This window comes from Halomonas litopenaei (assembly GCF_017303055.1).
GTDB lineage: Bacteria > Pseudomonadota > Gammaproteobacteria > Pseudomonadales > Halomonadaceae > Halomonas > Halomonas litopenaei_A.
Genome location: NZ_JAEKJT010000008.1, coordinates 173,015 through 226,702, shown reverse-complemented (window position 1 = coordinate 226,702; position 53,688 = coordinate 173,015). Strand labels below are relative to the sequence as shown.

The 53,688-nt window shown below is 62.6% G+C and carries 45 protein-coding genes and 1 pseudogene (1 of these 46 running past the window's edge); 29 read left to right on the top strand and 17 right to left on the bottom strand.

The window, feature by feature from the left end:
* Positions 1–825: 825 nt before the first annotated feature.
* Complete coding sequence (tyrS, locus tag JF545_RS16670) at positions 826–2,028, bottom strand: tyrosine--tRNA ligase (RefSeq protein ID WP_206943931.1); 1,203 nt, start codon at positions 2,026–2,028, stop codon at positions 826–828.
* Positions 2,029–2,202: 174 nt separating this feature from the next.
* Between tyrS and JF545_RS16665 the strand changes: the two genes are divergently transcribed.
* Positions 2,203–3,336 carry an anhydro-N-acetylmuramic acid kinase gene (locus JF545_RS16665; RefSeq protein ID WP_206943929.1) on the top strand — a complete coding sequence of 378 codons (1,134 nt, stop codon included), beginning with the start codon at positions 2,203–2,205 and terminating at the stop codon, positions 3,334–3,336.
* 72 nt (positions 3,337–3,408) lie between these two features.
* Here the strand turns inward: JF545_RS16665 and JF545_RS16660 are convergent, their stop codons facing one another.
* A complete protein-coding gene (locus JF545_RS16660; RefSeq protein ID WP_206943927.1) occupies positions 3,409–4,491 on the bottom strand; it encodes a type IV pilus twitching motility protein PilT in 1,083 nt (360 codons plus the stop codon).
* A gap of 65 nt (positions 4,492–4,556) precedes the next feature.
* On the opposite strand from JF545_RS16660, the gene JF545_RS16655 reads away from it, so the two are divergent.
* From JF545_RS16655 to JF545_RS16625, 7 genes are all read left to right on the top strand, one after another.
* Complete coding sequence (locus JF545_RS16655; protein ID WP_206943926.1) at positions 4,557–5,252, top strand: YggS family pyridoxal phosphate-dependent enzyme; 696 nt, start codon at positions 4,557–4,559, stop codon at positions 5,250–5,252.
* A 129-nt stretch (positions 5,253–5,381) separates the two neighbouring features.
* Complete coding sequence (proC, locus tag JF545_RS16650) at positions 5,382–6,206, top strand: pyrroline-5-carboxylate reductase (RefSeq protein ID WP_206943925.1); 825 nt, start codon at positions 5,382–5,384, stop codon at positions 6,204–6,206.
* Positions 6,207–6,226: 20 nt separating this feature from the next.
* Positions 6,227–6,820: a YggT family protein gene (locus JF545_RS16645; RefSeq protein WP_206943924.1), complete on the top strand. Its 594-nt coding sequence runs from the start codon at positions 6,227–6,229 to the stop codon at positions 6,818–6,820.
* Between the two features lie 55 nt (positions 6,821–6,875).
* The gene (gene metX, locus JF545_RS16640) at positions 6,876–8,051 is read left to right on the top strand and encodes a homoserine O-succinyltransferase MetX (protein ID WP_206943923.1); all 1,176 of its coding nucleotides are present in this window, start codon (positions 6,876–6,878) and stop codon (positions 8,049–8,051) included.
* Positions 8,041–8,637, top strand: coding sequence for a methionine biosynthesis protein MetW (gene metW, locus JF545_RS16635; protein ID WP_206943922.1), 597 nt, complete (start codon positions 8,041–8,043; stop codon positions 8,635–8,637). The genes metX and metW overlap by 11 nt, the downstream gene beginning before the upstream one ends.
* Positions 8,638–8,710: 73 nt before the next feature.
* Entirely contained in the window at positions 8,711–9,154 is a 444-nt protein-coding gene (locus JF545_RS16630) for a DUF4426 domain-containing protein (RefSeq protein ID WP_206943921.1), read from the top strand.
* Complete coding sequence (locus JF545_RS16625) at positions 9,144–10,478, top strand: sigma factor (RefSeq protein ID WP_206943918.1); 1,335 nt, start codon at positions 9,144–9,146, stop codon at positions 10,476–10,478. Before JF545_RS16630 ends, JF545_RS16625 begins: the two co-directional genes overlap by 11 nt.
* A 25-nt stretch (positions 10,479–10,503) precedes the next feature.
* Here the strand turns inward: JF545_RS16625 and sfsA are convergent, their stop codons facing one another.
* Together sfsA and JF545_RS16615 are read right to left on the bottom strand one after the other, a co-directional pair.
* Positions 10,504–11,262 (bottom strand): DNA/RNA nuclease SfsA, encoded by a 759-nt coding sequence (gene sfsA / locus JF545_RS16620; protein ID WP_206943916.1) that lies wholly within the window; start codon positions 11,260–11,262, stop codon positions 10,504–10,506.
* A pseudogene (locus tag JF545_RS16615) lies at positions 11,262–12,417 on the bottom strand (aminotransferase class I/II-fold pyridoxal phosphate-dependent enzyme). Before JF545_RS16615 ends, sfsA begins: the two are co-directional and overlap by 1 nt.
* A gap of 297 nt (positions 12,418–12,714) precedes the next feature.
* Here JF545_RS16615 and dksA point away from each other — a divergent pair.
* The 10 genes from dksA to JF545_RS16565 all read left to right on the top strand — a co-directional run bounded on the left by dksA (position 12,715) and on the right by JF545_RS16565 (position 24,088).
* Complete coding sequence (gene dksA / locus JF545_RS16610; protein WP_206943914.1) at positions 12,715–13,152, top strand: RNA polymerase-binding protein DksA; 438 nt, start codon at positions 12,715–12,717, stop codon at positions 13,150–13,152.
* Between the two features lie 125 nt (positions 13,153–13,277).
* Complete coding sequence (gluQRS, locus tag JF545_RS16605; protein WP_206943912.1) at positions 13,278–14,180, top strand: tRNA glutamyl-Q(34) synthetase GluQRS; 903 nt, start codon at positions 13,278–13,280, stop codon at positions 14,178–14,180.
* A gap of 157 nt (positions 14,181–14,337) precedes the next feature.
* On the top strand, positions 14,338–14,514 hold the full coding sequence (locus JF545_RS16600; protein WP_206943910.1) for a hypothetical protein: 177 nt from the start codon (positions 14,338–14,340) through the stop codon (positions 14,512–14,514).
* Complete coding sequence (locus tag JF545_RS16595) at positions 14,504–17,497, top strand: ATP-binding protein (RefSeq protein WP_206943908.1); 2,994 nt, start codon at positions 14,504–14,506, stop codon at positions 17,495–17,497. The genes JF545_RS16600 and JF545_RS16595 overlap by 11 nt, the downstream gene beginning before the upstream one ends.
* The gene (locus JF545_RS16590) at positions 17,475–18,872 is read left to right on the top strand and encodes a sigma-54-dependent transcriptional regulator (protein WP_206943906.1); all 1,398 of its coding nucleotides are present in this window, start codon (positions 17,475–17,477) and stop codon (positions 18,870–18,872) included. The genes JF545_RS16595 and JF545_RS16590 overlap by 23 nt, the downstream gene beginning before the upstream one ends.
* A gap of 1,109 nt (positions 18,873–19,981) precedes the next feature.
* Complete coding sequence (gene pcnB, locus JF545_RS16585; protein WP_206943904.1) at positions 19,982–21,385, top strand: polynucleotide adenylyltransferase PcnB; 1,404 nt, start codon at positions 19,982–19,984, stop codon at positions 21,383–21,385.
* Positions 21,386–21,390: 5 nt separating this feature from the next.
* Positions 21,391–21,909 (top strand): 2-amino-4-hydroxy-6-hydroxymethyldihydropteridine diphosphokinase, encoded by a 519-nt coding sequence (gene folK, locus JF545_RS16580; RefSeq protein WP_206943902.1) that lies wholly within the window; start codon positions 21,391–21,393, stop codon positions 21,907–21,909.
* 146 nt (positions 21,910–22,055) lie between these two features.
* A complete protein-coding gene (panB, locus tag JF545_RS16575; RefSeq protein WP_206943900.1) occupies positions 22,056–22,847 on the top strand; it encodes a 3-methyl-2-oxobutanoate hydroxymethyltransferase in 792 nt (263 codons plus the stop codon).
* 9 nt (positions 22,848–22,856) lie between these two features.
* The gene (gene panC / locus JF545_RS16570) at positions 22,857–23,705 is read left to right on the top strand and encodes a pantoate--beta-alanine ligase (protein WP_206943898.1); all 849 of its coding nucleotides are present in this window, start codon (positions 22,857–22,859) and stop codon (positions 23,703–23,705) included.
* 8 nt (positions 23,706–23,713) lie between these two features.
* Positions 23,714–24,088: a translation initiation factor Sui1 gene (locus JF545_RS16565; RefSeq protein ID WP_206943897.1), complete on the top strand. Its 375-nt coding sequence runs from the start codon at positions 23,714–23,716 to the stop codon at positions 24,086–24,088.
* A gap of 163 nt (positions 24,089–24,251) precedes the next feature.
* Here the strand turns inward: JF545_RS16565 and JF545_RS16560 are convergent, their stop codons facing one another.
* On the bottom strand, positions 24,252–25,121 hold the full coding sequence (locus tag JF545_RS16560) for an NAD-dependent protein deacetylase (protein WP_206943895.1): 870 nt from the start codon (positions 25,119–25,121) through the stop codon (positions 24,252–24,254).
* A 142-nt stretch (positions 25,122–25,263) separates the two neighbouring features.
* Between JF545_RS16560 and JF545_RS16555 the strand changes: the two genes are divergently transcribed.
* Entirely contained in the window at positions 25,264–26,181 is a 918-nt protein-coding gene (locus tag JF545_RS16555) for a nuclease-related domain-containing protein (RefSeq protein ID WP_206943893.1), read from the top strand.
* Positions 26,182–26,192: 11 nt separating this feature from the next.
* Here JF545_RS16555 and JF545_RS16550 read toward each other — a convergent pair whose 3' ends face one another.
* On the bottom strand, positions 26,193–27,029 hold the full coding sequence (locus tag JF545_RS16550) for a ribonuclease T2 family protein (RefSeq protein WP_206943891.1): 837 nt from the start codon (positions 27,027–27,029) through the stop codon (positions 26,193–26,195).
* Between the two features lie 97 nt (positions 27,030–27,126).
* On the opposite strand from JF545_RS16550, the gene JF545_RS16545 reads away from it, so the two are divergent.
* Positions 27,127–27,906 (top strand): ATP-grasp domain-containing protein, encoded by a 780-nt coding sequence (locus tag JF545_RS16545; RefSeq protein WP_206943889.1) that lies wholly within the window; start codon positions 27,127–27,129, stop codon positions 27,904–27,906.
* Between the two features lie 38 nt (positions 27,907–27,944).
* Here the strand turns inward: JF545_RS16545 and JF545_RS16540 are convergent, their stop codons facing one another.
* The 6 genes from JF545_RS16540 to JF545_RS16515 form a co-directional block, all read right to left on the bottom strand.
* On the bottom strand, positions 27,945–29,660 hold the full coding sequence (locus tag JF545_RS16540) for a BCCT family transporter (protein ID WP_206943887.1): 1,716 nt from the start codon (positions 29,658–29,660) through the stop codon (positions 27,945–27,947).
* A gap of 149 nt (positions 29,661–29,809) precedes the next feature.
* Positions 29,810–31,147 (bottom strand): deoxyguanosinetriphosphate triphosphohydrolase, encoded by a 1,338-nt coding sequence (locus JF545_RS16535; protein ID WP_206943885.1) that lies wholly within the window; start codon positions 31,145–31,147, stop codon positions 29,810–29,812.
* Between the two features lie 123 nt (positions 31,148–31,270).
* Positions 31,271–32,767, bottom strand: coding sequence for a tripartite tricarboxylate transporter permease (locus tag JF545_RS16530; RefSeq protein ID WP_206943883.1), 1,497 nt, complete (start codon positions 32,765–32,767; stop codon positions 31,271–31,273).
* Position 32,768: 1 nt separating this feature from the next.
* A complete protein-coding gene (locus JF545_RS16525; RefSeq protein WP_206943881.1) occupies positions 32,769–33,254 on the bottom strand; it encodes a tripartite tricarboxylate transporter TctB family protein in 486 nt (161 codons plus the stop codon).
* Positions 33,251–34,237 (bottom strand): Bug family tripartite tricarboxylate transporter substrate binding protein, encoded by a 987-nt coding sequence (locus JF545_RS16520; protein ID WP_206943879.1) that lies wholly within the window; start codon positions 34,235–34,237, stop codon positions 33,251–33,253. Before JF545_RS16520 ends, JF545_RS16525 begins: the two co-directional genes overlap by 4 nt.
* Positions 34,238–34,594: 357 nt before the next feature.
* Positions 34,595–35,809: a CaiB/BaiF CoA transferase family protein gene (locus tag JF545_RS16515; RefSeq protein WP_206943877.1), complete on the bottom strand. Its 1,215-nt coding sequence runs from the start codon at positions 35,807–35,809 to the stop codon at positions 34,595–34,597.
* Positions 35,810–36,134: 325 nt separating this feature from the next.
* Between JF545_RS16515 and JF545_RS16510 the strand changes: the two genes are divergently transcribed.
* Both JF545_RS16510 and JF545_RS16505 read left to right on the top strand, forming a co-directional pair.
* Positions 36,135–37,718, top strand: a complete 1,584-nt coding sequence (locus JF545_RS16510) for a peptide MFS transporter (protein WP_206943875.1) — start codon at positions 36,135–36,137, stop codon at positions 37,716–37,718.
* A gap of 2 nt (positions 37,719–37,720) precedes the next feature.
* Positions 37,721–39,538 (top strand): aminopeptidase P family protein, encoded by a 1,818-nt coding sequence (locus tag JF545_RS16505; RefSeq protein WP_206943873.1) that lies wholly within the window; start codon positions 37,721–37,723, stop codon positions 39,536–39,538.
* A gap of 122 nt (positions 39,539–39,660) precedes the next feature.
* Here the strand turns inward: JF545_RS16505 and JF545_RS16500 are convergent, their stop codons facing one another.
* From JF545_RS16500 to glnA, 5 genes are all read right to left on the bottom strand, one after another.
* Positions 39,661–40,632 carry a hypothetical protein gene (locus JF545_RS16500; RefSeq protein ID WP_206943871.1) on the bottom strand — a complete coding sequence of 324 codons (972 nt, stop codon included), beginning with the start codon at positions 40,630–40,632 and terminating at the stop codon, positions 39,661–39,663.
* A gap of 198 nt (positions 40,633–40,830) precedes the next feature.
* Positions 40,831–42,243 (bottom strand): nitrogen regulation protein NR(I), encoded by a 1,413-nt coding sequence (gene ntrC / locus JF545_RS16495; RefSeq protein WP_206943869.1) that lies wholly within the window; start codon positions 42,241–42,243, stop codon positions 40,831–40,833.
* Positions 42,236–43,285, bottom strand: coding sequence for a nitrogen regulation protein NR(II) (gene glnL, locus JF545_RS16490; RefSeq protein ID WP_206943867.1), 1,050 nt, complete (start codon positions 43,283–43,285; stop codon positions 42,236–42,238). The genes ntrC and glnL overlap by 8 nt, the downstream gene beginning before the upstream one ends.
* 397 nt (positions 43,286–43,682) lie before the next feature.
* Complete coding sequence (locus tag JF545_RS16485; RefSeq protein ID WP_206943865.1) at positions 43,683–44,369, bottom strand: hypothetical protein; 687 nt, start codon at positions 44,367–44,369, stop codon at positions 43,683–43,685.
* A 150-nt stretch (positions 44,370–44,519) separates the two neighbouring features.
* A complete protein-coding gene (gene glnA, locus JF545_RS16480; protein ID WP_222162466.1) occupies positions 44,520–45,926 on the bottom strand; it encodes a glutamate--ammonia ligase in 1,407 nt (468 codons plus the stop codon).
* Positions 45,927–46,439: 513 nt separating this feature from the next.
* On the opposite strand from glnA, the gene JF545_RS16475 reads away from it, so the two are divergent.
* The 7 genes from JF545_RS16475 to JF545_RS16445 all read left to right on the top strand — a co-directional run.
* Positions 46,440–46,958, top strand: a complete 519-nt coding sequence (locus JF545_RS16475; protein ID WP_206943862.1) for a glycosyltransferase family 2 protein — start codon at positions 46,440–46,442, stop codon at positions 46,956–46,958.
* A gap of 550 nt (positions 46,959–47,508) precedes the next feature.
* Positions 47,509–49,335: a translational GTPase TypA gene (typA, locus tag JF545_RS16470; RefSeq protein ID WP_206943861.1), complete on the top strand. Its 1,827-nt coding sequence runs from the start codon at positions 47,509–47,511 to the stop codon at positions 49,333–49,335.
* 249 nt (positions 49,336–49,584) lie between these two features.
* Positions 49,585–49,890, top strand: a complete 306-nt coding sequence (locus JF545_RS16465) for a hypothetical protein (RefSeq protein WP_206943859.1) — start codon at positions 49,585–49,587, stop codon at positions 49,888–49,890.
* A gap of 176 nt (positions 49,891–50,066) precedes the next feature.
* A complete protein-coding gene (locus tag JF545_RS16460) occupies positions 50,067–51,515 on the top strand; it encodes a sodium-dependent transporter (protein WP_206943858.1) in 1,449 nt (482 codons plus the stop codon).
* Between the two features lie 59 nt (positions 51,516–51,574).
* A complete protein-coding gene (locus JF545_RS16455; RefSeq protein ID WP_206943857.1) occupies positions 51,575–52,345 on the top strand; it encodes an ABC transporter ATP-binding protein in 771 nt (256 codons plus the stop codon).
* A 77-nt stretch (positions 52,346–52,422) separates the two neighbouring features.
* Positions 52,423–53,127: an ABC transporter ATP-binding protein gene (locus tag JF545_RS16450; protein WP_206943856.1), complete on the top strand. Its 705-nt coding sequence runs from the start codon at positions 52,423–52,425 to the stop codon at positions 53,125–53,127.
* 28 nt (positions 53,128–53,155) lie between these two features.
* Positions 53,156–53,688 carry the 5' portion of a branched-chain amino acid ABC transporter permease gene (locus tag JF545_RS16445; RefSeq protein ID WP_206943855.1) on the top strand. The gene runs 472 nt beyond the window's last position, so 533 of the gene's 1,005 nt are visible here — the first part of the coding sequence; it begins with the start codon at positions 53,156–53,158; the stop codon falls past the right edge of the window.

Below are 53,688 nucleotides of genomic sequence, written 5' to 3'. Positions count from 1 at the left end.
GTCTCGTTTGACGAGTCGCTTGCCTTGATATTTCAGTGACATTGTCACTGACTCATCGGCAAGCGCCCACATGAATTACCTGATCAATTTTTAAAGAGCGTGCTCTTGACTCTAGTGAGTCCAATGAGCGCCTCGCTGTTGCCGAGCGCTTTGCTCAGCGCCCTGCGAGGAAGGCGTATTCTACAGAATCGAAGCGTTTCGTCAAGCGCTTTCTTTTGCGTCCTGCAAGCGATGCTTGCAGACTTCAAAAGAGAGCGAAGCGTGCCTCAGCGCATCCAACGATGCCCTGTCGGCGACCCCGATCAAGTGGCGAGCATTTTACCGATTTCTCGTTGCTCGTCAAGCAGTGATTTTTCCGAGAGGCTTCAAAAAGCCTTTTCAAATCAACTACTTTTACCACTCTTCACCGCCTGTGACGTTTGCTCGTCGCCGGCAGCGGATGCGTACTTTACGGATCTCGAGGCAGCTTGGCAATAGCCTGACGTAAAAAAAGTGAACAGCCCCCATGACAACTTATCCACACCCATGTCTCGCTCACCCCTTGTGGACGAACTACCCAGGCGGAAGAACAGCCGAAGCGGAAGAACCACCAGACACTATCTACCGCTACAGGAGTGTTGGTCGAACGTCTTCACTCTGCCTTACGAGACCTTCGGAGCGGTGGCCCCAGCGCTTCGCACTCCGGCCGGCAGGCCGAAATGACATCTGGCCATATCAGGCAGGTCCATAGCGTCGGTGGCGCAAGGCGTACTCTGCAAAAGCTACCAACGCACGACGCTCGCCATGGGCGAGCGTCGTGTACATCCACAGTCACACAGTGTGTGTTCAGCGCGTCAAGTTCACCTTGGCGTAACGCTTCTTGCCAGCCTGAATGACATAGCTCTTGCCGACCGCCAGCATGGTGTCCTTGGCCACCACGTCACCGTCGACTTTGACGCGGCCATTGCCCAGCATGTCCTTCGCCTGGGCACTGTTGTTGGCCAGACCTGAACGGTTCAGTACCGCGGCGATAGGCGCCTGCTCGCTGTCCTCGAAGCGCACCTCGACTTCAGGCAGGTCTTCAGGCAACTCACCTTCTGCCAACTGATTGCCGGCACTTCTGTGCGCGTTGGCAGCGGCTTCTTCGCCGTGATAGCGAGCGATCAGTTCGCGAGCCAGCTCCATCTTGATGTCACGAGGGTTGTCTCCGCGCTCGATACGCTGACGCAAGTCTTCAATCGCAGCGTTGTCCTTGAGCGACAGTAGCTCGAAATAGCGCCACATCAAGCTGTCAGGCATCGACACCAGCTTGTTGAACATCGCCCCGGGAGCCTCATCCACGCCAACATAGTTACCCAGTGACTTGGACATCTTCTGCACACCATCCAGCCCTTCCAGCAGCGGCATGGTGATCACGACTTGAGGCTCAAGTCCAAAATGCTTCTGGACCTCGCGCCCCATCAGCAGGTTGAACTTCTGGTCTGTCCCACCGAGCTCGATATCCGCCTTCAGCGCGACCGAGTCGTAGCCCTGTACCAGCGGATACAGAAACTCGTGCACGGAAATCGCCTGCCCACCCTTGTAGCGCTTCTCGAAGTCGTCTCGCTCGAGCATACGCGCCACCGTGGTCTGCCCGGCCAGCTCGATCATGTCGGCTGCACTCATCTGGGAGAACCACTCGGCATTGAAGCGCACTTCCGTCTTCTCGGGGTCGAGAATCTTGAAGACCTGCTCTTTATAGGTCTGAGCGTTAGCCTTGACCTCATCTTCAGTGAGAGGCTTGCGCGTCACGTTCTTGCCGGTCGGATCACCGATGCGTCCAGTGAAGTCACCAATCAGGAAAATGACCTCGTGGCCCAGGTCCTGGAATTGGCGCATCTTGGTCAGCAGCACGCTATGACCAAGGTGAAGGTCAGGCGCAGTAGGATCGAAGCCCGCCTTGATCCGCAACTTGCGACCGGAGGCGAGCTTTTTCTTCAGCTCGTCTTCCAGAAGAATCTCGTGGGTGCCGCGCTGTATCAGCGCCAGGGCCTCGTCCACTTCGCTCATGGTATCCACTCCACTCCTCACTTCAGCTATGTCGGCCACCCCCTTGTGTCAGCGGGGCCCTTCATTCATGACCAAACAGCGGCGCGACGCCAACAGCAGGTTGCGCCAGCACCAGGTTTCAATAGTGGCGGCGATGTTACCATGAACCTTTCCAGCGGTTGAGACGACGACACCATGCAACGCTTCATCGGACTGATGTCAGGTACCAGCATGGACGGTATAGATGCCGCCATGGTGCACATAGATGACCAAGGCGTGCCTTCTCTGGAAGGAAGCCTGGGCCACCCCATGCCAGACGCTTTACGCCGTCAACTGTGGCAATTGGCCCATGCCGACTGCGTCGCCTTCGCCGACCTGGCCGCTGCCGAGGAAGCGTTCTGCCAGTGTCAGGCCGCCGCCGTCAGCGCGCTACTCAAGCAGCAAGGCTTGGTCGCCGCCGATATTACCGCAATAGGCAGCCACGGCCAGACGATCGAACACGCACCCTACGGCCACGTTAGCGGCGCCCCGCCCTACACGCTGCAGCTCGACAATCCCAGCCGCCTGGCCGAGCTGACCCAATGTAGTGTTGTCGCCGATTTTCGTCGCCGCGACCTTGCCGCTGGCGGTCAGGCCGCTCCCCTTGCGCCCATCTTTCACCAGCAGGTCTTTCGCCATGACGAGCGCTGGCGCCTGGTGCTGAACCTTGGCGGCATCGCCAACCTGACCCTGCTTCCCCCGCTGACGTTGCAGGACGCCCCCTTGGGCTTTGACACAGGTCCCGCCAACGCCTTGCTCGATGCCTGGCACGAACGCCACCACCAGCAGCCGTTCGACGCCCAAGGATGCTGGGCGGCTGGTGGGACGGTAGACACAGAGCTGCTGGAGCGCTGGCTGGCGGAGCCTTACTTCCATCTGGCGCCTCCCAGAAGCACCGGTCGCGAGCTGTTCCATCTGGACTGGGCCGAGTCTCGTCTCAGCGGCCGTGAAACTGCTCAGGACGTTCAAGCCACGCTGGCTGAGCTGACCGCCGCCAGTGTGGCCATGGGCATCGAAATGGCATGCCAGCAGCTCAATGCTCCTCGTGATATCGACCTCATCGCCTGCGGAGGTGGCGCGCGCAACACCGATCTGATGACCAGAATTGAACGGCGTCTACCGCAGGCCAGGGTCCTCGACAGCGAAGCCCTGGGCTGGCCCGCCGACTGGCTCGAGGCCGCAGCCTTCGCTTGGCTAGCCTATGCCAGGATTGAACACCTGGCCGGTAACTTGCCCTCTGTCACCGGCGCCAGCGGAGCGCGGGTGCTGGGCGGCATCTACTCACGCTGACGTCATACCGCTCCGAGGACGAGGGCGTTCCCGCTGGCACAAGGGATGCCTCGTCCCGCCCCTCAAGCGGACTCAGGACCATCCGCCCCGCGGCTCACCCCAACTGCCAGCTGAGTCGCCCTGGGGTGCTAGCGACTCACGCGACAAACGCTGCGCCACCTCCCGAGACACATTACCCTTCGCCACCAGTGTCGCCAGGTCGGCATCCAGGGTTTGCATGCCGGCCTGACCGCCGGTCTGCATGGCCGAATACACCTGTGCCAGCTTGCCTTCACGAATCAAATGGCGGATAGCCTGGTTGACCAGCAGGATCTCTCGTGCGGCGACTCGCCCTCCCTGGGTGCCTGGCAACAGGGCTTGGGAAATGACGGCCTGCAATGACTCCGACAGCATGGCACGTACGGCATCCTTTTCGTCGCCTGGAAAGGTGTCGATAAGACGGTCGATCGTCTTCACCGCCGACGCCGTATGCAAGGTGGCAAATACCAAGTGGCCCGTCTCGGCAGCGGTCAGCGCCAGATGTGCTGTTTCTCGGTCGCGAATTTCTCCCACCAGAATCACATCGGGGTCTTCTCTGAGAGCACTGCGCAGCGCCACCGCAAAGCTCTGGGTATGACGGTGCACTTCCCGCTGTGACACCAACGACAGCTGGCTCTGGTGGATAAACTCGATAGGGTCTTCGATGGTCAGGATGTGGTCGTGGCGATGTCGATTGATGTGATCAATCATGGCCGCCAGGGTCGTGCTCTTGCCGGAGCCGGTGGGACCTGTCACCAGTACCAGGCCTCGTGGCAGTGCGGCCAATCGCTCGAAGACCTCCCCCATACCCAGGTCACTCAAGCAGGGAACTCGATCAGGAATCGCCCTCAGTACCGCAGCAGCCCCTCGCTGATGCACAAAAGCGTTAACACGATAGCGCGACAGGCCCGGAATATGATGAGAGAAGTCCGCCTCCTGGGTGCGTGCGAACTGGTCGCGCACGTCGCTTGCCATGACCGCATCCAACAGGGACCTGACCAGCGCATCGTCAAGAGGCGGGCCGGGCAAACGACTCAGGACACCATGGACCCGCATCATGGGCGGCAACCCCGCGGACAGGTGAAGATCCGAGGCGCCCTGCTTTGCCGAGAGTGCCAGCAGTTCGGTAATATCCATGGGCTTACCAGGCTTTACGCCCTGATCCAGGGCAGGGAGCCCCACCATAGGACAGACCCAGGCCGATGACCACGACGATCACTGAATCCTTGATCTCAGCCCAAACACGCATGTTGCGGGCGCTTGAAGCGGCTCAGCGCGGGCCTGACGATGCCCTGTTGCTGGCTGTCAGCAAGACCAAGCCCGCCAGCATGATTCGTGAGGCCTATGAGCAGGGTCAGCGCGATTTCGGCGAGAACTATCTGCAGGAAGCGCTGGAGAAGCAGAAGGCGCTGGAAGACTGTGACGCTATCTGCTGGCATTTCATCGGGCCGCTGCAGTCCAACAAGACACGTGACGTTGCCGAGCACTTTGCCTGGGTTCACAGCGTTGACCGCGTCAAGATCGCCAGACGCTTGAGCGAGCAGCGCCCTGCACACCTGCCGCCCCTGAACATCTGCTTGCAGGTTAACGTCAGCAACGAGCCGTCCAAGTCCGGCGTAGGCCTTGAGGATCTTCCCGAGCTAGCGGCGCAGGTCGCCGCCCTGCCCGGCCTCCAGCTACGCGGGCTGATGACCATACCGGCCCCCTGTGACGACACCAAGGCCCAGCGCCAGCCCTTTCGACAGCTGGCATCGGCACTCGCTAGGTTGCGCGAACAGCTGCCGCAAGCGCAACTTGATACCTTATCCATGGGAATGAGCGCAGACCTGGAGGCCGCCATCGCAGAAGGCGCCACCATGGTCAGGCTGGGCACGGCCATCTTTGGCTCGCGCCAGTAGCGAACAGCAGCACAGGTCTCAGCCCCTGGACTGCGGCACGGCATCTGCATCGCTCGAGATGTCGACAGCGGTTCCCACACCGGTTTCAACACCGGCACAAACATCGGCTCAACATCCAAGGAGCACCGCATGGCCCGTAACGTGACCTTCATCGGCGCCGGCAACATGGCAAGCGCGATCTTCGGCGGAATGGTCCACAGCGGCTATCCCGCCGACGCCATCACCGCCACCGCCACACGAGAGAGTACCCTTGCCCCCCTCGCCGATACCCTGGGCATTCGCACCACCACCGATAACATGGCCGCCATCGCGGATGCCGATGTGGTGGTGCTTTCGGTCAAGCCACAGATCATGCGACAGGTATGCGAGACCCTGAAAGACGGCATTCAAGCGAAAAAACCGCTGATCATGTCGGTCGCCGCTGGCCTCAGCGCCGAGACCTTGGAACAATGGCTGGGTGGCGACCTGCCTGTTGTGCGCTGCATGCCCAACACTCCGTCGCTGGTCGGCAAGGGCGCCTCGGGTCTGTATGCCAACTCGCGCGTCACCGAGGAACAACGCGACGCGGTCAGTGACTTGATGAGCGCTGTTGGTATCGTCGAGTGGGTCGATGAGGAGTCGCTACTGGAAGCCGTCACGGCGGTATCTGGCAGCGCTCCTGCCTACTTCTTCCTGATGTTCGAGGCGATGGAAGAAGCGGCCATCAAGCTGGGGCTCAATGCCGATGCTGCACGCCGACTCGCCATGCAGACCGCCTACGGTGCTGCCGCGATGGGCATGAGCAGTGACAAGCCCCCGGGTGAGCTCAAGCGCAACGTGATGTCGCCGGGCGGCACCACAGAAAAGGCCATAGAGCATCTCGAACAGTCAGGACTGCGGCAAGCGGTCGATGGCGCCATGCAGGCCTGCGCCCAGCGTGCCAAGGAAATGTCCGCCGAACTCGGCAAGAGTTAAACCAAGACGGAGGAGCCCACATGGGCAGTCAACTGGGAAATGCCGGCCTGCTGCTGGTCAACACCCTGATCAACATCTTCATGTTCCTGCTGATGCTGCGCTTTCTTCTGCAGGCATCACGGGCCGACTACTACAACCCGCTGAGCCAGTCGGTGGTCAAGATCACCCAGCCCGTAGTCCGCCCCTTTCAAAGCGTTCTTGGGCCGGTGATGGGGCGCTTTGACCTGGCGACGCTGGCGGCAGGCTTTCTGGTCAAGGTGATCAGTATCGTCATTCTGCTGCAGTTGGCTGGCGTGGGCATGCCCAACCTGGACGGACTTGCCATTGCCGGCGTTGCCGCCTTGGCCAGCGCCATTCTGAAGATCTACTTCTTCGCGCTGATCGTGATGATCATTCTAAGCTGGGTCGCGCCTAACGCCAGCCACCCCGGCGCGCTACTGGTGATGCAACTGGTCGAACCGATCATGTCACCGGTCCGTCGCGTCATTCCGCCACTGGGAATGCTGGACCTGTCACCCATTGTGGTCTTCATCGGCATCAATCTGATCGATGGGATCGTGGTGGGCTCGCTGGTTCGCGCTGCCGGTATTTCCGGCATGCTGGTCGGCCTGTAGTACCGCAGACGTCAGGCCCACGACAACACCAACTTGCACTGGACACATACGACTGATGCCCGAGCCTACTCGCGATTCGGTCGGACTGGTGACGCCGCAAATGGCGCACTTCGACGACCCACTGCCGCTGGTCTGCGGCAAGACGCTCACGACCTATGATCTGGTCTACGAGACCTACGGCACGCTCAATGAAGACCGCAGCAATGCGGTCCTCATCTGCCATGCCCTGTCAGGTCACCACCACGCGGCGGGATACCACGACGACAGCGACCGCAAGCCAGGATGGTGGGATGCCCACATTGGCCCTGGCAAGTCCATCGATACCGACCGTTTCTTCGTGATTTCGCTGAACAATCTCGGCGGCTGCCATGGCTCCACCGGTCCTTCCAGCATCAATCCGGAAACCGGTCAACGCTGGGGCCCCGACTTTCCCATGGTCACGGTATGCGACTGGGTCGACAGCCAGGCACGCCTTGCCGATCGCCTCGGTATCACCCGCTTCGCAGCCGTGGTAGGGGGCAGCCTGGGCGGCATGCAGGTACTGCAATGGTCGCTCGCATATCCAGAGCGTATCGCCAATGCGGTCGTCATCGCCGCTACACCGAAACTGTCGGCACAGAATATCGCCTTCAACGAGGTGGCCCGGCAGGCCATCCGCTCTGACCCGGACTTTCATGACGGCCACTACGCTGATCATGACACGCTGCCACGCCGCGGCTTGAAGCTGGCGCGCATGGTGGGACATATCACCTACCTGTCGGAAGACGCCATGGGCTCGAAGTTCGGTCGAGACCTGCGCAGCGATGATCTCAATTTCGGCTTCGACGTCGAGTTTCAGGTGGAGTCCTACCTGCGCTATCAGGGCGACGCCTTTTCCACCTCGTTTGATGCCAACACCTACCTGCTGATGACCAAGGCCCTGGATTACTTTGATCCCGCCGCCCCCCACCAGGGCGAATTGGCCAAGGCGCTGGCCCCGGCTCAATGTCCCTTTCTGGTGGTCAGCTTCACCACCGACTGGCGCTTCCCGCCGTCGCGGTCGAAGGAGCTGGTCAACGCCCTGATTCGGGCCGGCAAATCGGTCAGCTTTGCCAATATCGACTCACCCCACGGTCACGATGCCTTCCTGATGCCGGAACCCCGCTATCAGGCGGTCTTCGCCGGGTTCATGCAGCGTGTCGCCAACGACCTTGGACTGACCTCCCGCCAGGAGAACGACCATGCGCTCTGACCTGACCTTGATCCACGGCTGGGTCCCCGAAGGGGCTCATGTGCTCGACCTGGCTTGCGGTGATGGCACGCTGCTCCACGCCCTGGCGCGCGACAAAGGCGTCTCCGGCTACGGCCTGGAGATTGACCCGGACGGCATCACCTCCTGCGTCGAGAAGGGCGTCAACGTCATCGAACAGAACCTGGACGATGGCTTGGCCAACTTTGAAGATGATGCCTGCGACCTGGTCATCATGACCCAGGCACTGCAGGCCCTGCGGCGGCCTGACCTGATGCTGGATGAGATGATGCGTGTGGCTCGAGAGTGCATCATTACCTTCCCCAACTTCGCCTACTGGCGTCATCGCGTGCACCTGGGGCTTCGCGGCTACATGCCGGTATCGAAGTCGCTGCCCCACGCCTGGTACGACACGCCCAACATTCACCTGTCCACCTTCAACGACTTCGAAGCGCTGTGCCGGGACAAGGGACTAACCATTATCGATCGCGCGGTCGGCATCAAGGATCACGAGGGTAGACGCCTGTCGCGGCTGTGGCCCAACCTGTTCGGAGAGATTGCCATTTTCCGCGTGACTCGCAACGACTGAGCCATCGCGGTGCTGGGCTACTGTGGCACTGAGCTAGTGCGACACGGAGCCACTGCGACATAAGGAGGCAAGCATGAAGGGCAGAGGCTGGCGTTACGCAGCAACCCTGGCACTGTTGTTGATCCTGACCACCACGGCAAGCGCTCAGCAGTTCGAGCGTTTTGGCGATGTCGAGGCTCACTACGGGGTGATGGCCAGCAATGCCCTGCCCGAGGAAGTGTCACGGCGTCTCGGTATCCAGCGCTCTCCTCACCAGGGCTTGATTACCCTGAGTGTGAGAGACGCTGATGGCGAGGCGCTGAACGTCGCGACGGAAGGTAGCGTCTCGGTGGTCGGCACCAGCCATGACACCCCTCTAGCCTTTCGTACCCTGCGCGAAGGTAACGGTATCTCGCGCTACGCCACCTTCAGCATCGACACCAGCGCCCCCATGCGTTTTCGCCTGCTGCTCCAGCTGGATCGCAACGCCGCTCCTGAAACCCTGAGCTTTGTACAACGGTTCTATCGTGACCAGTGATACTGACAAGCAACCTGCGCCGCCCGTAACAACAGCGTTAGGCGATGCCCTGAATGAGTGCGCTGCAGGCGCTACGCAGGGCCTCGAGTCCCTGGCGTGCCTGGTCGTTCCTCACCTCAGCGCCGTGTCCCAGCAGTTTCTCGAGACCGCCCAGGACGTGGAAGACGTCATTCATGACACCCTGGTCATTGCCTGGCATAACGTCTGGCGGTTCGAGCCTTCTCTCGAGTCGCCTCACCAGTGGCTGATCAAGATTTTCGCCTCGCGCCTTGCCAGTCAATGCCAAGCCATCGCGGCGCCACCCACGCTCACCCAATGGCAGCTGGATGTGGATCAAGTGAGCCTGCCGGTGGCCCTGAGCCGGCCGCCATCGCCGTCGCCTGAGAGCCTGCTGGCGCTGTATCAGCAGCTTCCCCCGGTAGCGGTGGATAGCGCACTGAAAGCGCGGCTTTGCACGGCCATCAGCCTGCTGAATGCGGGGCGGGACATGCCTCTTACACCCAGCGGCGAACCGGCAGACCCCAGCCTGTTCGACCCCAGCCTCGGCCCACGCATGAGTCTGTCCAGGCTGGCGCAACGTGCCAAGGTTGTCGTCAACCGCTCGCTGACGCTGCCGATGGAGCAGCTAGCGCTGAGCGCCTGGCTCAACCAGGCACCCGGCAGCCAACGTATAGAGCAGCGGGGCTTGCCCCGTCGCGGCATCGAAGCTCGCTACGCCGATGCCCTGGATGTCAACGTGGATCCTCGCCGGCTGCTGCAGCACGTGCACTATCCGCGGTCCTTCCCCGACCGACGTCAACGCCATCGCATCAGCGACCAGCTGCTATGGGATGGGGACTGGGATATTCCCACCACCCATGCGTTGTCGAGCCGACGCATGCACTTTATCGCCGATATCTGGGAACACCGCCGCGCCCCCAGCGGCAGCCGCAGCTACCACCAATTGGCCGAGCGCCTGGCACGCGGCAAACCGGTCGCCTCTCACTCGGATGGCATGGTGCTGGATCGCCCGGAGAGAATTCTGGCCTACTTGCGCCGCTACCTGCTGTATATGGAGGCCATGGCCTGCTTTGGCTTTGACGCGGGGCTGGGCAAAGACCGGCTGGGGGCGGCCATCAACCGCCACGGGCATCTGGTCAAGATCAACAAGGGCCTGCATCGCATGGCCATGGCGCAGGTCATCGGCATACCTGAGGTACAGGTCAGAATCAGGGGCGTTCACCGTCACTGGTGGCAGCAGGTCACAGGCGATGCCCGCGGGTCCTCTGCGATAGAACGCTTTCTGGCGGCCCTGCCAGAGTGCCAGCCGGCTCCGTCACCATGACGCCAGCGAGACGCCCCAGCGTCGCCTAACGGGATTGCGGGTAGCGACCGTCGACACGCACCGGCAACGACGTGTCCAGCGACAGCGCCAGAGGCCTCCCCTGCTCATCCCGTGAGGCACAGATCCGATAGGCCAGCACTTCGACGCCAGTGCCTGTCACCCGTTGCAGGGTGCTGGCGTAGCCTGGGTCCAGGTGTTGTGCCGGCGCCACGTCATCGATGCCCTCATGGGCCACCAGGAACAGCAGCACCGCCCGTTCTCCCTGGGAGGCCAGCCGCGCCAGGGTCTCAAGGTGCTTGCGTCCGCGCTCGCTGACGGCGTCGGGAAAGTAACCATGCCCATCATCCTCGCGCAGCGTGACCTGCTTGACCTCGACGTAGCAGCGTGGGCGAGCCGGGTCATCCAGCCTGAAATCCAGGCGGGCATCCTCGATCTTGGCCTCACGCTTCAACTGGGCATAGCCCCTCAGCTCGACCACCTTCTCCTCGACCAATGCCTCCTCGACGATCCGGTTGGCGCGCCCGGTATGGACCGAGGCCAGTGACACTCCTGAGCCGCCGTCACCATCAGGCAGTTCGATCAGCTCCCAGGTCCAGGCCAGCTTGCGCGCCGGATTGTCGCTGGCCGACAGCCACACCCGAGCCCCAGGAACGTTCACGGCGCGCATCGACCCGGTGTTGGGACAATGCGCCACCACCTCTCGGCCATCATCGAGACGCACATCGGCCAGAAAACGCTTGTAGCGTCGAAGCAGGGTGCCCCCCACCAGCGGCGGATAGTCCATCAGCCGTGCCTCGCCAGAAAGCGCGACAGCCTCTCGACCGCCTCATGCAGGCGCGGAATCCCCGTGGTGAAAGCGATTCTGACATGATGCTCCCCCCCGCTCAGGGCAAAGTCGGTGCCTGGGGTAATGGCGACATTTTCCTCCTCCAGCAGACGCCGGCAGAAGGCTTCACTGTCGTGACTGTAGGCGGAAATATCCAGCCACAGATAAAACGCCCCCTGGGGAGGCAAAGAGGGTGCCAGCCCAAGCGTCGCCAGTCCCTTGAGCAAGGCATCACGCCGTTCGCCAAGCTCGCGCCGACGCTCCTCGAGCAATGCCAGACAGGACGGTGTGAAGGCCGCCAGCGCAGCATGTTGTGCCGGCGTAGACGCCGCCAGAAAGACATTCTGCGCCAATCGTGTCAGCGGCTCCACGGCCGACTCAGGCGCGACCAACCACCCCAGGCGCCAGCCGGTCATGCCGAAGTACTTGGAGAAGCTGTTGACCACGAAGGCTCGATCCGTCAGCGAGGTCACCGATTGCGGCGCTACGCCATAGTTGAGCCCCTGGTAGATCTCATCGACCAACAGCTCCCCGCCCCGCTCGGCAACGCAGCTCACCACGTCCGCCAGCGCCTGCCGATCAAGCACGTGGCCAGTAGGATTGGAGGGGGATGCCAGCATGGCCAGCCGCGTCGACGTCTGCCAATGGCGCTCTACCAGAGCGGCATTCAGCTGCCACGCGCTATCGGGGCCTACAGGCACCGCATCGACCTCTGCGCCAGCCAACGCCATGAAGTGCCGGTTGCAGGGATAGTTAGGGTCTGCCATCAACACCCGATCTCCAGCCCCCGCCAGCAGCTGACTGGCCAGCAGCAGGGCCCCGGAAGCCCCCGGGGTCACAATGATGCGCTGCGGTGAGACCTCGGCCGCAAACTGCTCGGCATAGTGCTGGGCGATCGCCTCCCGCAGGGCGGGAATGCCGGTGGCAGGGGTGTAGCGGGTATGGCCTTGCTCGGGCGCCGGCCTCGCGTATCGGCGCAGGCGTCTCGAAATCCGGCTCACCGACCTCAAGGTGAATCACATCCTCTCCGGCGGCTTCACGCTGCTGTGCCAACTCAAGCAAACGCATCACGCGAAACGGCGCTACACCCTCGACCCGGGCATTCCAGCTCATTATGACGTCTCCAACAAGGGGGTTGCTGGCGAACCTGGGCAACTTCCCATGGTCCAACTCACATATTGAAACATGGAATCACGGCGCCGTCCGTCGCCACCTCCCCACCGCCAAAAAACAGGGCTTCCTTGTCCTGATCGAGAAACCCCTAAGACTTTGGGCACAAAACCGGCGGACAGCGCTCAAAAGTGTTGCACTCAGGCTAAATATCAGCTAAACAACCTTCCCTTTGGCGTGAGATACCTTAGCCTTGCGTGGGGTATTGATCAGCAGTCACTAAAGTAATGAGGCAATCCCATGCCAGTTGCACAGAAGAAGCCGGAAGCGCCCAAGAAGTTCATCCCGTACGAGCCGGCCGCGGGCGAAGAGTACATGAACGAGAAGCAGCTCGAGCACTTCCGACAGATCCTGCTGGGCTGGAAGCAGGAGCTGATGGAAGAGGTTGATCGCACCGTTCGTCATCTGCAGGAAGAAGCCAACAATTACGCCGATCCTGCCGACCGGGCTACCCAGGAGGAAGGCTTCAGCCTTGAACTCCGTACCCGCGACCGCGAGCGCAAGCTGCTGAAGAAAATCAACGAAACCCTCGAAGCGATCGACGAGGACGACTACGGCTTCTGTGAGGCCTGCGGCGTCGAAATCGGCATCCGCCGCCTCGAGGCCCGTCCGACCGCCACCCTGTGCGTCGACTGCAAGACACTGGCCGAGCTCAAGGAAAAACAGCTCGGCGGCTGACCCTACCCGGGCCGGTCCCTTCGCCAAGCGGGCACCTGCGGGTGCCCGCTTGCGTATCTGCCGAACGCGACGTGCCGCGCTCACGCTATCCCTCTCGCCCTTCACTCGACCAGGGTTAATGCTCCATGCCCCACGTCCACGGTCGCTTTGCCCCCACACCTTCAGGCCCACTGCATGCGGGCTCACTCGTCGCAGCCGTCGCCAGCTACCTGGATGCACGTCATCAGGCAGGGCGCTGGAGTCTGCGGATCGAGGACGTTGACCCACCGCGCTGTCCGGCTGGCGCTGCCGACACCATCCTCAGGCAGCTGGAAGCCTTTGGCCTCGAGTGGGACGGCGAGGTTCGCTATCAGAGCCAGCGTGATCACGCCTATGAGGCCGCGCTTGCCAGACTTACCCAGCAGGGCATGGCCTACCGCTGCAGCTGTTCGCGTCGCCAATGGCGAGATTACGGGATCTACCCAGGCTGGTGCCGCCAAGGCACTCGACGCCCCGACATCGCCTGTGCCTGGCGGCTGCGCAGTGATCTGGGCGCGCGCCCTGTCAGCTGGCAGGACCGTGTTCAGGGCTATCAGCGCTTCGACCCCGCAGCGCTGGGCGATGTGGTGCTCAAGCGCAAGGATGGCCTGTGGGCCTACCAGCTCGCGGTGGTAGTGGATGATATCGACCAAGGCATCAGCGACGTGGTGCGCGGCCTGGACCTGCTGGACAACACCCCGTGGCAGCTCCAGCTCTATCTGGCTCTGGGGGTTGAGCCGCCGAGCTATCTTCACCTGCCGCTGGTAATGGGGCAGGATGGGCAGAAGCTGTCCAAACAGAACCTGGCCAAGCCGCTACCTGATACTGAGCGCGAGATTCGCCAGCTGCTGTACGCCACCCTGGCCTGCCTGGGCCAACGCCCTGACCCGGCCTCACGCTCGGCGCCGGTGGCCGAACAGCTCGTCAGCGCCTGCAGGGCATGGCGCCCTGACGCCATGGTGACGCATGCCATATCCGCTGATCTGCTGGGTGTGACAGCGTCCGAGTAACGGTGGCCACGCGCGGGCACGGGGACGGGCACACCCTGGACCTGAAGGCGAGTGCTCAGAGGAGAGTGCTCAGAAGAGAGTGCTCAGGGTTCAGGGCTCGGCGCTATGGGCCTGATCCGTGCAGCGCATCGCCCATTGCCGGGACGGAGAGACTAACGTGTACGTCTATCGCGTCATGCTGTTGCTGGTGTTTTGTGGCTATTTGCTGTCCCCTTTGCTAATGACCGGCTGGGGCCAACAGGGCAGTGCCTGGTACCGCCCGTTTCTCATCTGGGGTGTGCTGATCGCCTTGACCCTGTGGCTGGAGCAGAAACGGGCCCTGGATGAACGCTGAAGCTGCCGCCGTCACGCTACTGGGTCTCGGCTATCTGGTGGTGCTGTTTGCCGTCGCTACCGCAGTAGAACGCCACTGGGTTCCCGCCGGCTGGAGTCGAAGCCCCCTCGTCGGCATTCTCGCCCTGGGGGTCTACGCCAATGCCTGGGCCTTGGCGGGAAGCATCGGTGTCGCCTGGCAGTGGGGCTACGGCTATCTGGCATATTCGCTTGGGGCCGCCGGCAGCTTTCTGCTCGCCCCTGTGCTGCTGGTCCCGCTGCAGCGCCTGGCACGCACCCATCAGTTGTCGTCCCTGGCCGACCTGTTTGCCTTTCGCTTTCGCTCACGCTGGGTCGGTACCAGCGTCACGCTATTAAGCCTGACCGCCGCCATGCCGTTGGTGGCCATGCAGGCGCAGGCCATGGGACAAGCCATCCAGCATGTCACCGCAGCGGCCCCCGCCTGGCTACTCTCACTGTGCTTTTGCGCGATTATCACGCTGTTCGCGATTCTTTTCGGTGCCCGTCACACCCACGCGCACCGCAGATACGATGGTCTCACCGCTGCCATGGCGGTCGAATCGCTGATCAAGCTGGCCGCCTTCCTCGCGCTCGGGGCCTATGCGCTGTATGCCATTTTTTCCGGTCCAGGGGAGCTGGAACAGTGGCTATCAGGCCCGGCTGCCGACCTGCAGCAGGCGCACCAGCTGGATGCTGCCCAGTGGCGAACCCTGCTGCTGCTGTTCTTTGGCTCCGCCCTGTTGATGCCCCACATGTTCCATATCAGCTTCGCTCGGCCGCTGAGTCGCCGCACTCTGCTGGCGGCAGGCTGGGGAGTGCCACTGCTGCTACTGCTGCTGGCCCTGCCGGTGCCACTGATCCTGTGGGGCGCACAGCGGCTGGGAGTCGCCGATAGCGCTCAGACCGCCACCTACGCCATCTTCGCACTGTCCACATCACCGAGCGTGCTGGCGATAGCGTTCATTGCATTGCTGGCCGCTACCTGCGGCACGCTGATTCTCACCGCACTGGCCCTGGCCGGAATGATGCTCAACCATCTGGCCTTGATCGCCCACCCCCCGGTGGAACAGCCCGATCTCTACCGTCGCCTGCGATGGTTAAGACGCGCCCTGATTGCCACCGTGATTCTCGCAGGGTGGGGCTTCTCTCAGGCGGTCGATGCCTCCACCGAACTGACACGTCTGGGCCTGGTCTCGGTGATTGGTATGGCCCAATGCCTGCCTGGTCTGCTGGCGCTGCTGTACTGGCCGGGAGCCAACCGCAAGGGTGTGATGACGGGGCTCGGGCTGGGTACCCTGGTATGGTGCCTGGGGCTATGGCTGCCCTTGATTACCCCCCTGCCCCCCTTGCTGGCACCGCTTGACCTCCTGCTGAGTCTGCTGGGTAGCGACAGCCTTGCCCCTCTACCCGATTGGTATCAGGTATCGCTGACCTCGCTGGGGCTCAATGCCCTGAGCCTGATTCTGGTGTCCCTGGCCTCGTCCACGTCCCCACAGGAGCGTGCCGCTGCCGAAGCCTGCTCGGTCGATGCGGTCATTCGCCACAAGCGGCTGCCGCTGTCCATCGCCGATGGTGATGACGCCAAGAAGCGCCTGGCTAGCGCCCTGGGTGAAGACGTCGCCGAGCGCGAGGTCAACCAGGCCCTGGCCAGCCTGCGTCTGTCGGCCAATGACGCCAGGCCCTACGCCCTGAGACGACTGCGCGAGCGGATCCAGGCCAATCTCTCGGGCCTGATGGGGCCATCGATTGCCCAGGATATCGTCGATCACTACCTTCCCTACCGCCATGATGGCCCCCCGGCCCGGGAGGATATCCACTTCGTCGAACACCGGCTGGAGGCCTACCGTTCGCGCCTTACCGGCATGGCCCGTGAGCTGGACGAGCTGCGTCGTCATCACCGCCACATGCTGGCCCGACTTCCGGTTGGTCTGTGCGCCTTCGGCGACGATGACGAGATCCTGATGTGGAACGACGCCCTCAGCGAGCTCACCGGCATTGCAGGAGAAGAGGTGATCGGGGCACACCGGGCAGCCCTGCCGACACCCTGGAACACGCTGCTTGGGGACGTGCTGGCAGGACAGCGTGAACGGGTCTATCACCACGCCATGACGCTGCCCCAGGGCGAACGATACATCAGCCTGCTTCGGGCCCGTCTGGATACCGAGGCTCCCGCGGATAGCGCCGGTGGCACCGTCATTCTGGTAGAAGACCACAGCGAGATGAAATGGCTGGAAAACGAGCTGATCCATGCCGCCCGCCTGGCATCCATCGGGCAGATGTCCGCGGGGGTCGCCCACGAGATCGGCAATCCAATCACCGGAATTTCCTCACTGGCACAGAATTTGCGCTACGACACCTCGGACCCTCACGTACTGGAGACGGCCCAGCAGATCCAGGTGCTGACCGAACGCGTCTCGCGAATCGTCGGCTCGCTGGTGGGGTTTGCCCACGGCGGCAGACATGTCGGCGGCAACGCATTCACTACGGTGTCAGCCAGGCAGCTGGCCGACCAGGCGCTGCACCTGCTTCGCCTGTCCCGCCCCGACGCCACCCTGGCGCACGCCAATCGTTGCGCCCCGCACGTCGAGGTGTATGGCGACCAGCAACGCCTGTTACAGGTATTGGTCAACCTGCTCACCAATGCCTGCGATGCCTGCCCCACCACCGACAGCATCTTCATCGATGCAGGCCAGGGTGAAGAAGGTCCGTGGCTGAGCGTGACCGACGCCGGACCAGGGATTGACCCGAAGATCCGCGCACGCCTGTTCGAACCGTTCGCCACCACCAAGCCTCCCGGCCAGGGGACCGGCCTGGGGCTTGCGCTGGTCGTCAGCATCGTCGCCGAACATGACGGCAAGGTAGAGGTCATATCGCCTCTGCCAGGGCAGGCCAGAGGGACCCGAATTCAGGTATGGTTGTGTTCACCCGTTGTCCATCGATCCGCCCAGGACGCCGCACCCCATGAGCCGAATCCTGATCGTTGAAGACGAAGCCATCATCCGCTCCGCTCTGCATCGCCTGCTGGAGCGACATGACCACCACGTCGAGGAGTCCGACTCGGTCGAACAGGCCCAGCAGCGCGACTTGCAGGCCTATGACCTGATCATTAGCGACCTGCGCCTGCCTGGAGCCCCCGGCACCGAGCTGATTGCCCTGGCCTCGCCATGCCCGGTGCTGATCATGACCAGCTACGCCAGCATGCGCTCCGCCGTGGAGGCCCTGAAACAAGGCGCTGTCGACTACGTGGCCAAGCCGTTCGATCATGATGAGCTGCTGGAAACCGTTGCCCGCATCCTCCACCGCCAGTCCAGCCAGCGCAGCAGTCCGCCCGCGGTTGCCGACGAGGCGGGCCAGCGGCGCACCATGATCGGCAACTGCCCTGCCATGCAGACGGTCTATACCCGTATCCGCAAGACCGCACCAGCGGACGTCACGGTACTGATCCTGGGCGAATCCGGGACCGGCAAGGAATTGGTCGCCCGGGCGCTGCATCAGCAGAGCCGGCGTGCCAACGCGCCGCTCATCTGCGTCAACTGCGCAGCGATTCCTGAAACGCTGATCGAGTCGGAGCTGTTTGGCCACGAAAAAGGGGCCTTTACCGGCGCCAGCGCAGCCCGCACCGGCCTGGTTGAAGCCGCCCATGGCGGCACCCTGTTTCTGGACGAGATTGGCGAGCTGCCCCTGGATGCCCAGGCGCGCCTGCTCAGGGTGCTGCAAGAAGGAGAGATTCGCCGCATCGGTTCGGTGGAGACCCGGCACGTGGACGTGCGGCTTGTCGCAGCGACCCATCGCGACCTGCGGGCGCTGTCGCGAAGCGGTGACTTCCGGCTCGACCTGTACTACCGCCTCAATGTGATGCAGATCGACCTTCCTCCGCTGAGGGAGCGCGAGGACGATATCCTCGAGATCGCCGATGCCCTGCTGGCGAAGACCTGCAAGCGTCATGCGAGGGAGGAGCTGAGATTATCGCGTGCCGCACGCCGGGATATCGCGGACTACCCCTGGCCAGGCAATGTCAGGGAACTGGAAAACGCCCTGGAAAGAGGGGTCATCTTGGCCGAGGGCCAGCTGATCCATCCAGATGACCTGGGCCTTGCCATGCCCGTCACACCCCGCTCGCTTGCCGATCCCCTGCCGACGGCGGCCAACCTGGCGGAGCATGACGTCGCGCGCAGCGACGCCCAGAGTGACGCCGACGACCTGTCGCTGGAAAACTACTTTCAGCACTTTGTGCTGGAGCACCAGGACCAGATGAACGAGACCGAGCTCGCCAACAAGCTGGGCATCTCTCGCAAATGCCTGTGGGAAAGGCGTCAACGGCTCGGTATACCTCGAAAGCGCCCTGCTCGACGCCAGTGATGACCAGCGTACGCTCCAGGTGACGTCTTCTTTCAGCGCTGGAGGCAACGCCGCGCCGCTCTCTACCCGGCGCCCGATGCCGCGCCTCCCTCTTCCTGGCGCCCGACGCTCACTACCCGGCGCGCGATGCCGCGCCTAATGGGCTTTCATCGGCGCCAGACGCCCCACTGCCAGCATGTCGCTGATCTCCTGTCCGGCCCCCTGCTTTGGTTCATTCGACCATGGTGCAAGTGTCTGTAGCGATCAATACAGGCATTGTAGGCCCTGCACGCCAGCTACCTCTTGATGCACCGGTTGTTACCATCCAACCCAAAAGAGTGCGCCAAAATGGGTAGCCCGAGGTAACACAAACAACCCGGCGGCTTGCCTCGAACCAACTACAAAGAGACAAGTCGCTGTTTAAAAAGAAAAAAATCAAAGTAGGCACGACAACTGCAGTAAGTCTGGGCAAGAACAACAAATTCCGGCGATCGTGGACAGCCAACAACAACAATCTGTCAGAACACGATCAGATCCGCCGCCCTAACAACAACAACGCTTCATGATGAAGCAGGCGGATTGGGCACTAGGCGACGCGGCCCCACAACAAGAACAACACGGGACCAGCGCAGCGCACATTCGTCGAACAACAACAATACGACGAAGCCCGGAGTACCAGGACGCGACGCGCCACAGACGACCGACCAACAAAAGCAACAAGGTCGTCAGAGCGCACTCTCGGCAACAATGACAATAAGCCGAGGGGAGGCATCATATGCCGTCGTGGTTGGATTATTGTTTTGAATACGAGGCGGTCGCCGTCAGGAGCGCCAATAACAACAATATCATTGCTTGCCTGAACCTCCTTGGTGACTGTGGTGCGTATTCAAGGCGATGCGCCATCACGAAGAAGAATCAGCAGCACGGACGCTGCATCCTGCTTTGATGGGGAGGCCCTTGGCCTCCCCTTCTGCTATCCGGCAATCACCACCGTCATGCCTGCTGAGCAGCCCACTTCGGCGCCAGCCCCTCATGGCTGACTCATGACGTTGAGGCGACCGCGCTTTGCAAGGCAGAAAGCGTCCGCTACACTCAACACCTTTCAGACCCCCGCGAGTCCATATCGCCGCATGATCAAAGGATTTACCCGCTTTCTGCAGAGCCCAGGAGAACACTTGAAGTCCCTGTTTGGAGCTCAGGAAGCCGTCGCAGGACCGCCGATGCCACGCGTACTCACTCGTGACGAACACCCCGTGTCCCGTCGCCAGTTCAGCGAAGCCTCCCTCAAGGTACTGTACCGGTTGCACAACGCAGGCTATGAAGCCTACCTGGTAGGCGGCTGTCTGCGTGACTCCTTGTTGGGCATCGACCCCAAGGACTTCGACGTCGCCACCGATGCCACTCCCGAGCAGGTGAAGCAGCTGTTTCGCAACTCACGCATCATCGGACGCCGCTTTCGCATCGTGCATGTGCGATTTGGCCGTGAGGTCATCGAAGTCACCACGTTCCGTGGCAAGCCGCGTGATGACCATGGCGACCACCTCGCCTCACAATCCGATGATGGTCTGCTGTTGCGCGACAATGTGTGGGGCAATATCGAGGAAGACGCCCTGCGCCGCGACTTCACCGTGAACGCGCTGTACTACAACATTGCCGACTTCACGCTGCATGACTTCGCCGGCGGCGTCGATGACATCGCCTCGCGCACGCTGCGCCTGATTGGCGACCCCGAAACACGCTACCGTGAAGATCCGGTGCGCATGCTGCGCGCCATTCGCTTCGCGGCAAAGCTCGACTTCGATATCGCGCCGGACACCGAAGCGCCCATCGCCGAGATGGCACCGCTGTTGCTGCAGATTCCACCCGCGCGCCTGTTCGACGAGATCTTGAAGCTGTTCCTCTCAGGAGAGGGGCTCGCTACCTTCCGGCTACTTCGAGATTACGGCCTGTTCGCCATGCTGTTCCCCGAGGCCGATGAGTGCATGGAAGAGCTGCCTTGGGCTGAGGCGCTGATCGAACAGGCACTGGAAAGTACCGATCGCCGCATTCGCGATGATCGTCCCGTCACGCCCGCCTTCCTGCTCGCTGCCTTTATGTGGGGGCCGGTATACTGCCGCCAGCGGGACCTTGAAGCCGAAGGCATGCCGCCCGTGCCCGCCTTGCAGGCCGCTGCCCAGCAAGTCATCAGCCGCGAGCTTCAGCATGTGTCCCTGCCCAAGCGCTTCAGCATGCCCATGCGAGACATCTGGGATCTGCAGCAACGGCTGCCCATGCGTCGTGGCAAGCGTGCCTTTCAGACCCGCGACCACCCACGCTTCCGTGCGGCCTACGACTTCCTGCTGCTGCGCGAGGCCGCGGGTGAGATCGCACCGGGCCTGGGTGACTGGTGGACGGCCTTCCAGGAGGCCGACGAGCACGAACAACGCCGGCTGCTTGGCAAGGTGGGAGCCGACCCTGCTGGCACCGCAGCACCGCGCAAGCGCAGACGTCGCCGTCGCAAGCCGCGCAGCACCCCGCCTTCTTCGGATGAGTGAGCCCGATGGCAGCACGCTACATCGCTCATATCGGCCTCGGCAGCAACCTGGAAAAACCGCGCAGGCAGGTTGAGACAGCACTGGCTGAACTCGACGGCCTGCCGCTTACCCGGCGCGTGGCGGCCTCGCGCCTGTACGCCAGCCGGCCTGTCGGCCCCCAGGATCAGCCGGATTTCGTCAACGCCGTTGCTACGCTTGAGACCGCGCTGTCGCCGCTGGCACTGCTGGATCAACTGCAAGCGCTGGAACAGCGCCATCGACGCAGAAGAGAGCGCCACTGGGGTCCTCGCACGCTGGACCTGGATCTATTGTGGATGGCGAACATCACGCTTGCCCTCCCGCGGCTGACATTGCCCCACCCAGAGCTCGCCCACCGTGCCTTTGTCGTCCTGCCGCTGGCCGAACTCGATCCCGCGCTGACCCTGGCAGATGGGCGGACCCTCGACAGCCTTGCTCAGCAGATGGAGGAGGCCCTGCACCGCGGCGACCTGCACCTGCTGACGGCTTCCCCGGTAGACGGTTGACGCCGGTTCACCAAGACACAGTTGAAGACTCTCCCCCGCTTGGTCAATGTTACCTATCGACACAGATTCACCCATCGGTAACAATCCGCGGTAATCACTCAGGGGCGGCCACGATGCACGCCCTGTTGCCAACACGAGAACACGCCATGACTTCTGTCACCCTGAGCTCGCTGAAGGCTCGCAAGCGCGCCGGTGAACCCTTCAGCTGCCTGACCGCCTACGATGCGTCCTTCGCCGCCAGCGCCGGCCGCGCCGGTATCGACGTTCTGCTGGTAGGGGATTCCCTGGGCATGGTACTGCAGGGACACGACAGTACCCTGCCCGTCACCATGGACGACATCCTCTACCACACTCGCTGCGTCGCACGCGGCAAGGGTGACAGCCTGCTGATGGTCGACCTGCCGTTCATGGGCAATCCTAGCCGCGAGCGCCTGCTCGACAATGCCGCCGCGCTCATGCGCGCCGGTGCAGAGCTGGTCAAGGTCGAGGGCGAGGGTTGGATGGCGGACGATATCCGCGAGCTGACCCGACGTGGCGTGCCGGTATGCGCCCATCTCGGCCTCACTCCGCAAACCGTGCACCAACTGGGCGGGTACAAGGTTCAAGGCCGCGAGGCAGAAGCCGCCACCCGTATTCTGGAGGACGCGCGTCTGTTGGTCGACGCCGGCGCTTCCGTCATTCTGCTCGAATGCGTGCCGGCCAGCCTGGGCCGCGCGGTCAGCGAGGCCCTGGAGGTCCCGGTTATCGGTATAGGCGCGGGCCCAGACACCGACGGCCAGATCCTGGTGATGCACGATATCCTCGGGGTCACTCACGGGCGCACGCCGCGCTTCGTGAAGAACTTCCTGGCCGAGGCTGAAGATATCGAGGGTGCCTTCCGGCGCTACCACGAAGCGGTGCTCAGCCGCGAATTCCCCGCTGCAGAGCACTGTTTCTAGGAGAGTAGCATGCACGTCCACCCCGCCATCGCGGACCTGCGCGAGGCGCTGCGACCTCATCGCTTGGCCGGTGCCAGAATCGGCCTGGTACCGACCATGGGCAACCTGCATCAAGGCCACCTGGCCCTGGTCGAGGCAGCGCGAGAGCGCTGTGACCTGGTCGTCGCCTCGATCTTCGTCAACCCGCTGCAGTTCGGCCCCAGTGAGGACCTGGACAACTACCCGCGCACCATGGAAGCCGATCTGGCCAAGCTGGAAGCGGCGGGCTGCGATATGGTGTTCACCCCGACGCCGGCGATCATGTATCCCGAGGGACTCGAAGGCCAGACGCTGGTTCGCGTACCCGGGGTCAGCGAAGGTCTGTGCGGAGGTTCCCGCCCTGGGCACTTCGACGGCGTATCGACCGTGGTCAGCATGCTGTTTCACATCGTCCAGCCCGATGTCGCCTGCTTCGGCGAAAAGGATTATCAGCAGCTCGCGGTGATCCAGCGCATGGTTAGCGATCTCCACCTGCCCATCGAGATTGTTGCCGTCCCCACCGTACGCGAGGCCTCAGGCCTCGCGATGTCTTCGCGAAATGGTTATCTCAGCGCTGCCGAGCACGCCACCGCGGCTGAGCTGCAGGGCACTCTGGTGCAGCTGAAACAGGCGCTGCAGCAGGGCGAAGACGTCGCTCGCACCCTGCAACACGGCAAGACTCGCCTTGAGTCACTGGGTTTCAGGCCCGACTATCTGGAGCTACGCCGTCGTGATCTGGGTCACGTGGCTGCCGATACCCGCGAGGCCGTTCTGTTGGTGGCCGCTCGGCTCGGCGCCACACGCTTGATCGACAACCTGTTTGTGACACTGCCGCGCTAGGAGTCCATATGCCATCGCTCAAGGACCAACTTGGATCGCTCGTCTATTCCACCGAGCACGGTGATATCTGTCCCCAGTGTCGAGCGCCCAAGGAGGCTTGCCGCTGTGATGAGATCGCTGACCAGGCACGCCTTGAAGAGCTGGACGGGATCGTGCGCATCCGCCGGGAAACCAGCGGTCGCAAGGGCAAGGGCGTCACCACCATCAGCGGTGTGCCACTGGCCGAAAAGGAACTGAAGGCACTGGCCAAGGAGCTGAAGAAGCGCTGCGGTACCGGGGGCGCCCTGAAGGATGGCATCATCGAGATCCAGGGCGATCATCGTCAGGTGCTGAAGGAAGCCCTCGAGACAAAAGGCTTCAAGGTCAAGCTGGCCGGTGGCTAAGGGCCCCTGGCGCGCGGCGAGAGGTAGCCGCGAGCAGAGGCAGAAAGAGGTGGCAGCCTGGGCGCCCCTCTGACGATGCACCGCGCTGCTGGCGACAGCCCTGATAGCCTAAGCCCTGATAGCCTGAGCCCTGGTGACCACAGCCCTGAAAACCAGACCGCGGCTAGCCAGAACCCAGCTGGCTTGCCAATGCCGGCAATACCTGATCGACGGCCCCATCAAGCTTCAGGGTAAACAGGTCATCGGCACGGGTCTTGCCCAGGTTGATGCAGGCGACGGGCTTTCCGGCCTTGACGCTCTCGCGCACGAAGCGAAAACCAGAAAACACCATCAGCGACGACCCCACCACCAGCAAGGCGTCGCTGTCATCGAGCAGGGCACGGGCGTCAGCCACAACAGCCGCAGGCACATTGTCACCGAAGAACACGACGTCTGGCTTCCAGATACCGTCACCGCAGCGCCCACAGGCAGGCACATCGAAGCGTGAAAAGTCGGCTTCCAGATCCGCATCTCCGTCAGGGGCGGCCGCGATCCCGGAGTGGTCGAAGGTCCAGTCAGGGTTACGACGCGCCAGCTCAGTATGCAGTGCATGCCGCATCTGGCGGGCACCACACTGCATGCAGACTACCTGATCGGCGCGGCCATGCAGGTCGATCACACGCCGGGAGCCACTGCGCTGATGCAGGCCATCGACGTTCTGGGTGATGATGCCGGACACCTTGCCGAGCCGCTCCAGTTCGGCCAGGGCACGATGGGCGAGGTTAGGCTTGGCGTCGTTGAGCACGCGAAAGCCGATCAGCGCCCGCGCCCAGTACCGCTGCCTTGCGCCATGGTGGGCCATGAAGTCACGATGATCGATCGGCGGGGAGCGTTTCCAGTCCCCCTTGGCATCGCGATAGTCGGGGATCCCGCTGGGCGTGCTGATACCCGCACCACTGAGCACGGCAATGCGCCGATGACGGTGACAGAAGTCGACCAGGGCGCTGGATGATAAAGCTGCTGGCAGCAATGTCGAGCGGATAGCGTCCGGCATGATGGCTCCTCATCAGAGACAACAAAGACCGGATCAGCCTGGCTATCCGGCGCCACCAGTTTACATGTCCAAGGGTCGCATGGCCCGGATGCCCCTTCATTGTCTACAATGGACAACATTCTGCTACGGGCAAGGAGTGCCGATGGCCTGGCTGGATTACCTGCTGCCACTGTTCTTTCTGTTTCCACTGGCGGCCGCCGCGACGGTGGTGGTGGCACTGCGCAGCTTGCACGATCCGCGCGTGCATTCCCCGTTTGATGCACACCCCCTGCGAGAGCCAGGGCAGCTGCTGCGCGATCGCCTCGACAGAGCCTTCGCCAGTCTATTCTTGAATGCGGCCCTGGGGCCGGTGCTGGTGCTGACTCCGCTCGTCTACGGCATGGGCCGCATGCTGTTTTCACGCCACCAGAACTGGCTGGAATGGGCCTTCTACGGCGTGCTGTGCACCCTGCTTGCCATCGTCTTCAGTTTCCGTCTGATGCGTGACTATCAGCGTATTCGCCGGATCAAGCTCGGTCTGGCGTGTGAGCTGGCGGTCGGGCAGGAGCTGGAACGCCTTATCCGACCTGAAGCTCACCCCTTTTTCGTCTTCCATGATGTGCCGGCCGACACCTTTCTGATCGACCATATCGCGATCACTCCCTACGGCGTCTTCGTGGTCGAGACGCGCGCACGTACGCCGGGTATCAGTCCATCGGGCGACGTTCAGGATACCGTCGTGGTAGAGCACGAGCGCCTGCGCTTCCCCGGCTGGCTAGAGCGCCGTCCGCAGCGCAAGGCTCGGCAAGCCACGCGCTGGGTGGCATCCTGGCTGTGCCGTGAGCTGGGACAGCCCGTGCCGGTACAGGGGATCCTGGCGCTGCCAGGCTGGAAGATCGAGCGTGAAGTGAGCGCAGATGATCTCCAGGTCGTCAGCGGCGAAGGCCTGGCAGCCCATCTGACCGACGCCCGCCCCGCTAACACGGCCATGGACCCCGTCCTCCACGACCGGGTGATCGATGCCCTCCAGAAACGTGCCCTGACGCGAGAGCTGAGCCATCTGGAAGGCCCCTCTGTCTAACCGGAGCAACGCTAGCTGTTGCGGCGCAGCTCGATGCGGGCCGGGCAACGCCCGAAGGCCACCGACGCGAGGCTGTGCCTGGCAGGGAAGTCGTCGACGTGCTCGGCCTCGATGCCGACGCGTATTTCCGTCAGCAGGCGATTGCCTGGCCCACCACACACCAGCGCCAGTGCACGGCCGCTCCCCCGACCAAAGCTTTCCTCGAAGGCAGCGATCAGATCGCGGCGTGCCACGGTACGGCCTCGCTGTGCTCGCACGAATGCTCCCAGCGCACTGTCGTTGACGATCTCCACCAGGGCCAGCGAGCCATCAAAGTACTGGTCATCCGTCATCCCCATGCAGGCTCCGTGCTTGGCGTATTCGTAGCGATCCAGACAGCTGGCACTACCAGGCATGGCGGCCGTCAGCTCCTGCTCCAGGGCACTGTCGGACAGTGAAATCGCGGGGCCCGCCTGACAGAAGTCTCCCGCCGGTCTCGGACGCTCGATGAAACACCCTTGCCGCTGCCATTCCTGCGTACTCAGTCCCTGGGCGATCCAGCGATCTGGGCGAGACGGCCATAGCCCGTGCAAGACAAAGCCCTCATCGGTACCCGCCAGCAACGCGGGGTCACGACATTCCCGCGGCGGCTGACGACGGCTGCCGCAAAAGCCGGGATGCCAGGTCAAGGCCAGGACATAATGGTCAAAATGCGGTTGCTCCAGATCCAGCAGCGCTGCACGCTGCTCCTCCGCGTCGTGGGCCTCGACCGCGCTCCCCAACATTGCCAGGGCCAAGGCCAGCGCCATGGCCAGGGACAGAACCCAACGCTGACCTGGCTTGTCGGCCACCACCGTCGCGTAGGTCATCCGAGCTCCCCGCAGGCGACTTGCAAAGGCGCGCCACAGTTGGCAAGGTGCGCGCCCTCGATATTTCCACTCTGTTGTCTTTCTGGATAACTGTTTCATGAAGCTGATCACCTTTGATCCGTTACGGAGCCTGGGGATCTCGCAGGCGCGCTATATCAAGCCTGACCACATGGACGAGCACCGCCAGGAATTGGCGGAAGCTGACGCCCTGCTGTTCCCCGAGTACTGGCAGATCAACGCCCTGGCCTATGGCCTTGGCCAACGAGTCTTCCCTAGCCTGGCAACCTATCACCTGGGCCATGACAAGATAGAGCAGACGCGCGCCTTCCGCGCCTGCTGTCCGGAAGCGACGCCAGACACTGCCATCCTGGGCGTCAATTCCCAGGCGATACACGACGTGGAGGCACGCTTTGGCTACCCCTTTGTGGCCAAGCGGGTGCGCAGTGCCATGGGGCAGGGTGTGTGTCTGATTCGCTCTCGGCAAGCTCTGATCGACTATCTGTCCAGTGAGAACCTGCTCTACGCCCAACGCTATCTGCCGATCGACCGGGACCTGCGTATCGTGGTGGTAGGGAAGCGTATTCTGGCCGCCTACTGGCGCCAGAGTCCGCTGGATGACTTTCGCACCAATGTGGCGCAAGGTGGAGAAATCCGCCACGACCCAGTGCCCGATGCGGCGCTAGCGCTGGTAAAGCGCCTGTCGTCACGGCTGGGCATCGACCACGCGGGCTTCGACATTGCCATGGTCGAGGGGCGCCCCATGGTACTCGAATTCAACCGACTGTTCGGAAATCAGGGCATCGACGCGCCTGAAACCACCGTCCCAACCGCCATTCTCGAGCATCTGGGCGCCCCCTCACTGCCGCAGGCAGCCTGACGACGACCCTCGCAACAAGGGCCGCCGCGCCGCGTCCACTACAGGCGAGAAGGATGACTGCCGGGGTCACCCTCCACATGGGGACGATCATCATGGCTGACGCCATGATGTTCACCTTCCGGAAGCTCCCAGGTGCCTTCCTCGGTCCAGGGGTCATCCTCCGGGAACTCCTCGATATAGATTTCCTTGTCGGTATAGTCAGGCTGATAGCGCAGGTCGTAGTGCGCCGCTCGCACCGTCGAGATACACAACAGCAGCGCCACCAGCAGCAACGGCACCCCACCCACGACGGATGCTGTCTGCAGGGTCTCCAGGCCTCCGATGAACATCAGTACCGCCGGCATGAACGACAGCGCGAAGGCCCAGAACAGTCGATTCCATCGCATCGGCTCTTCATCGACCTCCTTCTGCACCACTGCTGCCAGGATGTAGGAAATCGAGTCGAAGGTGGTGGCCGTGAAGATCAGGGCCAGCAAGGTGAAGGCGAAAATCACCAGATAGCTCAGCGGCAGGGTCGACAGGGTGGCAAAGATGGCCGCCGTGGCGCTCTCTTCGTTGAGGATAGTGACCAGGTCCAGGGTGCCGGACAGGTGCAGGTAGAGGCCGTAGTTGCCCAGCACGATAAAGAACAGGGCACAGCCGAGGGAGCCGAAGAAGATCGATCCCGCTACCATGGAGCGAATGGTCCGCCCACGCGAGATGCGCGCAATGAACAGCCCCACGCTGGGCGCAAACACCAGCCACCAGGCCCAGTAGAAGATGGTCCAGTCCTGGGGGAAGTGAGTGGACTGGAAATTCTCGAATCGCGCAAAGGGCTCGGTCCAGGTGCCCATGTGCACCAGGTTGCTGAGAACCCGCCCCAAGGCGTCCAATCCGGTGCTGGCCATGAACTCGGTGGGCCCCACGACGAAGACGAAGACCAGCAGCCCGGTGGCCAACCAGAAGTTGATGTCGGAGAGCACCTTGATCCCCTTCTTGAGCCCCACAAAGGCGCTGTAGCCAAAGATCGCGGTGCACAGCATCAGCACGAAGATTCGCGCGGCCAGGGTCTTGGGCACACCAAACAGCTCATACAGCCCTTCATTGATCAGCGGGGCCGCCAAGCCCAGCGTGGTGGCCCCGCCGCCGAGCATGCCAAACACGAACAGTACATCGATCAGTTTGCCTGGCCAGCGGTGGGCGCGACTCTCACCCAGCACGGGCATCAGGGCCTCGCTGATCTTGAGCACGCTGTGATTGCGCACATAGTAGAAGTAGGCGATCGGGATGGCCGGAATCAGATAGATTGACCACGCCACCGGGCCCCAGTGAAAAATGCCGTAGGCCGCCGCCCATCGAGCGGCATCTGGCGACAGAGGCTCGGCGTGAAACGGTGGCGCCTGGTAGTAGTAGATCCACTCGATCATCGACCAGTACAGGATCGAGGCTCCGATCCCGGCACAGAACAGCATCGCGGCCCAGGATATTGTCGAAAACTCGGGTTGTTCTTCAGGGTCCCCGAGCTTGATCTGCCCAATATCGCTGAACACGATAAACAGCATGAAGCCGCTCGCGCCCAGCCCGAGCGCCAGATAGAGCACGCCAAGTTCATTGGTAATGAAGTTCTTGGCCGCCAGCACCCAGGTGGCGCCCTGTTCGGGGAAGATCACCAGGGGCACAGTGACGGCAAGAAGAAGGAACAGCGAACCGAAGAAGGTCGGTTTGTCGATCACGTCAAAGCCATGATCGCTCTGGGGGGGCGTCTGCGTTTTCACAAATCAATCCCTTGTTATGTTTTTCCCCCTCAGTATACGAGAAAACCGCGTGGCGCCACCGTGCCGGCACCTCCGGTGGCCCACGCTACCTGCGCTTGCGTCAACGCCGCGGTGCCCTGCACCGACAGCAAGCCGCTGGGCAAGTCTGCCTAATCCCCGCGCAGCTTGCCGCCCATCTCCTGGGCCAGGTCTACCGCGTAGTGATCGGTCATGCCGCCGATAAAGTCCAGCATACGACGGTAGCTGTCATACAAGGACCAGGACGGCAGCGGCGTATTCTCGCCGATCAACGCCAATACCCGCTGATGCTTGAAGCTCGAATGCCCGGTGTGATGCAGCTCATGCGCCGCACCGATAAACGCCTCCAGCAGGATGCCCAACGTCGTGTAGGCGCCGATTTCCAGCTTGGCCTTGCGCGTGTTCTGGAAGATCCGCTTGCGCGCCAGCTGCTTGGCCAGCTTCACCCCCCAGTCAAGGTCCGGGTGGCACAGCTCCAACAGGTCTTGCTGCAGCGTGCCTGACAGCAGTTCCTGCTCGTGTTCGACGAAGACCTTGCCAACATCGGTGACGGCCCGCTCCATGGCCGCCCCCCGCAGCGCCGCGATACGGCGTCGCTGAGACACGCCATTGCGACACATCTCGGCATAGTCCGCTGGCTCTCCCCCGGCAATCTGGGTGAGAATTTCCGCCACCTCGTCAAAGTCCAGGATGTCCATCTCCACCCCGTCCTCGAGATCCAGCAAGGCGTAGCAGATGTCGTCTGCCGCCTCTACCAGCCAGGCCAGGGGATGACGGCACCAGCGATGCTCGCCCTGGGGGATCAGGCCCAGGTGCTCCGCCACCTGTGCCAGCGCGGGAAGCTCGCTCTGATAGCAGCCGAACTTGCCGGCCTGGCCACCGTGGGTCACTGTCCATGGATACTTCAACAGCGTGCCCAGGGTCGCCGCGGTGAGGCGCATGCCGCCACGAAACTGGTTGTATTCGATCTGGGTCACGATGCGAAAGCCCTGAGCATTGCCTTCGTAGGTCAGCAGGTCTTCACGCTCCAGCGGCGTCAGCCCGTCGAGCAAGCCGCTACCATTGTTCGCGGCACACTTGAACCAGTCACGGATGGCATACTCGCCGGCGTGACCGAAGGGCGGGTTGCCGATGTCATGGCCCAGACACGCCGCCTGGATGATGACGCCGAGATCCGCTGGGGTGATCCAAGCAGGCAGGCGATCACGCAGCAGCTCGCCCACGCTCATGCCCAGCGAGCGGCCGACACAGCCGACCTCCAGCGAATGCGTCAGGCGGGTGTGGATATGATCATTGTCGGTCAACGGGTGCACCTGGGTCTTGCGCCCCAGGCGACGGAAGGAACCCGCAAAGACAATCCGGTCATGGTCCTTGTGAAAGGGACTGCGCCCCACTTCATCGTGGGTGCTGCCACGTGGATCGTGCAATCGGACCGGATCCAGCAGGCGTTCCCAGTTCATGGTTTTCATGGCGGCTCCCTCCTTGTGAACCGCCATTCTGACACCAGCACCCTCATCAAGGCCACGCTCACCGAGAGCTCAGCCAATTTCCCAGGGCATACCGCCGCTCATCAGCCCTGGCGCCTTCCTGGCTTACTTGAGGCGGCGCCGGAGTAACATGGCGTAGACAGCCCCGGCGATGATCAACGTCACCGCGAAGACATAGATGCCGATGGAAATCCCGCTGTTCACCAGGATGCTCCAGTCGCCACCGCTGATCGACATGGCACGCCGCAGGTTGAACTCCATCTGACCGCCCAGCAGCAAGCCCAGCACCACCGGCACGGTCGGTATCTCCAGCTTGCGCAGGACATAGCCGAGCACCCCGAACGCCAGCATCATGTACAGATCGAAGGGACTATTGTTGAGCGAATAGACGCCCACGAAGGCGATCAGCACCACCATCGGCATCAGCAGCCAGCTGGGCGCCTGCAGCACACGAGCAAACAGTCCGACCAGCGGCACATTGAGGATCAGCAGCATGATGTTGCCGATAAACAGCGCCGCCACCAGCCCCCATACCATCTCCGGCTGCTGCGCGAACAGCAGCGGCCCCGGGGTGATGTTCATCGACAGCAGCAGCGCCAGCAGAATCGCCGTGGTGCCACTTCCAGGAATCCCCAGCGACAGCATCGGAATCAACGCACCACCGGCAGCGGCATTGTTACCGGCTTCCGGTGCAGCGACGCCGCGAGGGTCGCCGTTGCCGAAATCGCCTTTCGCCCCCAGCCAGCGCTTTTCCAGCATATAGGAGAGAAAGCTACCCAAGGAGGCACCGGCTCCGGGCAACACCCCCGACACGAAGCCGATCAGCGAGCCGCGTCCAATGCTGCCCTTGCAGGACAGCGACGACGTCATGCCCGGCCAGGCCGAACCCAGCTGGACGTGAGGCTTGTCGGCATCGTGGCGTTTTTCCAGAAACACCAGACACTCGGAGATCGCAAACAGGCCGACCAGCGCTACGATGAAATCGATGCCGTCATACAGTTCGAAGGTACCAAAGGTATATCTGGCGACGCTGGACACCGGATCGATGCCCACGGTGCCCAGCAACAGTCCCAGGCACGCAGCAATGAAACTCTTGGTGAAGCTACCGCTGGTCACGCCGCCGATGGTGGCAAACGCCAGCAGGAACAGCGCGAAGTATTCCGCTGGCCCAAACTTGATGGCCAGATCGACCAGCAGCGGGGCGAACAAGGTCAAGCCGATGGTGGCGATGGTTGCCCCCACGAAGGACGCCACCGCCGACAGCCCCAGGGCCTCACCACCGCGGCCTTTCAGCGCCATGGGGTAGCCGTCGAGGGTCGTCATCATGGCCGGCTCGTCACCGGGAATATTGAGCACGATGGAGCTGATACGCCCCCCGTACATGCAGCCGTAGTAGACGCTGACCAACAGGATCAGGGCCGCCGTGGGCTCCAGTCCAAAGTTGAACGCCAGCGGGATCATCAGGGCCACCCCGTTGACCGGCCCGAGTCCCGGCAAGGCGCCGATCAGGGTGCCCACCGCACAACCGATCAGCGCCAGCAGCAGAAATTCCGGCTGAGTCGCGACCGCGAAGCCCTGGGCAAGAAACGCTAAGGTATCCATGTCAGGCAGCTCCCCACCAGGGTACGTTCGGCAACGGCATGCCGAGGCCAAACTCGAACAGCACATAGAGCCCCACCGCCAGTCCGGTCCCGGCCACCATGGCCTGCTGCCAACGGGCACCAAACAGCCGCGTCAGCAGGACGGCACCGACCAGCGTGGCAGGCAGGAAGCCCAGCGCTTCCAGCACGCCCGCATAGGCAGCCAGCAACAGCAGCACTGCCAGCTGACGTGCAAGCCCGGCACGGTCCGGCCAGCGCTCGTTAAAGCCCGGCCGAAACAGCAGATACGCCGACAATACGCCTAGCGGCAGACTGACCAGCCGGGGGAAAGCCCCCGGCCCTACCGGCTGCATGAAGCCAGTGACGAAGCTGTGCGAATGCCACCAGGCGCCCAGCGCCAGCAGCAGCAACACCGCCCCCGCGATACGATCACCGACCGGTGCCGGCCGGCGATCATGATTCAGCTCGAGGTCATCGGTGTGACTCATTGAATGACCCCGATCTCCCGAGAGATCGCCTCGACCCGCTCGATGGACTCGACCACGAAGGAGGAGAACTCATCGCCACCGCGCCACAGCGGAACCAGGCCATTCTGGGCAGCAACCTCTTTCCATTGGTCGCTGGCGTACAGGGTTTCGAGGTCCTCTACCATGCTGGCATAGTCGTCGTCAGAGACGTCGCCACCGGTGTAGAAACCGCGCCAGTTGTAGCCGGTCACGTCGTAACCCTGGCTGACGGCGGTGGGCAGCTGGTCGAAGGGCGCCGGCAGCGGATCTTCTGACAGCACCCCCAGCACACGCACGTCACCCGATTCGATGAAACCTGCCACTTCGCCCAGGTCTGTCGACACCACATCCACATGGTTGCCCATCATCTGGGTCACCGCGGGACCGCCGCCATCGAACTGCACCCAACGCAGGGCGCCGACCTGGTCCCCAGGCAGCCCCGCTGCCTTGGCCAGCATCAAGGCCCGGATGTGGTCCCATCCACCCGCACCGCTGGAGCCGGCTACCGCCACAGAAGAGGGGTCCGCCACGATGGCCTCGAGCAGTTGTTCGAGGCTTTCGTATTCGCTTTCGTCATCGACCAGGATGACCCCGACATCGGTACCCAGCATCGCCAGCCAGCGCATGGTCTCGGCACCGCCGGGATAGCGGCCCTGGGCAATCTGGGTCATGCCCACCGTGCTGGTCGCCACCATCAAATCACTGTCATCGGCGCGCTTGGCCGCCACATTCGAAAAGGCCACGGCACCAACACCACCCGGCATGTTGGTGACTTGCACCGTGCCGTCCGTCAGTTCGAGGTCGGTCAGCAACTTGCCGACACTACGACAGGTAAAGTCCCAGCCACCGCCGGGGTCTGCCGGGGCAATGCACTCATCGATGGGCACGGCGTTGACGGTAGAGGACAGACCAAGACCCAGCGCGAGCAGCGGCAGTCCAATACGAGGCTTGAGCGAGAATGGCATGAGCAGGGCTCCTTGCAGAGTTTGTTGATTATTGGGGTATGTCGTGCTGTGGTGGCCACCGCCACCGGTGTCAGCGTTGCTTGCGGTGAAGCGACAGGTGCCTGGGTCGCCGCTGTCCTCCCATCACCTGGACAGCTGTTGCGGATGACTGCTACCGAGCGGGTCGGCATCTTCTACACGGCAGCGTGTTGACTTGCGCGTGTCCTATCGGATTAGCCAATACCTCTACGTTGCGCCGTCTCGCCTGGCTGTCTTCGCGCTCGCCTGTCGACGGCTCCGATCATGCCGACGGCTCCGATCATGCCGACGGCTCCGATCATGCCGACGGCTCCGAGCAGAGGCCGCTCCGTGACCAGGCTAGACAACGCCACGACGACGCAGGTCTTCGCACTGTGTTGCGTCAAAACCCAGCTCCGCCAGCACCTCGGCAGTATGCTCGCCCAGTTTAGGGGCCGGGCGCTGCAGCGCGGCCGGGGCCTCACGCATCTTGATCGGGAAGCCGGTCGTTGCGATCGTTCCCGCCTCGCCCTGATCCAGCTCCAGGCGCATCTGCTGGTCCAGAATCTGAGGGTCGGAGAAGGTCTCGCGAAGATCTTGAACGCGACCGCAGGGCACTCCTGCAGCATTGAGATGATCAATCCACTCCGCCACGCTGCGCTGTCGCGTGACTTCATTGAGTATCTCGCGAAGGGCGTCGCGATTGGCCATGCGCTGGCGATTGTCGGCAAAGCGGGGCTGCTCGAGCAGCGCATGCTGTCCCAGGGCTTCCAGCAGCCTGCGCACCATCACTTCACTGCTGGGGGCGATGGCCACCTCGCCATCGGCAGCCTCGAACAGTCCGTAAGGGTAGAGCATCGGGTGATCATTGCCGGTCCGCGTCGGGACCTTGCCCGTGGCAAAGAACTCCGCCGCCAGATACCCCAGCATTGCCACCAGGCCATTGGTCAGCGCCGTTTCCAGAATCTCCCCTTGCCCGGTTCGCTCCCGCCTTACCAGTGCGGCGCTGACACCGAAGGCCAGGTTGAGACTGGCGACCATGTCACTGATGGGGGGCGCCGCTCGCATTGGCTCGCCGCCCTCGGCACCATTGACGCCCATGAAGCCACTCATGGCCTGGGCCACAAAGTCATAGGCGGGCCGGTCACGGTAGGGACCGGTGGAACCAAATCCATTGATACGGCCGACCACCAGCCGAGGAAATCGTGTCCTCAGGGTGTCATCATCAAGCCCCATCTTCGCCAGCACCCCTGGTCGGAAGTTCTCCACCAGGACATCGGCACCGTCGAGCAGGCGGTCAAGCACCTGACGCCCCTCGGGGGTGCGCAGATTGAGGGTCATGGAACGCTTGTTGCGGTTGAACTGGGCAAAGTAGGCGCTGAAGCCGTTGACCATGTTGCCCTGCTTGCGCACCACGTCACCTTCGCCCGGTGTTTCCACCTTGATCACCTCTGCCCCGTGATCCCCCAGCATCTGGCTGGCAAAAGGACCGGAAATCACGCGTGTCAGGTCGATGACCCTGATGCCAGCCAGGCTCCCTGACAATCGCGTACTGTCCTGCACGGGTGCTTCCATGACGCTCATCCTGTCCGTTCAGCGAAGGGGCTCTGCCGAGAAACATCGACATTTCGACAATATAGAGGCTGACCCCGCATGTTGGACATACGCCTTTTCGCTGAGATGACAGGGGGTACGCGGCCAGTCAGACCGCCTGGGGTATTTCCCTCGAAGGACGATTTCCCTAAAATTCGCTGCCTTTATGCTGATCTACAGCAATTTCTTACGACTATCGGCACATTATTGTGTCTATTGCTCGCAATCTTCCCGAATGCCCTCTCGACTCGAGGCGCTTGAAGTAGAGGCGTAAGCACGCCTTCCCACCCCGAAAAGGTCTGGTCTCATGCAATCCACCCACTCACCCGGCTCCCACGCCGACAAGGGGTTCTTTGGGCATCCACGCGCCCTTGGCCCGCTGTTTTTCACCGAGATGTGGGAGCGATTCTCGTTCTACGGCATCCGGCCGATGCTGGTACTGTTCATCGCCGCCTCCCTGTTTGACGGTGGTCTAGGCCTCGACGCCAAGACCGCCGCCGCCATCGTGGGCATCTATGGTGGCGCCATCTATCTTGCCGCGCTGCCCGGCGGCTGGCTGGCGGACAACTGGCTCGGCCAGCGCCGTGCCGTCTGGTACGGCTCTATCCTGATCGCCTTCGGCCACCTGTCCATCGCCCTGTCCGCCCTGTTCGGCGCGATTGCCTTCTTTGTCGGGCTGATCTTCATCGTGCTGGGGACCGGCCTGTTCAAGACCTGCATCTCGGTGATGGTCGGCAGCCTCTATGACGAGAGCGATGTGCGCCGGGATGGAGGCTTTGCCATCTTCTACATGGGCATCAACATCGGCAGCTTGTTTGCGCCGCTGTTCACCGGACTGCTGATGGACTCCATGGGCTGGCATTGGGGCTTTGCCATGGGGGGCGTCGGCATGTTGATTGCCCTGCTGCTGTTTCGTCTGTGGGCGGTGCCCGCCATGCAACGTGCCGATGTCGAGCGTGGCCGGGCCTCCACCTGGGACGCTCCGGCCCAGCGACGCCGGCATGTGGGCGCCATCGTCAGCCTGTGTCTGGCCGCCCTCGCCGCCCTGGTCGCGCTGGTCGCCACTGGGGTGATCAGCATCGATGCCCGCGCCGTGGCAGAAGCCATGACCAGCGTCCTGATCGTGGCTGCGGTAGGGTTCTTTGCATACCTGATGCTGTTCTCCGGCCTTAACCGTGACGAGCGCATCCGTGTGACCATCTGCTTCGTGCTGATCGTGGCCGCAGCCTTCTTCTGGGCGGCCTTTGAGCAGCAGCCCACCTCTTACAACCTGTTCGCCGCTAACTACACCGACCGCAATGTGCTGGGCTGGGACATCCCCACCCTGTGGTTCCAGTCCCTCAACCCGGTCTTCATCGTGCTGCTGGGCCCGGTGTTCGGCTGGCTGTGGCCGGCCCTCGGCCGCCGTCACCTTGAACCCGGCAGCCCCATGAAGTTCGTCCTGGGATTGCTGCTGGCGGCCATGGGCTTCGGCCTGATGGTGCTGGCTGCACAGCAGGTACTCAGTGGACCTGGGCTGGTCTCTCCCCTGTGGATCGTCGGCAGCATGCTGCTGTTGACCCTGGGCGAGCTGTGCCTGTCACCGGTGGGGCTGTCGACCATGTCAGGGCTCTCTCCCCAACGCACCCAAGGCCAGCTGATGGGGCTGTGGTTCACCGGCGCCGCGCTGGGCAACCTGGTGGCAGGACTGATCGGCGGCCACGTCAATGCTGAAGAAATCCAGCAGCTGCCCGAGCTGTTCGGACGTTCGGCCATCGCCCTGGTCATCTTCGCCGCCGTGCTGCTGTTGCTCGTACCCGTGTTCAAGCGCATGCTGAAGCACCACCGCCTCATCGATCCGGCGTCCGCGCATCGCGCGGACGCTGAAGCTATCGTCAAAACAGGAGTCTGAGCATGTCCTCAACCAGCGCCGAGACCGCTCGCCAACGTCTCAGCGAACTGCGTGACGCGATGCGTCGCCATCAGGTAGACGCCTGGTGGTTACCTTCCAGCGATCCCCACAACAGCGAATACCTGCCCGAGCATTGGGCCGGGCGCGAGTGGCTTTCCGGCTTCGATGGCTCTGTCGGCACCCTGGTGGTGACCCAGGACGAGGCGGGGCTGTGGGTCGATAGCCGCTACTTTGTGCAGGCCGAGGCCCAGCTCGCTGGCAGCGGCATTGCCATGCAGAAGCTGACCCAGGGGCAGGCTGCCGCGCCGATGCAGTGGCTCAGTGAGCGGCTCGCCGAGGGCGACACGCTCGGCTATGACGCCCAGGTGGTATCGCTGGCACACGGCCGCCAGCTGGACGAACTGCTTGGCCAGCAGGGAGTAAACCTGCGTGGCGACAAGGACCTGCTCGACGAGATCTGGGCCGACCGTCCACGCCTGCCGCTGGAGCCCATCGAACCCCACGACCCGCGCTATCTCGATCAGACACGTGGTGAACGGCTGACCCATCTGCGCGAGGCCATGGCCGACCACGCCGCCGACTGGCACTTGATCTCGACCCTCGACGACATCGCCTGGCTGACCACCCTGCGTGGCTCGGACGTGGGCTTCAACCCCGTGTTTCTGGCCCACCTGCTGGTTGGCCGGGCGACAGCCACCCTGTTTGTCGCACCCGGCAAGCTGGACGCCGAACAGACTCAGGCGCTCGCCGAAGACGGTATCGAGGTCGCCGACTATGCTGACTGGGCACCGCGCCTGGCGGCTCTGCCCCGGGACGAGACGGCACTGATCGATCCGGCTCGCGTGACCCTCGGCACCCGTCAGGCGTTGCCGGCGGAGATGAACGTGGTCGAGGCGTTTCAGCCCAGCACCCTGGCCAAGGGCATCAAGACGGATCATGAACTGGCGTTCGTGCGCCAGACCATGGAAGCAGATGGGGCAGCACTGTGCCGTTTCTTTGCCTGGCTGGAGGAATGCCTGTCCCGCCAGGAACCGGTCAGCGAGCTCGATGTGGAAACCCGTCTGCGCGAACAGCGTGCCCAGCACGCTGACTTCGTCTGCGAAAGCTTCAACACCATTGCCGCCTTCAATGCCAACGGTGCCCTGCCCCACTACCGCGCCACCGCCGAGGCCTACTCGACGATAGAGGGTGACGGGCTACTGCTGATCGACTCCGGCGGCCAGTACCGTGGCGGCACGACCGACATCACCCGCATGGTACCGGTGGGCGAGGTGTCTCGGGCGCAGCGCGAAGACTGCACCCTGGTGCTCAAGGGCATGATTGCGCTGTCCCGAGCGCGTTTTCCAGAGGGTATCGCCGCCTCGCGGTTAGACGCCCTGGCGCGGGCGCCGCTGTGGGCCACCGGGCGTGACTACGGCCACGGCACCGGCCATGGAGTAGGCTACTTCCTCAATGTGCATGAGGGCCCTCAGGTGATCAGTTCCGGCGCGTCCGTCGCCGAACATACCGCCATGCGTGCGGGCATGATCACGTCCAACGAGCCTGGCGTATATCGGCCTGGCCAGTGGGGCGTGCGGATCGAGAACCTGGTCGCCAACCGCCCCGCTCCCGCGAGTGAGTTCGGTCACTTCCTGGAGTTCGAGACGCTGACCCTGTGTCCCATTGATAGCCGCTGCCTGGCTCCGCTGATGCTTGACCAGGCCGAGCTCGACTGGCTCAACGCCTATCATGCCGAGGTACGCCGCCGGCTGGCACCTCTGCTCGATGGCCCGGCGCTGGCTTGGCTTGAGGCGCGCACCGAGCCTCTGACGCTGGCCTGATCGCGACCTCGCCGGCGATCACGCCGACACGCTTAGCGTCAGAGCAAATCAAGAAGGGCTCCGCCATGGCGGAGCCCTTCTGTCGTTTCATGTCTGTCGTTTCATGGCAGGCCACAGCGTCCTTACAGGAAGGGGTTCTTGACCACCGGGATGAACATGAAGCGCAGATTCCAGTCGGCGTCCCACTCGTCACCGCGAATCACGCTGCGCTGAATCTCGGCGGCCAGGCGAACCGGCGTATTGCCCATGCGGATCACGTTGGAGTACCCCAGGCCAATCGGGAAATTGACCTTCTCTCCACTGTCCGCTTCCCAGTTGATCCGCACGTTGGGGGTCATGCCCACCAATTCGGTGCCACTGAGTCGATAGTTGAGAAAGTACTGAAGGTCGGTCTGGCTGGTGTGCTCCCGATCATCTTCACCGGCATAGGACCACCAATGCTGGGCCAGCAGGCCCATGTTCCAGCCACCAGGATTCGGCGCCAGGCGCGCGATCAGCGCCGCAGGACCGGCCTGGAATTTCCCCTGCCCCAGTACATCGTGCTCTGCGGTCGGGAAAATCTGCGTCATCCCCAGCCCCCAGATCACGCCATCGCTGCGAGCCGGGCCGGCCAAGGTGACCAGCGCCGTGTCACCGAGCCCCTCCGTCCTGCCCCGATGGGGGGCATTGCGACTCCACTCATCTGGGTCGATATCCAGCGGACTGCCACCACGAGCCAAGGTCCCGAAGCTCTCGTCCATGGGCGAGGAGTTGCACTGGAAGACGGGGCGCACCACCAGATTCCAGTTATCCTCGGCCAGCTCGAACGGGAATGACATGACGGGCTGGAACTTGAAGGAGTTCGACCAGCGCCCATCGAAGTCATCACCATCGAGATGGGTGTAGTCGTTCTGCATCCACAGCATCCAGGCGGAGCCGACCGGGTTGGTGGTCTCCTTGGCAATGGCGGCGAGGTCATCACCGGCGGCTGGGGCCTGCTCGCTGTGAGCGGGGACCGTGACCGGACGGCCGGAATCCTGGGCGTAAGCGCCTGTCGCCAAGGCACAGAAACACAAGCTCAGCAGGCTAAACCTGCCAATACGCGAAAAAGACATGGGAAAGACCCTCTCAGAAGCGCAGCAGCACTGCTGAAGCTGCAAACGTGGTGACAAGAGCGTGGCGGCTCAAACAATGTTTGGAGAGAATATGCTATTCCGCCATCACTCTAGGTCACTCATTGAGCGTTTGTGATACGCCCCTTGAGGTAGGTCAATTTCAACAGAGAGGTTATGCCCTTGCTGCGGCCACCACGCTCAATCGTGGTCCTCGGCCAGCGAAGGCAGCAGCACCTTCAGCTTGCGCGTCAGCGTGTTGCGGCCCCAGCCAAGCAGCTCTGCCGCTTCGCCCTTGCGTCCCGCGGTGTGCTTGAGCGCTGTCTCGATCAGAATGCGTTCGAAGTCAGGCACGGCCTCTTCCAGCAAGTGGGTATGGCCAGCGGCCAAGGCACCGTCAGCCCAGGCGCGAAACGCCTCACGCCAGTCCCCTCCGGCAGCCACGTCATCCCCCCCACGCAGCTCCGGCGGCAGGTCTTCGACCAGCACCTCGCGCCCGGAGGCCATCACGGTCAGCCAGCGGCAGGTGTTCTCCAGCTGGCGCACGTTGCCAGGCCAGTCCACCCGGGTCAGAAACTCCTCGGCGTCCTGGGTCAGTACCTTGACGTCGGTGGATAGCTCCTTGGCGGCCTCGGCCAGGAAGTGCCTGGCCAGCCGCGGAATATCCTCACGCCGCTGGGACAGCCGCGGTAGATGAACGCGGATCACGTTCAAGCGGTGAAACAGGTCCTCACGGAAACGCCCATCGGCCACCAGTGTCTCCAGATCCTGGTGGGTGGCGGCGATGATCCGCACATCCACCTTGACCGGCGTGTGTCCCCCGACCCGATAGAACTCGCCGTCGGCCAGCACCCGCAGCAGCCGAGTCTGGGTTTCCGACGGCATGTCGCCGATCTCGTCGAGAAACAGGGTGCCGCCGTTGGCTTGTTCGAAGCGCCCCTGACGACTGGCACTGGCACCGGTAAAGGCTCCCTTTTCGTGACCAAACAGCTCGGATTCGATCAGATCCCGAGGAATGGCGGCCATGTTGAGGGCGATAAAGGGATTGCCCGCGCGAGGGCTATGCTGGTGCAGGGCGCGTGCCACCCGCTCCTTGCCCGTCCCTGACTCGCCGTTGATCAGCACGGTGATGTGCGAGTGGGCGAGACGGCCGATGGCACGAAAGACCTCCTGCATGGCCGGCGCTTCACCAATGATCTCTGCATCCAGGCCTTCGGGAACGCTGACGGGCCGTTGGCGTTCTCGCACGTGGGCGACCGCTCGGCGCACCAGGGCAAGTGCCTCATCGACATCGAAGGGCTTGGGCAGGTACTCGAAGGCGCCCCCCTGATAGGAGGCTACCGCACTGTCCAGGTCGGAGTGAGCGGTCATGACGATAACCGGAAGATCGGGGTGCACCTCACGCACCTTTGCCATCAGGTCCAGTCCATCGATGCCCGGCATACGAATATCGGTGACCAGAACATCCGGGGGTGAGGAGAGCAGACGATCCAGAATCGTATCGGCACGCTCGACCGCTTCCACCTGCAAGTCAGGCTGAGCCAGCGCCCGCTCCAGCACCCAGCGAATGGCGCGATCGTCATCGACGATCATTATACGAGCGGCATCAGTCATGACTCATCTCCAGAGGAATCAGCAAGCGAAATTCTGTGTGTCCGGGGGCGGACTCGCATTCGATCAGCCCGTCGTGCTGATGCAGCACCGACTGGGCAATGGACAGCCCCAGGCCGCTGCCCTCGGCCCGTCCGGATACCATTGGATAGAACAGGGTGTCACGCAGGGTGTCGGGAATACCTGGCCCGTTGTCGATTACACTGACATCGCAGACCAGGCGATGACGCTGGGCCCCCAGGGTGAACTGGCGTCTGGCCCGGGTCCGCAGGCTGATCACGGGGTCTGGGGTGTCCGACTCGACCAGAGCCTGCACTGCATTGCGCGCAACGTTGAGCACGGCCTGGATAAGCTGTGCTTCGTCACCGATCAGCTCGGGCAGGCTGGGATCGTAGTCTCGCTCGATGCGGACCTGGGGCTGCTCTACCAGCAGCAGTGCCCGGACACGCTCCAGCACCCGGTGGATGTTCAGAGGCTCCCGGCGGCTCACGCGGTTCGGCCCGAGCATGGAATCGACCAGGTCCCTGAGTCGATCCACTTCCTCAATGATGATGCGGGTGTATTCCTTGAGCGCGGGTGTCTGCTCGAGGTCACGCTCCAGCAGCTGTGCGGCGCCACGTATGCCGCCCAGTGGGTTCTTGACCTCGTGAGCCAACCCTCGCGCCAGCACCTTCATGGTCTCCTGGCGCGACTGTAGGGCCTCTTCTCGCGAGATCCGCAACAGCCGGTCCCGCGGCTCCAGCTCGAGCAGCAGGCTATCCCGAGCCAACGGCGTCACCGTGTAGTCCACCGTCAAGGGTTCGCCACCGCCGAGGGTCAGCCGCGCCTCACGCTGGGTATAGGGGTGCAAACCGTCTCTGGCACGCGCCAGCACGTCGGCGATATCGTCTTCTCCGCCGACCCAATCTCCCAGCGGTACGCCGATCACTCGGGCAGCGCTGACAGCCAGCAGGGCTTCCGCTGCGGGATTCATCCACGTTGGACGCAAGTCCTCATCAAGCAGTACAACCGCCGTGGTGAGGTGTTCGATGATGCCTGACGCCATGAGCGTATCCTGAGCAGATGAAGTCGTTCAGCCGAGCGTGAGGTGCACCCCCCTGCGAGGCGCTGAAGGCGCCATCCCGAAGCAGGCGTCGTCAGCGAGTGCACTTCCTTAATGCAAGCAAGAAGCGGGCCAGACTCGCTTTCACCCAGACGATGACCACCGTGGTGCGCCGTGTACCCGCTGTCGTCCCACGGGGGAGCCTGGACACTCCTCCCCATGGACATGCTACTGCACCAAGCTGGTGCACTGCACTGGTTTAGGGCTTATGCCGAATGGGATTGGGGCCACGCCAGCGGGCCACCCGGGACCGACGTGACTCTGGCCAGATGTCTGAGCTGCCAGGGGGACAGGGGGACCGGGGGGAACGGGAACAAGGGAGACAGGGAGCATTCGCTATCTACGATGACGGCCCATGGCGGGAAGTCGCGGGCACCGCAACGCGGGCTCGCTGCACGTGCAGCACGACAGCGTCGCTGCGCTGGCGAACCTTGCGATCAGGGTCGATCACGACCAGGACGATGCGGTGCTCTCCCCGCTCGAGCTGAGTCAGGGTCAGTGGAGAATCCCCCGTCGTCACCAGCACGCCATCGACCTCAAGCCCCAGCACATAACCGGCGTCAAGAGGCGGGCTGACGGCCGCCGCGACCTCGAGGCTGCCGCCAGCGCCGCTGGGCAGCACGCTGCCAGATGCCGGACGGGCAATGGCCAGTACCTCCCGTGCCAGGTAGCCCGGCGCAGCAGCGCTGATATCCCCCGGCAGCTGGGACAGTGCCGGGGGCAGAGGAGCACTCGGCACATGGGAGAGCGCCCCTGGCACGAAGCGCTCTCCACCTTCCAGCGGCCGATCGCTATAGGTGACGCCGCCATGACGTTCGACGCGACGATAGAGGGCATCGGCGGCACTCCCCTGGGAGCCATACAGCAGCAGTATCGTCAGCAGCAGGCCTCTCGATACTCGCCAAAGCCATATCCGCCCCCGCCATATCCACCCCAGCCACATCAGCTCCAACCGGCATCGCCGAGCCGGCAGGCGGCCCGACGGCTGTGGCGACATGGCCTGCCGGCAGCGCGGTGGTAGCTTCACGGTGGCTCCTTGATGGGGGTGTCCTGGCAAGCATGCGATGCCTGTCCTGCCAGGCCAAGGGCATCGCTTGCTCGAGGGCAAGGCCAGGCCAAAAAAATCGGCCCCGCTCAAGGCGGGGCCGATATACGACGGGGTGTCGTCGTCGCTGGATCAGCAGCTGTAGTACATGTCGAACTCGATCGGGTGCGTGGTCATGCGCAGGCGCTCCACGTCTTCGTTCTTGAGCTCGATGTAGGCATCGATCATGTCGTCGGTGAAGACACCACCTTCGGTCAGGAAGCTGCGGTCTTCGTCGAGAGCCGCCAGCGCCTGGTCGAGGCTTTCCGCCACGGTCGGAATGGACTTGCCTTCTTCCGGCGGCAGGTCGTAGAGGTTCTTGTCCATGGCATCGCCAGGATGGATCTTGTTCTTGATGCCATCGATACCCGCCATCAGCATGGCCGCGAAGCACAGGTAGGGGTTGGCGGTCGGGTCAGGGAAACGCGCCTCGACACGCTTGCCCTTGGGGCTGGCGGTGTACGGAATACGGATCGACGCAGAGCGGTTACGGGCACTGTAGGCCAGCATGACCGGTGCTTCGAAGCCCGGCACCAGACGCTTGTACGAGTTGGTAGAAGCGTTGGTGAAGGCGTTCAGCGCACGTGCGTGCTTGATGATGCCGCCGATGTAGAACAGCGCCATTTCAGACAGACCAGCGTACTGGTCGCCAGCAAACTGGTTCTGACCGTCCTTCCAGAAGGACTGGTGCACGTGCATGCCGCTGCCGTTATCGCCGACCAGGGGCTTCGGCATGAAGGTGGCGGTCTTGCCGTAGGCGTGGGCCACATTGTGGATCACGTACTTCATTTCCTGAACTTCGTCGGCCTTCTTGACCAGGGTGTTGAAGGCTACGCCAATTTCGTTCTGGCCGGCGTTGGACACCTCATGGTGGTGCACCTCGACCTTCTGGCCGATGGCTTCCAGGGTGTTACACATGGCGCCGCGCATGTCATGGAAGCTGTCCACCGGGGGAACCGGGAAGTAGCCGCCCTTGACCCGAGGACGGTGGCCCAGGTTGCCGCCTTCGACGGCGCGGTCCGTTGACCAGGCACCCTCTTCGGAGGAAATCTTGTACATCGCACCTTCGATGTCGGCCTTCCAATGCACTTCATCAAAGATGAAGAACTCGGGCTCGGGGCCGAAGAATGCAGTATCACCCAGGCCGGAAGACTGCAGGTAGGCCTCAGCGCGCTTGGCGATGGAACGCGGGTCGCGCTCGTAGCCCTGCATGGTAGCCGGCTCGATGATGTCGCAACGCAGAATCAGGGTCGCGTCTTCGGTGAAGGGGTCGAGGAAGCCGGTGCCGTCTTCCGGACGCAGAATCATGTCGGACTCGTTGATGCCCTTCCAGCCGTTGATGGAGGAGCCATCGAACATCTGGCCGTTCTCGAAGAATTCCTCGTCGACCTCGGAGGCCGGAATAGTGACGTGCTGTTCCTTGCCGCGAGTGTCGGTGAAACGCAGGTCAACCCACTTGACGTCATGTTCGTTGATCAGGGCGAGAGTCTTGTCTGACATGTGGTCCTCCAGAGTGAAACTTGTTCGTGACTCGAGCATTGGGGCGACGGCACCAATCCCATGTCACCGACTTCGAATTGGGGGATGATCCAGGGAGCAAAAGGGGTACCGGGATCCTTTGTAGCACGCTCCCGGGACAGTTCCCATGGTGACGTGCTCGACACGATGACACTGTCAGAAACAATGCAGGTTGCGTGCCATCATTGCACCAGCATTGATCAAAAAAATCTCAACCCAATGTTTTTCATCGATTTTAAGTTCTCGCCACTACTGCTCCAGCATAGCGCATTAGCTCACGGCCATCGCGTCAAAGACCCACTTGTGCACCAAAATGAAGCGCCGGAAACTTTTATGCACCAAAATAACCCTCAACCATCTCGACGCTGAAGTCTGCCGAGGCGATCGCTAGGGGTAAGGGGTCGCTGGAACCTTCTGCAACGCGCGGATACACTTCCTTACGTTTGTCGCCGGCCCTCCCGTCACGGTCGGCGTCACCCGCCTCGGAGTGTCGTCGTGAATATCAGCCTGATCATCGATGCCCGCCTGACCGGCAAGGATTTGTCCTGTCGGCTGACGCAGGCACGCCAGCAGATTGCCCTGTTCCAGGGGCGCAGCGAGATCATAGTCATCGACGATGGTGGCATCACCTCTGAACAGCTCGGCGAGCACGCGAAAGACTATCGGCTGGTGCGCGTCCGTCCGGCGCCGATGGGGAGACGCTTCAACCTGGCAGCCTCTCACTGCAATGGGCGAATGCTCGGCTTCTGCCTGGGCCCACTGGACTCAGCCTGGGTAGAACGCATGATGGCCGCGGCTGCCGACGAATCACGCCCCATGGTCAGGCCATCTCGGCCTTGTCCGCTGGCCCTGTTCCAACTGCTGCGACAGACGCCCACACGGGCACTGGGCGTAGAGCGCAACTGGTTCGAGCGCCTGGGAGGCTTTGATCCATCGCTGGACCTGAGCGCCGTAGAAGACCTGGCCACGCGGCTCAAGGCCTGTCGGGCCAATGCGCTGGTGCAGCGCGCCTGAGGGACAGCTACTCAGCAGCCGCCGAGCAACGGCTGTTATGTCGTAGTTGGCCCATGCCATCCTGAGCATGCCTCTCCTGCGGCCCTCATGCCATGGCCCTGATGCAGCGCCCCTGATGCAGCGGCTCCCATTCAGCAGCCCCGTACATTCCTGACAAGCGCCAGCCAGGGGCAGGCCCCTCAGCGACCCGCTGGATGACGCTGATACTCATGTTGATAGAACACCGTCGGGGAGAGCCCTCTCATCAAGGCGTCACAAAGACGTAGTCATATAGACGTTGTCGTGTAGACATTGTTATGCCGTGGCGTCGAAAAGCGCCGCCTCAAACAGGCGGGCATACAAGAGATGGCACCTCAAGCCACTCCTTTCTTGTCGCCTTCTCGCGCAAAAACGCCTGAAAATGGGGCTTAACGCGCCAAGTCAGCGTCACGCAGGTGCTTGAAAGTTCAGTATCTTGAGAATTCACGGATAGATTGACCGCAACAATGCTGGTCGTTGTCATCACCCAGGCCCTATAATGCGGCCCCACTTTTTCCAGCAGGATCCCGTCGTGATCGAGAATCTTCGCAACATCGCCATCATCGCTCACGTCGACCACGGCAAAACCACCCTGGTCGACAAGCTGCTCAGCCAGTCCGGCACTCTGGACCGCAAGGCCGAGGGGCAGGAGCGCATCATGGACTCCAATGACCAGGAAAAGGAACGTGGCATCACGATCCTGGCCAAGAACACGGCGATCCGCTGGAGCTCTCCCGAGGGACAGGACTACCACATCAACATCGTGGACACCCCTGGACACGCTGACTTCGGCGGCGAAGTCGAGCGCGTCATGTCCATGGTGGACTCGGTCCTGCTGCTGGTCGATGCCGTTGACGGCCCGATGCCGCAGACTCGCTTCGTCACCCAGAAAGCCTTCGACCAGGGCCTGAAGCCGATCGTTGTCGTCAACAAGATCGACCGCCCCGGCGCACGTCCTGACTGGGTCATCGATCAGATCTTCGATCTGTTCGACAACCTGGGTGCCAGCGACGAGCAGCTCGACTTCCCGATCATCTACTGCTCGGCGCTCAACGGCATTGCCGGTCCGGAACCGGACCAGCTGGCCGAGGACATGACGCCGATGTTCCAGTCCATCGTCAACATCGTCGAGCCGCCCAAGGTTGAACTCGATGGCCCGCTGCAGATGCAGATTTCGGCCCTCGACTACTCCAGCTACGTCGGCGTCATCGGCCTTGGTCGCATCACTCGCGGCGCCATGTCACCGAACCAGCAGGTCGTGGTGATCAACAAGGAAGGCCAGACCCGCAAGGGCAAGATTGGCCAGGTCATGACTCACCTGGGCCTTGAGCGTGTCCAGACCGAGCAGGCCACCGCCGGCGACATCGTCTGCATCACCGGTATCGACGAACTGGCCATCTCCGACACCATCTGTGACGCGGCTGCGGTCGAGGCACTGCCGGCCCTGACGGTCGACGAGCCGACGGTCTCCATGACCTTCCAGGTCAACGACTCACCGTTTGCAGGCAAGGACGGCAAGTTCGTCACCAGCCGCAACATCAAGGATCGCCTGGACCAGGAGCTGATCCACAACGTCGCGCTGCGCGTCGAGCAGGGTGAATCACCGGAGAAGTTCATCGTTTCCGGTCGCGGCGAGCTGCACCTGTCGGTGCTGATCGAGAGCATGCGTCGCGAAGGCTTCGAGCTGGCCGTCGGTCGTCCTGAAGTCATCATCCGCGAGATCGATGGCGAAAAGCAGGAGCCCTACGAAGAAGTCATCATCGACTGCGAAGAGCAGCATCAGGGCGCCATCATGGAAGAGCTCGGCTACCGCAAGGGCGAGCTCAAGAACATGAATCCGGATGGCAAGGGCCGCGTGCGCCTTGACTTCATCATTCCGGCGCGCGGCTTGATCGGTTTCCGCGGTCAATTCCTGACCCTGACGTCAGGCACCGGCATCCTGACCAGCCGCTTCGATCATTACGGCCCGCTCAAGCCCGACGCCTCCATCGAGCGTCGCAACGGCGTGCTGGTGTCCATGGTACCGGGCAAGGCCCTCGCCTACGCCCTGTATGCGCTGCAGGAGCGCGGCAAGCTGATCATCGACCACGGCACCGAGGTCTATGAGGGCATGCTGGTCGGCATCAACAACCGTGCCAACGACATGGTGGTAAACCCGACCAAGGGCAAGAAGCTTGATAACATGCGCGCCTCCGGTAACGACGAGAACATCGTGCTGACTCCGCCGGTGCGCTTCACCCTGGAACAGGCTATCGAATTCCTCGATGACGACGAGCTGGTCGAGATCACCCCGAACCATATCCGTCTGCGCAAGAAGTTCCTGACAGAAAACGAACGCAAGCGCGCCAGCAAGAAGTAATCGCGCCGCTTTCCGTTGCCTCGATGCCCGCCTTCTGGCGGGCATCGTCGTTTGTAGCGGGACATCCGCCATATTGGCCGACTCGCCCCCCATGGAGCATTTATCAGCCTGGGCTTGATAAAGGAACTTCTCCGCCCATAAGCTGCCACAGGAGTATGGCTTCGGAGTAAGGGGTCCGTCGGCGACCCTGCCCCGACAGGTCTATGCTAAGGACAGAACATCATCTTTCGCGAACGAGGAGCCACGCGAATGCACAAGCATGTCGAATGGGATGATCCCGGCGCCGACAGCGTACAACGCTATTTTGCCGACAAGCCTGACGAGTACCCCACCGCCCACATCGGCAGCATCATTGCCGGCCGCTATCACGGATACTCGGTCAGGGTAAAAGTGGAAGCTCGGGTCGATGACGATACCGCGAGCATTGGCGACGTGGTGGCACTTATCTCGGTCAGAACCGGGGAGCGCACTCAGTCCATCGGTGACCTGTCGGTCGGTGATACGGTACGCCTGGGCGACGACCACCGCTCGCTGGCGCCGCGAGTCGGCAGCTAAGACCCCGACGGCTATCGTCGACAAGATGAAAAGCCCGCCACTATCACGCCCCACCAACGCCTGCTAAACGCACCCCCTCTAGTCAGGCATACGTTTGTATCGCAAAGTTGGCATGTGAGACCGGGCCATCGCCCGGTCAGTCCGACTGACAAGTCTGACATGTCGACGGATGCCCCATGAGCAGCGACAACATCTGGACCCACAAAGGCACCTTCCTGCTGGCCGCGGTTGGCTCAGCAGTGGGGCTTGGCAACCTCTGGCGCTTTCCTTATCTGGTGGGCGAGCATGGCGGTGGTGCCTTCCTGTTGGTGTACGCGCTGTGTGTGTTTGCCATCGGCGTGCCGATTCTGATCGCCGAGATCATGCTGGGCCGCAACAGCCGGCGCTGCCCGATCATGGGCATGCGCTTCCTGACACGCTGTCACAAGACCTCGAGGGCCTGGGAAATCATCGGTTGGCTGGGGGGACTCTCGGCGCTGCTGATCCTCAGCTTCTACTCCGTCATCAGTGGCTGGGCGATCCACTACCTGGGAGAGATGCTGACGGGCTCGCTACGAGGTGCCGACGCAGCAACCCTCGCCAGTGACTTTGCCAGCCTGATCAGCTCACCGATCAAGCTGACGCTCTATCACACGCTATTCCTGGTGATCTGCGCGTACATCGTGGCGCGCGGCGTCCACCGAGGCCTCGAAAGCGGCCTGCGCCTGCTGATGCCTACCTTGCTGGTGATCCTGCTGGTCGTGCTGTTCTATGCAGCTGCCGCAGGCGATATGCTCGCTGCCAGCGACTTCCTGCTATCGTTCTCGCTCTCCGATCTGAGCCTGGAAGGCTGGCTGGTTGCCCTGGGCCAGTCCTTCTTCACCCTGAGCCTCGGCATGGGGGCGATCATGGCCTACGGCGCCTATATGCCAAGCGAGACGTCGTTGACCCTCACGGCCTTTACCGTGGCCGTGATCGATACCCTGGTCGCCATTCTGGCGGGGCTGGCCATCTTCGCGCTGGTCTTCGGAGCAGGCCTGTCTCCCGATGAAGGCCCTGGACTCATGTTCGTGTCGCTGCCGCTAGCCTTCACGGCCATGCCTTCCGGCGCGCTGATCGGCGCCATCTTCTTCGTGCTGGTGCTGGGGGCTGCCGTCAGCTCTGCCATATCGCTGATCGAGCCGGTAGCGGCATATCTGGTAGAACGCTTTTCGCTGAGCCGGGTGACGGCGGTCCTGGTCGTCGTGGGGGTTGCCTGGGCGCTGGGACTGGCGACCGTCGCCAGCTTCAATCTTTGGGCCGAACAGAGCCCGTTCCATGATCTTTTCGGTCGCAACGCCTTCGAGGTGCTGGAACTGACAACGCATATCACGCTGCCCTTCTGCGGCCTGCTGATTGCGCTCTTTGCCGGTTGGTCACTGACCCAGACCGAATCCATGAAAGAGATGCACACGCGCGCTGGCTGGCTCAGCCTGTGGCGCTTTCTGGTGCGCTTCATCGCGCCCACCGGGGTGGCCTTCGTGTTCCTCCGCGCTCTGCCTTACGTCGAGGGCTACTGGCTACCGGCCATCGTCGCGATCGTCACGGTAGGCGCCTTCGCCGCCTACCGCACGCTGGGCGAGCACGAGGGGCATCACGGCGGTTGATCGCCGCCTGGGCGGCGCCCACCACGACAATAACGACAACGAACACAGCAGGTATCAGGATGTCAGCCATCATCGATGTGCGTCACGTCAACAAGGCCTTCGGCGGCCTGCGGGTCATCAACGACTGCTCCATTCAGGTCGAAGAAGGCTCGGTCACGGGCCTGATCGGCCCCAACGGCGCCGGCAAATCGACGCTGTTCAATATCATTGCCGGCGCGCTGCCGCTGGACTCGGGGCAGATCCTGTTAAGCGGTGAAGACATCACCAATCGGCCTGCCAACGAACTGTTCCACAAGGGGCTCTTGCGCACCTTCCAGATCGCTCACGAGTTTTCCCAGCTGACAGCGCTGGAGAACCTGATGATGGTTCCGCCCGCACAGCCCGGCGAATCCCTGGCCAAGGCCTGGTTCGCGCCGCGCGCGGTGCGCGAGCATGAGGCCGAGATCAAGCGTCGGGCTCAGGAAGTCATCGAGTTCATCGGGCTCAATCACGTGCGCAACGAGCTGGCGGGCAACCTGTCTGGCGGCCAGAAGAAACTGCTGGAACTGGGCCGCACCATGATGACCGACGCCCGCGTGGTGCTGCTCGATGAGATCGCCGCCGGGGTCAACCGAACGTTGCTGGGCGACCTGATCGGCAATATCGAACGCATGAACCGTGAGTTCGGCTACACCTTCCTGGTCATCGAACACGACATGGACATGATTGCCCGACTTTGCGACCCGGTCATCGTACTGGCCCAGGGCTCGGTGATGGTGGAAGGGTCGATCGAAGAGATTCAGAACAATCCGGAGGTCATCGAGGCCTACTTCGGTGCAGGCGCGGCCTGACCTCCTCCTCCTTGCGCGCAAGGGGGGCAATAACAACGACCGAGGCGCACTGAGCGCCCAATGCAGAGAACAGGACTATGCCTCTACTCGACGCACGCCAGGTGCACGGTGGCTACGGCGGGATGAACATCCTCAACGGGGTGGACATGACCATCGAAGCCGATGAAATCGGCGTCATCGTCGGCCCCAATGGCGCCGGCAAATCCACCATGCTCAAGGCTATTTTCGGCCAGCTCAACGTGACTCAGGGCGATATTCTGCTGCGCGGAGAACCTATCCACAACCTGCCGACTAATCGTCTGGTGGAGCTGGGCATGGGCTTTGTGCCTCAAGAGCACAACGTCTTCCCGAGCCTGACGGTCAAGGAAAACCTCGAAATGGGCGCGTTTCTCAAGCCCGGCAATATCAAGCGCATGCTGGCCAAGGCCTATGAGTTCTTTCCCCCGCTCTATGACAAGCGACACCAGCCCGCCGGCGAGCTGTCAGGAGGACAGCGCCAGATGGTCGCCATGGGCCGGGCGCTGATGGCGGAACCCGAACTGCTGCTGCTGGACGAACCCACGGCAGGTCTGTCGCCCAAGTACATGTACGAAATCTTCGACAGGGTAAAGGAGGTCAACGCGGCAGGCGTCGGCATCCTGATGGTGGAACAGAACGCCAAACAGGCACTTGCCATCGCCGACAAGGGCTTCGTGCTGGCCGCCGGCCAGAATCGCTTCACCGACTCGGGACAGGCCTTGCTGGCCGATCCCGACGTGGCCAAGAGCTTCCTCGGCGGCTGACGCCAGACACCAGTGCGGAGATATCGCCTTGAATGAATTCGTGTTCTTCATCAACAACGTGCTGATCGCCGGCAGCGTCACCGGGTCGATCTACGCCATTGGCGCGGTTGGGGTGACGCTGGTCTTCAGCATCATGCGCTTTGCCCACTTCGCCCACGCCGACATGATGACCTTCGGTGCCTTCATGGTGCTGTTGCTGGCAACGCTGTTCCCCAATGCCGGCGCGGCACTGGGGGTGCCGACGGCCATCGTCATGCTGCCGCTTGCCATGGTCTTGACCGCGGCCCTGGCGGTCGGCATCGACAAGGCCTTTTACAAGCCGCTGCGCGCCCATGGCGTCAAACCCATCGTCATGGTCATTGGCTCCCTGGGCGTGACGCTGATGCTGCAGGGGCTGATTCGCCTGTTTTCCGGCACCGGCGGACAGAGCCTCTACGTCGATGACCGCAAGGAAATCTTCCGCCTGGCCCTGCCGATAGAAGGCGTGCGAGTGCCGGTGGTGATCACCGAACCCCAGATCTACCTGTTTGTGCTGACCCTGGTCGCGGTCATTGGCCTGCA

What these genes read in the sequence shown, in the direction of transcription:
- JF545_RS16550 (WP_206943891.1), bottom strand. Translation starts at nt 27,029, where the DNA reads ATGACCTACGCGACGGTGGTGGCCGACAAGCCAGGTCAGCGTTGGGTT.
- glnL (WP_206943867.1), bottom strand. Translation starts at nt 43,285, where the DNA reads ATGGCGTCAGGCATCATCGAACACCTCACCACGGCGGTTGTACTGCTT.
- panB (WP_206943900.1), top strand. Translation starts at nt 22,056, where the DNA reads ATGACTTCTGTCACCCTGAGCTCGCTGAAGGCTCGCAAGCGCGCCGGT.
- metX (WP_206943923.1), top strand. Translation starts at nt 6,876, where the DNA reads ATGCCCGAGCCTACTCGCGATTCGGTCGGACTGGTGACGCCGCAAATG.
- metW (WP_206943922.1), top strand. Translation starts at nt 8,041, where the DNA reads ATGCGCTCTGACCTGACCTTGATCCACGGCTGGGTCCCCGAAGGGGCT.
- JF545_RS16455 (WP_206943857.1), top strand. Translation starts at nt 51,575, where the DNA reads ATGTCAGCCATCATCGATGTGCGTCACGTCAACAAGGCCTTCGGCGGC.
- JF545_RS16590 (WP_206943906.1), top strand. Translation starts at nt 17,475, where the DNA reads ATGAGCCGAATCCTGATCGTTGAAGACGAAGCCATCATCCGCTCCGCT.
- JF545_RS16520 (WP_206943879.1), bottom strand. Translation starts at nt 34,237, where the DNA reads ATGCCATTCTCGCTCAAGCCTCGTATTGGACTGCCGCTGCTCGCGCTG.
- JF545_RS16505 (WP_206943873.1), top strand. Translation starts at nt 37,721, where the DNA reads ATGTCCTCAACCAGCGCCGAGACCGCTCGCCAACGTCTCAGCGAACTG.
- JF545_RS16465 (WP_206943859.1), top strand. Translation starts at nt 49,585, where the DNA reads ATGCACAAGCATGTCGAATGGGATGATCCCGGCGCCGACAGCGTACAA.
- JF545_RS16565 (WP_206943897.1), top strand. Translation starts at nt 23,714, where the DNA reads ATGCCATCGCTCAAGGACCAACTTGGATCGCTCGTCTATTCCACCGAG.
- JF545_RS16450 (WP_206943856.1), top strand. Translation starts at nt 52,423, where the DNA reads ATGCCTCTACTCGACGCACGCCAGGTGCACGGTGGCTACGGCGGGATG.
- JF545_RS16460 (WP_206943858.1), top strand. Translation starts at nt 50,067, where the DNA reads ATGAGCAGCGACAACATCTGGACCCACAAAGGCACCTTCCTGCTGGCC.
- pcnB (WP_206943904.1), top strand. Translation starts at nt 19,982, where the DNA reads ATGATCAAAGGATTTACCCGCTTTCTGCAGAGCCCAGGAGAACACTTG.
- ntrC (WP_206943869.1), bottom strand. Translation starts at nt 42,243, where the DNA reads ATGACTGATGCCGCTCGTATAATGATCGTCGATGACGATCGCGCCATT.
- panC (WP_206943898.1), top strand. Translation starts at nt 22,857, where the DNA reads ATGCACGTCCACCCCGCCATCGCGGACCTGCGCGAGGCGCTGCGACCT.
- JF545_RS16530 (WP_206943883.1), bottom strand. Translation starts at nt 32,767, where the DNA reads ATGGATACCTTAGCGTTTCTTGCCCAGGGCTTCGCGGTCGCGACTCAG.
- gluQRS (WP_206943912.1), top strand. Translation starts at nt 13,278, where the DNA reads ATGCCCCACGTCCACGGTCGCTTTGCCCCCACACCTTCAGGCCCACTG.
- JF545_RS16560 (WP_206943895.1), bottom strand. Translation starts at nt 25,121, where the DNA reads ATGCCGGACGCTATCCGCTCGACATTGCTGCCAGCAGCTTTATCATCC.
- JF545_RS16660 (WP_206943927.1), bottom strand. Translation starts at nt 4,491, where the DNA reads ATGGATATTACCGAACTGCTGGCACTCTCGGCAAAGCAGGGCGCCTCG.
- JF545_RS16510 (WP_206943875.1), top strand. Translation starts at nt 36,135, where the DNA reads ATGCAATCCACCCACTCACCCGGCTCCCACGCCGACAAGGGGTTCTTT.
- JF545_RS16595 (WP_206943908.1), top strand. Translation starts at nt 14,504, where the DNA reads ATGAACGCTGAAGCTGCCGCCGTCACGCTACTGGGTCTCGGCTATCTG.
- JF545_RS16645 (WP_206943924.1), top strand. Translation starts at nt 6,227, where the DNA reads ATGGGCAGTCAACTGGGAAATGCCGGCCTGCTGCTGGTCAACACCCTG.
- JF545_RS16630 (WP_206943921.1), top strand. Translation starts at nt 8,711, where the DNA reads ATGAAGGGCAGAGGCTGGCGTTACGCAGCAACCCTGGCACTGTTGTTG.
- sfsA (WP_206943916.1), bottom strand. Translation starts at nt 11,262, where the DNA reads ATGGACTATCCGCCGCTGGTGGGGGGCACCCTGCTTCGACGCTACAAG.
- JF545_RS16665 (WP_206943929.1), top strand. Translation starts at nt 2,203, where the DNA reads ATGCAACGCTTCATCGGACTGATGTCAGGTACCAGCATGGACGGTATA.
- proC (WP_206943925.1), top strand. Translation starts at nt 5,382, where the DNA reads ATGGCCCGTAACGTGACCTTCATCGGCGCCGGCAACATGGCAAGCGCG.
- JF545_RS16515 (WP_206943877.1), bottom strand. Translation starts at nt 35,809, where the DNA reads ATGGAAGCACCCGTGCAGGACAGTACGCGATTGTCAGGGAGCCTGGCT.
- JF545_RS16655 (WP_206943926.1), top strand. Translation starts at nt 4,557, where the DNA reads ATGACCACGACGATCACTGAATCCTTGATCTCAGCCCAAACACGCATG.
- JF545_RS16555 (WP_206943893.1), top strand. Translation starts at nt 25,264, where the DNA reads ATGGCCTGGCTGGATTACCTGCTGCCACTGTTCTTTCTGTTTCCACTG.
- JF545_RS16525 (WP_206943881.1), bottom strand. Translation starts at nt 33,254, where the DNA reads ATGAGTCACACCGATGACCTCGAGCTGAATCATGATCGCCGGCCGGCA.
- folK (WP_206943902.1), top strand. Translation starts at nt 21,391, where the DNA reads ATGGCAGCACGCTACATCGCTCATATCGGCCTCGGCAGCAACCTGGAA.
- JF545_RS16535 (WP_206943885.1), bottom strand. Translation starts at nt 31,147, where the DNA reads ATGAAAACCATGAACTGGGAACGCCTGCTGGATCCGGTCCGATTGCAC.
- dksA (WP_206943914.1), top strand. Translation starts at nt 12,715, where the DNA reads ATGCCAGTTGCACAGAAGAAGCCGGAAGCGCCCAAGAAGTTCATCCCG.
- glnA (WP_222162466.1), bottom strand. Translation starts at nt 45,926, where the DNA reads ATGTCAGACAAGACTCTCGCCCTGATCAACGAACATGACGTCAAGTGG.
- JF545_RS16545 (WP_206943889.1), top strand. Translation starts at nt 27,127, where the DNA reads ATGAAGCTGATCACCTTTGATCCGTTACGGAGCCTGGGGATCTCGCAG.
- JF545_RS16500 (WP_206943871.1), bottom strand. Translation starts at nt 40,632, where the DNA reads ATGTCTTTTTCGCGTATTGGCAGGTTTAGCCTGCTGAGCTTGTGTTTC.
- tyrS (WP_206943931.1), bottom strand. Translation starts at nt 2,028, where the DNA reads ATGAGCGAAGTGGACGAGGCCCTGGCGCTGATACAGCGCGGCACCCAC.